Source organism: Acinetobacter endophylla, from assembly GCF_053543775.1.
In genome coordinates this window covers 1-51,997 of sequence record NZ_JBLVOM010000239.1, presented here as the reverse complement: position 1 = coordinate 51,997, position 51,997 = coordinate 1, and the positions used below count along the sequence as shown (strand labels likewise).

The 51,997-nt window shown below is 45.0% G+C and carries 51 protein-coding genes and 1 rRNA gene; 29 read left to right on the top strand and 23 right to left on the bottom strand.

Going from position 1 to position 51,997, the window contains the following annotated elements; all coding sequences use genetic code 11:
- On the top strand, positions 1-678 hold a 678-nt coding region (locus ACNPNW_RS09975), incomplete at its 5' end, for an IS30 family transposase (protein ID WP_411691960.1).
- A gap of 221 nt (positions 679-899) precedes the next feature.
- On the opposite strand, the gene asd is transcribed toward ACNPNW_RS09975, so the two are convergent.
- The 5 genes from asd to ACNPNW_RS09950 all read right to left on the bottom strand — a co-directional run bounded on the left by asd (position 900) and on the right by ACNPNW_RS09950 (position 6,336).
- Positions 900-1,751, bottom strand: coding sequence for an archaetidylserine decarboxylase (asd, locus tag ACNPNW_RS09970; protein ID WP_448766964.1), 852 nt, complete (start codon positions 1,749-1,751; stop codon positions 900-902).
- On the bottom strand, positions 1,748-2,596 hold the full coding sequence (locus tag ACNPNW_RS09965; protein WP_005094948.1) for a sulfurtransferase: 849 nt from the start codon (positions 2,594-2,596) through the stop codon (positions 1,748-1,750). The genes asd and ACNPNW_RS09965 overlap by 4 nt, the downstream gene beginning before the upstream one ends.
- Positions 2,597-2,780: 184 nt before the next feature.
- Positions 2,781-3,986 carry a nicotinate phosphoribosyltransferase gene (gene pncB, locus ACNPNW_RS09960; RefSeq protein WP_004281262.1) on the bottom strand — a complete coding sequence of 402 codons (1,206 nt, stop codon included), beginning with the start codon at positions 3,984-3,986 and terminating at the stop codon, positions 2,781-2,783.
- A 119-nt stretch (positions 3,987-4,105) separates the two neighbouring features.
- Complete coding sequence (locus tag ACNPNW_RS09955; RefSeq protein ID WP_448766963.1) at positions 4,106-4,636, bottom strand: ankyrin repeat domain-containing protein; 531 nt, start codon at positions 4,634-4,636, stop codon at positions 4,106-4,108.
- 185 nt (positions 4,637-4,821) lie between these two features.
- On the bottom strand, positions 4,822-6,336 hold the full coding sequence (locus tag ACNPNW_RS09950) for a catalase (RefSeq protein WP_005094943.1): 1,515 nt from the start codon (positions 6,334-6,336) through the stop codon (positions 4,822-4,824).
- 227 nt (positions 6,337-6,563) lie between these two features.
- On the opposite strand from ACNPNW_RS09950, the gene dtd reads away from it, so the two are divergent.
- The gene (gene dtd, locus ACNPNW_RS09945) at positions 6,564-7,004 is read left to right on the top strand and encodes a D-aminoacyl-tRNA deacylase (protein ID WP_005245638.1); all 441 of its coding nucleotides are present in this window, start codon (positions 6,564-6,566) and stop codon (positions 7,002-7,004) included.
- Positions 7,005-7,122: 118 nt separating this feature from the next.
- Here dtd and ACNPNW_RS09940 read toward each other — a convergent pair whose 3' ends face one another.
- The 3 genes from ACNPNW_RS09940 to serB all read right to left on the bottom strand — a co-directional run bounded on the left by ACNPNW_RS09940 (position 7,123) and on the right by serB (position 9,714).
- A complete protein-coding gene (locus ACNPNW_RS09940; RefSeq protein WP_004647189.1) occupies positions 7,123-7,602 on the bottom strand; it encodes an SCP2 sterol-binding domain-containing protein in 480 nt (159 codons plus the stop codon).
- A gap of 141 nt (positions 7,603-7,743) precedes the next feature.
- Positions 7,744-8,079 carry a ciprofloxacin tolerance protein AciT gene (aciT, locus tag ACNPNW_RS09935; RefSeq protein WP_004647188.1) on the bottom strand — a complete coding sequence of 112 codons (336 nt, stop codon included), beginning with the start codon at positions 8,077-8,079 and terminating at the stop codon, positions 7,744-7,746.
- Positions 8,080-8,493: 414 nt separating this feature from the next.
- Positions 8,494-9,714, bottom strand: a complete 1,221-nt coding sequence (gene serB, locus ACNPNW_RS09930) for a phosphoserine phosphatase SerB (RefSeq protein WP_313564014.1) — start codon at positions 9,712-9,714, stop codon at positions 8,494-8,496.
- 77 nt (positions 9,715-9,791) lie between these two features.
- On the opposite strand from serB, the gene ACNPNW_RS09925 reads away from it, so the two are divergent.
- A complete protein-coding gene (locus ACNPNW_RS09925) occupies positions 9,792-11,045 on the top strand; it encodes a hypothetical protein (RefSeq protein WP_312328558.1) in 1,254 nt (417 codons plus the stop codon).
- A 94-nt stretch (positions 11,046-11,139) separates the two neighbouring features.
- On the opposite strand, the gene ppk1 is transcribed toward ACNPNW_RS09925, so the two are convergent.
- The 4 genes from ppk1 to mhpT all read right to left on the bottom strand — a co-directional run bounded on the left by ppk1 (position 11,140) and on the right by mhpT (position 16,585).
- Positions 11,140-13,203 carry a polyphosphate kinase 1 gene (gene ppk1, locus ACNPNW_RS09920; RefSeq protein ID WP_448766962.1) on the bottom strand — a complete coding sequence of 688 codons (2,064 nt, stop codon included), beginning with the start codon at positions 13,201-13,203 and terminating at the stop codon, positions 11,140-11,142.
- Between the two features lie 178 nt (positions 13,204-13,381).
- The gene (locus tag ACNPNW_RS09915) at positions 13,382-14,329 is read right to left on the bottom strand and encodes a bile acid:sodium symporter family protein (RefSeq protein ID WP_448766961.1); all 948 of its coding nucleotides are present in this window, start codon (positions 14,327-14,329) and stop codon (positions 13,382-13,384) included.
- Between the two features lie 126 nt (positions 14,330-14,455).
- Positions 14,456-15,085 (bottom strand): bifunctional nicotinamidase/pyrazinamidase, encoded by a 630-nt coding sequence (gene pncA / locus ACNPNW_RS09910; protein ID WP_448766960.1) that lies wholly within the window; start codon positions 15,083-15,085, stop codon positions 14,456-14,458.
- Between the two features lie 294 nt (positions 15,086-15,379).
- Positions 15,380-16,585 carry a 3-(3-hydroxy-phenyl)propionate transporter MhpT gene (mhpT, locus tag ACNPNW_RS09905; protein ID WP_448766959.1) on the bottom strand — a complete coding sequence of 402 codons (1,206 nt, stop codon included), beginning with the start codon at positions 16,583-16,585 and terminating at the stop codon, positions 15,380-15,382.
- Between the two features lie 724 nt (positions 16,586-17,309).
- Between mhpT and dapA the strand changes: the two genes are divergently transcribed.
- Genes dapA through purC form a run of 3 tightly spaced genes read left to right on the top strand, consistent with a single transcriptional unit; the run spans position 17,310 to position 19,585 of the window.
- Complete coding sequence (gene dapA / locus ACNPNW_RS09900) at positions 17,310-18,209, top strand: 4-hydroxy-tetrahydrodipicolinate synthase (protein WP_004281249.1); 900 nt, start codon at positions 17,310-17,312, stop codon at positions 18,207-18,209.
- A gap of 14 nt (positions 18,210-18,223) precedes the next feature.
- Positions 18,224-18,829: a hypothetical protein gene (locus ACNPNW_RS09895; RefSeq protein WP_005250200.1), complete on the top strand. Its 606-nt coding sequence runs from the start codon at positions 18,224-18,226 to the stop codon at positions 18,827-18,829.
- A 36-nt stretch (positions 18,830-18,865) separates the two neighbouring features.
- Positions 18,866-19,585 carry a phosphoribosylaminoimidazolesuccinocarboxamide synthase gene (gene purC / locus ACNPNW_RS09890; RefSeq protein ID WP_004281247.1) on the top strand — a complete coding sequence of 240 codons (720 nt, stop codon included), beginning with the start codon at positions 18,866-18,868 and terminating at the stop codon, positions 19,583-19,585.
- A gap of 309 nt (positions 19,586-19,894) precedes the next feature.
- Here purC and ACNPNW_RS09885 read toward each other — a convergent pair whose 3' ends face one another.
- Positions 19,895-21,163, bottom strand: coding sequence for a replication-associated recombination protein A (locus ACNPNW_RS09885; protein ID WP_448766958.1), 1,269 nt, complete (start codon positions 21,161-21,163; stop codon positions 19,895-19,897).
- Positions 21,164-21,426: 263 nt separating this feature from the next.
- Here ACNPNW_RS09885 and ACNPNW_RS09880 point away from each other — a divergent pair, with 263 nt between their 5' ends.
- Positions 21,427-23,562: a putative bifunctional diguanylate cyclase/phosphodiesterase gene (locus ACNPNW_RS09880; protein ID WP_448766957.1), complete on the top strand. Its 2,136-nt coding sequence runs from the start codon at positions 21,427-21,429 to the stop codon at positions 23,560-23,562.
- Between the two features lie 19 nt (positions 23,563-23,581).
- Here the strand turns inward: ACNPNW_RS09880 and ACNPNW_RS09875 are convergent, their stop codons facing one another.
- The gene (locus ACNPNW_RS09875) at positions 23,582-24,034 is read right to left on the bottom strand and encodes a YcgN family cysteine cluster protein (protein WP_100357009.1); all 453 of its coding nucleotides are present in this window, start codon (positions 24,032-24,034) and stop codon (positions 23,582-23,584) included.
- Between the two features lie 192 nt (positions 24,035-24,226).
- Here ACNPNW_RS09875 and ACNPNW_RS09870 point away from each other — a divergent pair, with 192 nt between their 5' ends.
- Complete coding sequence (locus tag ACNPNW_RS09870; protein ID WP_004647174.1) at positions 24,227-24,385, top strand: DUF1328 domain-containing protein; 159 nt, start codon at positions 24,227-24,229, stop codon at positions 24,383-24,385.
- A 123-nt stretch (positions 24,386-24,508) separates the two neighbouring features.
- On the opposite strand, the gene murJ is transcribed toward ACNPNW_RS09870, so the two are convergent.
- Together murJ and ampD are read right to left on the bottom strand one after the other, a co-directional pair.
- Positions 24,509-26,059 (bottom strand): murein biosynthesis integral membrane protein MurJ, encoded by a 1,551-nt coding sequence (murJ, locus tag ACNPNW_RS09865; RefSeq protein ID WP_171248494.1) that lies wholly within the window; start codon positions 26,057-26,059, stop codon positions 24,509-24,511.
- 60 nt (positions 26,060-26,119) lie between these two features.
- A complete protein-coding gene (gene ampD / locus ACNPNW_RS09860; RefSeq protein ID WP_180180779.1) occupies positions 26,120-26,710 on the bottom strand; it encodes a 1,6-anhydro-N-acetylmuramyl-L-alanine amidase AmpD in 591 nt (196 codons plus the stop codon).
- A 181-nt stretch (positions 26,711-26,891) separates the two neighbouring features.
- On the opposite strand from ampD, the gene nadC reads away from it, so the two are divergent.
- Positions 26,892-27,737, top strand: a complete 846-nt coding sequence (gene nadC / locus ACNPNW_RS09855; RefSeq protein WP_005261505.1) for a carboxylating nicotinate-nucleotide diphosphorylase — start codon at positions 26,892-26,894, stop codon at positions 27,735-27,737.
- A gap of 100 nt (positions 27,738-27,837) precedes the next feature.
- On the opposite strand, the gene ACNPNW_RS09850 is transcribed toward nadC, so the two are convergent.
- Together ACNPNW_RS09850 and rph are read right to left on the bottom strand one after the other, a co-directional pair.
- The gene (locus ACNPNW_RS09850) at positions 27,838-28,035 is read right to left on the bottom strand and encodes a hypothetical protein (protein WP_005261504.1); all 198 of its coding nucleotides are present in this window, start codon (positions 28,033-28,035) and stop codon (positions 27,838-27,840) included.
- A gap of 182 nt (positions 28,036-28,217) precedes the next feature.
- The gene (gene rph, locus ACNPNW_RS09845) at positions 28,218-28,934 is read right to left on the bottom strand and encodes a ribonuclease PH (RefSeq protein WP_004281238.1); all 717 of its coding nucleotides are present in this window, start codon (positions 28,932-28,934) and stop codon (positions 28,218-28,220) included.
- A gap of 210 nt (positions 28,935-29,144) precedes the next feature.
- On the opposite strand from rph, the gene ACNPNW_RS09840 reads away from it, so the two are divergent.
- Complete coding sequence (locus ACNPNW_RS09840) at positions 29,145-29,846, top strand: TetR/AcrR family transcriptional regulator (RefSeq protein WP_044108781.1); 702 nt, start codon at positions 29,145-29,147, stop codon at positions 29,844-29,846.
- Positions 29,847-29,901: 55 nt separating this feature from the next.
- Here the strand turns inward: ACNPNW_RS09840 and ACNPNW_RS09835 are convergent, their stop codons facing one another.
- A complete protein-coding gene (locus ACNPNW_RS09835; RefSeq protein WP_121979808.1) occupies positions 29,902-30,516 on the bottom strand; it encodes a thiol:disulfide interchange protein DsbA/DsbL in 615 nt (204 codons plus the stop codon).
- A gap of 227 nt (positions 30,517-30,743) precedes the next feature.
- On the opposite strand from ACNPNW_RS09835, the gene ubiG reads away from it, so the two are divergent.
- The 14 genes from ubiG (at position 30,744) to ACNPNW_RS09765 (ending at position 42,775) form a co-directional block, all read left to right on the top strand.
- On the top strand, positions 30,744-31,472 hold the full coding sequence (gene ubiG, locus ACNPNW_RS09830; protein WP_448766956.1) for a bifunctional 2-polyprenyl-6-hydroxyphenol methylase/3-demethylubiquinol 3-O-methyltransferase UbiG: 729 nt from the start codon (positions 30,744-30,746) through the stop codon (positions 31,470-31,472).
- Complete coding sequence (locus ACNPNW_RS09825; protein ID WP_448766955.1) at positions 31,469-32,158, top strand: HAD family hydrolase; 690 nt, start codon at positions 31,469-31,471, stop codon at positions 32,156-32,158. The genes ubiG and ACNPNW_RS09825 overlap by 4 nt, the downstream gene beginning before the upstream one ends.
- 39 nt (positions 32,159-32,197) lie before the next feature.
- Positions 32,198-32,944 carry a YciK family oxidoreductase gene (locus tag ACNPNW_RS09820; RefSeq protein WP_005094903.1) on the top strand — a complete coding sequence of 249 codons (747 nt, stop codon included), beginning with the start codon at positions 32,198-32,200 and terminating at the stop codon, positions 32,942-32,944.
- A gap of 156 nt (positions 32,945-33,100) precedes the next feature.
- On the top strand, positions 33,101-33,520 hold the full coding sequence (locus tag ACNPNW_RS09815) for a hypothetical protein (RefSeq protein WP_448766954.1): 420 nt from the start codon (positions 33,101-33,103) through the stop codon (positions 33,518-33,520).
- Between the two features lie 183 nt (positions 33,521-33,703).
- A complete protein-coding gene (locus ACNPNW_RS09810; RefSeq protein ID WP_180180774.1) occupies positions 33,704-33,859 on the top strand; it encodes a hypothetical protein in 156 nt (51 codons plus the stop codon).
- 315 nt (positions 33,860-34,174) lie between these two features.
- Entirely contained in the window at positions 34,175-34,561 is a 387-nt protein-coding gene (locus ACNPNW_RS09805; protein WP_005105288.1) for an RcnB family protein, read from the top strand.
- 243 nt (positions 34,562-34,804) lie between these two features.
- Positions 34,805-35,191 carry an RcnB family protein gene (locus ACNPNW_RS09800; RefSeq protein WP_005261495.1) on the top strand — a complete coding sequence of 129 codons (387 nt, stop codon included), beginning with the start codon at positions 34,805-34,807 and terminating at the stop codon, positions 35,189-35,191.
- A gap of 132 nt (positions 35,192-35,323) precedes the next feature.
- Complete coding sequence (argA, locus tag ACNPNW_RS09795; protein WP_004729045.1) at positions 35,324-36,667, top strand: amino-acid N-acetyltransferase; 1,344 nt, start codon at positions 35,324-35,326, stop codon at positions 36,665-36,667.
- A gap of 333 nt (positions 36,668-37,000) precedes the next feature.
- Positions 37,001-37,957 (top strand): sulfonate ABC transporter substrate-binding protein, encoded by a 957-nt coding sequence (locus ACNPNW_RS09790; RefSeq protein ID WP_219307928.1) that lies wholly within the window; start codon positions 37,001-37,003, stop codon positions 37,955-37,957.
- Between the two features lie 24 nt (positions 37,958-37,981).
- On the top strand, positions 37,982-38,977 hold the full coding sequence (locus tag ACNPNW_RS09785; RefSeq protein ID WP_448766953.1) for an aliphatic sulfonate ABC transporter substrate-binding protein: 996 nt from the start codon (positions 37,982-37,984) through the stop codon (positions 38,975-38,977).
- A gap of 36 nt (positions 38,978-39,013) precedes the next feature.
- Complete coding sequence (ssuD, locus tag ACNPNW_RS09780) at positions 39,014-40,189, top strand: FMNH2-dependent alkanesulfonate monooxygenase (protein WP_448766952.1); 1,176 nt, start codon at positions 39,014-39,016, stop codon at positions 40,187-40,189.
- Positions 40,189-41,004: an aliphatic sulfonate ABC transporter permease SsuC gene (gene ssuC, locus ACNPNW_RS09775; RefSeq protein ID WP_431437440.1), complete on the top strand. Its 816-nt coding sequence runs from the start codon at positions 40,189-40,191 to the stop codon at positions 41,002-41,004. The genes ssuD and ssuC overlap by 1 nt, the downstream gene beginning before the upstream one ends.
- Positions 41,005-41,025: 21 nt before the next feature.
- Positions 41,026-41,832: an ABC transporter ATP-binding protein gene (locus tag ACNPNW_RS09770; protein ID WP_431437441.1), complete on the top strand. Its 807-nt coding sequence runs from the start codon at positions 41,026-41,028 to the stop codon at positions 41,830-41,832.
- 322 nt (positions 41,833-42,154) lie between these two features.
- Entirely contained in the window at positions 42,155-42,775 is a 621-nt protein-coding gene (locus ACNPNW_RS09765; RefSeq protein ID WP_004281222.1) for a TetR family transcriptional regulator C-terminal domain-containing protein, read from the top strand.
- 66 nt (positions 42,776-42,841) lie between these two features.
- Here ACNPNW_RS09765 and ACNPNW_RS09760 read toward each other — a convergent pair whose 3' ends face one another.
- Positions 42,842-43,405 carry a 5'-methylthioadenosine/S-adenosylhomocysteine nucleosidase family protein gene (locus ACNPNW_RS09760; protein WP_448766951.1) on the bottom strand — a complete coding sequence of 188 codons (564 nt, stop codon included), beginning with the start codon at positions 43,403-43,405 and terminating at the stop codon, positions 42,842-42,844.
- A gap of 231 nt (positions 43,406-43,636) precedes the next feature.
- Here ACNPNW_RS09760 and ribF point away from each other — a divergent pair, with 231 nt between their 5' ends.
- The 5 genes from ribF to ACNPNW_RS09735 all read left to right on the top strand — a co-directional run bounded on the left by ribF (position 43,637) and on the right by ACNPNW_RS09735 (position 49,235).
- Positions 43,637-44,638, top strand: a complete 1,002-nt coding sequence (gene ribF / locus ACNPNW_RS09755; protein ID WP_448766950.1) for a bifunctional riboflavin kinase/FAD synthetase — start codon at positions 43,637-43,639, stop codon at positions 44,636-44,638.
- A 64-nt stretch (positions 44,639-44,702) separates the two neighbouring features.
- Positions 44,703-47,549, top strand: coding sequence for an isoleucine--tRNA ligase (gene ileS, locus ACNPNW_RS09750; protein WP_420937481.1), 2,847 nt, complete (start codon positions 44,703-44,705; stop codon positions 47,547-47,549).
- Positions 47,542-48,081, top strand: a complete 540-nt coding sequence (lspA, locus tag ACNPNW_RS09745) for a signal peptidase II (RefSeq protein WP_005261481.1) — start codon at positions 47,542-47,544, stop codon at positions 48,079-48,081. The genes ileS and lspA overlap by 8 nt, the downstream gene beginning before the upstream one ends.
- Complete coding sequence (locus ACNPNW_RS09740) at positions 48,074-48,556, top strand: FKBP-type peptidyl-prolyl cis-trans isomerase (RefSeq protein WP_164542857.1); 483 nt, start codon at positions 48,074-48,076, stop codon at positions 48,554-48,556. Before lspA ends, ACNPNW_RS09740 begins: the two co-directional genes overlap by 8 nt.
- 136 nt (positions 48,557-48,692) lie before the next feature.
- On the top strand, positions 48,693-49,235 hold the full coding sequence (locus ACNPNW_RS09735; RefSeq protein WP_004281216.1) for an NADPH-dependent FMN reductase: 543 nt from the start codon (positions 48,693-48,695) through the stop codon (positions 49,233-49,235).
- Between the two features lie 268 nt (positions 49,236-49,503).
- Here ACNPNW_RS09735 and ACNPNW_RS09730 read toward each other — a convergent pair whose 3' ends face one another.
- The 3 genes from ACNPNW_RS09730 to rrf all read right to left on the bottom strand — a co-directional run bounded on the left by ACNPNW_RS09730 (position 49,504) and on the right by rrf (position 51,870).
- Positions 49,504-49,899 carry a tautomerase family protein gene (locus ACNPNW_RS09730; protein ID WP_039902475.1) on the bottom strand — a complete coding sequence of 132 codons (396 nt, stop codon included), beginning with the start codon at positions 49,897-49,899 and terminating at the stop codon, positions 49,504-49,506.
- A gap of 477 nt (positions 49,900-50,376) precedes the next feature.
- Complete coding sequence (locus tag ACNPNW_RS09725) at positions 50,377-51,549, bottom strand: PQQ-dependent sugar dehydrogenase (RefSeq protein WP_448766949.1); 1,173 nt, start codon at positions 51,547-51,549, stop codon at positions 50,377-50,379.
- A 206-nt stretch (positions 51,550-51,755) separates the two neighbouring features.
- Positions 51,756-51,870: ribosomal RNA gene (rrf, locus tag ACNPNW_RS09720) — 5S ribosomal RNA — on the bottom strand.
- Positions 51,871-51,997 lie beyond the last annotated feature (127 nt).

The following is a 51,997-nucleotide window of genomic DNA, read 5'->3' as shown; positions in this document are numbered from 1 at the left end:
GCTTTAACACAACGCGGTTGGCTGGATGTACCTTCACATGAGTGGATTTACCAGTACATTTATGAAGATAAATCAAAAGGCGGTAAACTCCACCTACATTTAAGGCATCAGAAGAAATATCGAAAACGAGGTTACAAAAACACGGATCGTAGGGGGCAAATCATTGATAAAACAAGTATTCATTGCCGAGACCAGGTCATTGATCAACGACAACGTTTAGGAGATTTCGAAGGTGACACTGTAATTGGTAAACATCATAAAGGTGCTTTATTAACTCTCGTTGATCGAAAGAGCCTGTACGTACATATTGTTCATTTAGGGCCAACGAGAGCATCCTCTCAAACGATTACTTGTGCATTAGATCGTTTACGGATGAGCCATGCTTATAGTGTTACTTTTGATAATGGTAAGGAATTTGCCGAACACAAAAGAATCACTGATGCCGGCATAGATACGTATTTTGCTGATCCTTACAAGTCTATTCAACGAGCAAGGAATGAAAATACGAATGGTTTAATCCGGCAATATCTGCCAAAATCATCATCGTTTGATGACGTGTCAAACGAACAAATAGAGCAGATAGAATTTGCACTCAACCATCGTCCTAGAAAAACACTAGGTTGGTATACGCCTAGTGAAGTTATGGCTGGTTTTTATACTGTTGCACTTGCCGCTTGAATCCGCCAAATAAAAAAAGCGCCTGATGGCGCTTTTTTATTTCTTTTTAGCTCCTCCCTTTTAAAAGGGAGGCTGGGAGGGATTAGCTAAAAATTAAATCCATCTTTAGAAAGGGGGAAGTTCCCTCTCCTTCTAGGAGGTGAGAAGCACTGCTTCGCAAGGAAGAGGTTATTTTAAAAGCCCCTCCACCTAGCCTCCTCCCAAAGGGAGGAGGAATAGTATTACAGCGTATGCCCCAGCGCTTCACCCATATTCACCAAAGAATTGGCCTTGAATGCGGCATCCCACTGCATTTTATTTTCTTCGAATAAAATCACTGCTGTTGAACCGAGGTAGAAACGACCCAGTTCTGCCCCTTTTTCCAGGAATAGGTCATGCTGATTAAGTTCGATCCGGCCTGAAGGCTTCACTTTGCCGGTTGCCACGGTTTCAATACCCGCCACAATCATCGCACCGACCAATACCACCGCCATACGGCCGATTTCAGTATCAAACAGACAGACCATACGTTCATTGCGTGCAAACAGGCCCGGAATGTTTTCTGCGGTCACCTGGTTTACCGAGAACAGCTCGCCTGGAACATATAGCGTTTCAGTTAATGTTCCGGCAAATGGCATATGCACCCGATGATAATCACGTGGCGACAAATACACGGTCGCGAATTCACCATTTTTGAATGGCTCGGCCAGTTGCGGATCAGCAATCAGGGCTTCAACGGTAAATTTCTGGCCTTTAGCCTGGAACACATCGCCATTTTCAATTTTACCCAGCTGGGAAATCGCACCATCTGCAGGCGAAACAATGCTGCTGGCATCTGGATCAATCGCACGGATACCTTCTTTTAGGGCGCGGGTAAAAAATTCATTAAATGACTTGAATTTAAGGGCATTGGCCTGTTCAGCAATCGACATATCAATACCATACTGCGCCTTAAAGGCAGTAATTGCAGCAGTTTTGATAATCGGGTTTTCGCTGGCGGCAATTTTACCCACCACCCGAGACAAGCGATGTTGCGGTACTAACCGTTGAGCTTTAATAAAAAACTGTTGTTTTAAACGTGACGTGATGCTCAAGATGGCAGCTCCCCTGTAGCGATTGGACTATCGAGGCGGTTGCCCCATTCACTCCACGCACCATCATAGGCTCGAATTTTCCAACCCAGTAAACGACCCAGAATATAGGCCAAACCTGAGCGGTGATGGGACTGGCAGTACACCACAACGGGTTGATTCAAATCAAAGCCCAGTTGTTCCAGACGCTGCTGAGTACGTGGTAAAGGCTGTAATTTTAAATGATTTTCACGATTAAGGGCAGTACTCCATTCAAAATGACGTGCTCCCGGAATGTGACCGCCGCGTCGAGCCGCTAAACGTAGGCCAGTATATTCATCTTGCGTGCGGCAATCCCAAATTTGAACCTGTTGATTTTCAACCTGTTGGCGCAGTTCATCATAGCCAATCTGAAAATTCGCCTGATGCTCGAGATTAACCTGCAATACGTTCTTCACTGGTGCAAACTGCTCCTGACTGGAAGAAGTCGGCAAACCAGCACCGAGCCAGGCATGAATCCCGCCATTCAACAGACTGGTATTTTCAAAACCCAGACAATGTAGGTTCCAGAGCAAACGCCCTGCCCATGCCCCGCCCTCATCATCATAAGCCACCACATGATGCTCAGGAGAAATATTCAGATAATCAATGAGAGCCTGCAAGCCTTCGGTATCCGGTAACAGTCCCATCGCCGTTTCTTCCTGACGCACCAGAAGTTTAGGCTTTAAATGCAAGGCATGCGGAATATGCAGCTGCTCATACACAGAGGCACGGCTCAGGTCGACAATACGAAGTTTTTCATGGCCCAAATAGGGAACTAAATCTTCTGCCTCAATCAGCAGGCCAAAATTAAAAGCTGCAGCGGTCATCGTTATCATGGCTATTATTGGTCAAATCCTGTTGATCTTAGCACAGCTGGTTTTTACACTGATGTGCTTTCTTTGCAGATGATTAGCAAGATTTTAGCTAAACCCTGGTGTTAAATAAGCTTGCATAAAAAAACCGCCTCTATATAGAAACGGTTCTTAAAAATTATGAATTTTTCAAACTGACTTAAGCAGGTTCATTGATCTCAAAAACCTGACGCAAATAGGCCAAGAACGTATCATTATCGGTCATGGTTTTGCCCGGACTATCCGAGATTTTGGCTACTGACTGACGGTTACATTCCACCAGTTTCAGCACAATATTGAGTGGGGTTTGCCCCATATCATTGGTCAGGTTGGTTCCGATACCAAAACTGACCTGAAAACGGTCTTTAAAGTACTGATGCAGTTTCCAGGCTTTTTCCAGATTCAAGCCATCACTAAAAGTCAGCATCTTGGTTTTGCTGTCAATTTTCAGCTTTTTATAATGTGCATAGGCCTTGTCACCCCATTCATAAGGGTCGCCACTGTCATGACGCAAGCCATCAAACAGTTTGGCGAAGTACAGGTCAAAGTCACGCAGGAATGCATCCATCCCCACTACATCGGTCAGGGCAATGCCCAAGTCACCACGATATTCCTGCACCCAGCTTTCCAGTGCAGATTTCTGGAAATTACGCAGACGTACGTCCAGCGCCTGAAAAGCTTGCAGGAATTCATGCGCCATGGTGCCAATCGGGGTAATGCCCAGCTCTTTGGCTAACAGTACATTACTGGTACCACGGAATACATGCGGTGCGGCTTTGTGAAATTCTTCGACCACATGCTTTTGCCAATCGAAACTGTAACGGCGACGTGTACCAAAATCTGACACCAAAAATGGTGGATCATTGGGGTTTTGCGCAGCATCATACTGTTTTAATAGCTCGATTTTGGCTTTTAAACGGCGCTCGCCTTCAGCCAACACTTCAGGCGTGCGAATGCGGCTGAAATACAGTTCATTGACAATCGCCAGTACGAAGATCTCGAACATCATCGCCTGAACCATCGGGCCTTCCACCACAATATCCAGACGGCCTTGACTGTCGATACTGGCCTTGATGAAACGGCGCTTGAGCTGGAACAGTTCCAGATAATCCACAAAATCGCTTTTGATAAAACGTAAGCTTCTTAAATATTGCAGTTCATCTTCTTTGAATTTTAGCTGACACAGCAGGTCCAGTTGATGATTCAGGTCATCCAGAATATCCGTCAGTGGATAGACTGTATCTTCCAGATTACGACAACGGAAATGGTAGACACTATGCGTTTGCGGAAACTTGTGTAAGACCACTTGTAACATAGTGAATTTGTACAAGTCAGTATCTAACAGAGAATGGATAATTGGGGCCATAACTAAGGGAATATCGCTGTGCTTATCTCTGCATTAAAGCATAAAAAGTCATGCAATAATGCAGGATTTACGTACAGCTGGCTGTATTTGCGACAAAAGTATCAGAAGCATAACCCGGTTTATTTCTGGGTGTTGGTCTGAGCTTTTTCCTGTTCCTGAATCAGTTTCTGTAGCTGTTTTTCCTGGCCAATGACCTTGGCAAATTCGGCTGTGGTCTTTTGTCCGGTTTTTTGCGCCTGGACATCACAGTCCACCTGACGCAACTGCTTGGCAATCGCAAATTCCATCTTGAATAAAGCCCCCATCAAGGCCGTATTGCCTCGATTGTCTCGAGCACAGCGGTCGGCACCATGTTTAAGCAAACTGCTGACTATCGCTTGATGGCCATAATACGTTGCCATAATCAGTGGCGTATAACCGTCTTTATTGCGTACATCGACCGGAAAGCCATGTTTTAAAAATTCGTTGATAACTTCGCTATTGCCAATTTTGGCGGCAGCAAAGAACAGGTCGACCAGTTCCTGTTGTGAGTTCATCTGAATATTGTCCACGCTTTTAGCGGGGGAGATCTCCTTCGCGACAGTCACGTTTGCGAATGCGGAACCTATCGTGAGAATACTGGCTAAAAACATAGATGACATAACTTTCATGATGAACTCCAGCAGAAATCGAAGGGGAATTTAAGTCTTGAAAGACTGAATTATCCTGAGATGAGATAAAAAACGGAGTGCCTGTAAAACTCCCCCTAGGGTGCAGGAAAGGTTTGGAGTATTACAGGACTTTTTGGAGGTGATGCGCTATGCCCTAGTCACCAGTTCCTCAAGACCAATCGGGATTAGTCTTTTAATTTTGCAGCTTTGGCTTTAACAGTCGCCAGGTTACCGTTTACCGCCTTGGTCATACGTGTACCGTAGTCCGCATCTGCCTTATAGAAGTAAGACAACATGATGTGCTTGGTTTCTGAATCTTTCACTGCGCCTAAATCAGCAGCAAGGTTCATGATCAGGTCATCTTTTTCTTTAGCCGAGTATGAACGGTACAGCTCACCTGCCTGCTTGAAGTTCTGCTCTTTCACGCCAATTTGCTGTACATGACCAGATAATGGTGTTTGTACCGCACGTGCTTTTTCAGTGGCAGCTTTTGGCTCTTTACGGCTTGGCTCATAGTTCACATCCGAGTCACGCTCAGAGATATTCATGTAGCCATCCTGATTATTGTTGTTCACATTTACCACTGGACGGTTCACCGGAATTTGCTGGTGATTCGCGCCTAAACGGTACATTTGGGTATCTGAGTAAGAGAAGATACGGCCTTGTAGCAGACGGTCTTCTGATGGCTCGATGCCCGGAACCAGGTTACCTGGCGCAAATGCAGACTGTTCAGTCTCATTGAAGAAGTTCTTCGGCATACGGTTCAGGGTCAAAGTACCGACTTTGGTTTCTGGTACCAGCTCAGTTGGCCAGATTTTGGTTGGATCTAACGGATCAAAATCAAAGCTGTTTAGATCTTTAGGATCAATCACCTGAATATATAGATCCCATTTCGGGAAATTACCCGCATAGATGTTGTTATATAGATCATTGGTCAAGTGGTTGAAATCTTTACCCTGCTGTTCAGCCGCTTCTTTCACGTTCAGGCCTTTCACGCCCTGTTTAGAGCGGAAGTTGAATTTCACGTACTTGTATTCGCCTTTGTCGTTATACAGTTTGTAAGCGTGAACACCAAAACCGTCCTGTTCACGATAGCTAGTTGGAACACCTTGCTTGCCATACACATAAGTCAGCATGTTGGTTGCCCATGGCTGGCTCGACAGGAAGTCAAACACACGGTTAGCATCTTGGACATTCGTTACTGGGCTTGGCTTCATGGCATGAATGAAGTCCGGGAACTTGATTGCATCACGGATAAAGAATACCGGTGTCTGGTTACCGACCAAGTCCCAGTTACCTTCTTGAGTGTAGAATTTCAATGCAAAACCGTGTGGGTCACGTAGAGTTTCTGGTGAACCCTTACCGTGAATTACGGTAGAAAAACGCAGGAAAACTGGAGTTTTAGTCCCCGCTTTGAACAATGAAGCGAGGGTAAGATCAGATAGATCTTTGGTCGCAACGAATTCACCATATGCCCCTGTACCACGCGCATGTACGACACGCTCAGGAATACGCTCACGACCAAAACGTTGTAATTTTTGTACCAGTTGAACATCCTGAAGGAGTACTGAACCATTTGGACCCGCAGTGATCGAGTTCTGGTTATCACCGACTGGCGCGCCATTGTCTTTAGTTAAAGGAGCAGCTTGTGCAGCTGTGACAGTTGCAATCATTGCAACCAGTAATGAACGCTTAAACATTTCTAAATCTCTCAATTTATTACCTTTCCTGCATGGGCTAAGATACGCCAACACAATAAATAGATAAAACAGATTATTTTTATTAATTCAATCGCTTTAATGGATTTAAAAAAATTAATCAATTGATTTTCATATATTTAAAGCTCATAAAAACGGCATCTAATACTGCTCCAGATTTTATTCTTGCTACAATCACCTCCATCTATCGTTATCAGTCCATATGTAAAATGCGTGCCTTATTACAAAGAGTTTTAGAAGCTAAAGTTGTGGTCGAGGGTGAAACCACCGGGGAAATTGAAAAAGGAATTCTGGTTTTTCTAGGTTTAGGTAAAGATGACAATCTGGAAAAAGGCAAAAAGCTGATTGATAAGATATTGAAATACCGCTTCTTTGATGATGAACAGGGTAAAATGGGCTGGAACGTTGCCCAGGCCGACGGTGGTTTATTGCTGGTTTCACAATTTACCTTGATGGCACAGACCCACAAGGGTTTACGTCCAGACTTTGGCCCCGCTATGCCGCCTGCCGAGGCTAAAGCACTTTATGAGCAGCTGGTAGAATATGCCCAAAGCCAGTTTGAACATGTGCAAACCGGTATTTTTGCCGCCGACATGAAAGTGCATCTGGTCAATGATGGGCCGGTGACGTTTAATCTGGAAGTTGAATGATTCAGTAAAAAAGCCCTCGAATTGAGGACTTTTTCTTTTAAAAAATCTTTCATCCTTTCACCCCTCTTTGTGTTTCTCCCAAAGGGAGAAAGAAAAGGTTGGATGAAAGATTTTTAACTTATTTACCAGTTTTTTCTTTAATAAACTGACGTACCATTTTCACTTTTTCTTTGACTGGCTTTGGCAGTTTTGGTGGAATCATTTTTGCCACCTGGTTAAACCAAACCAGCAGGCCAAAGTCGCCTTCCATTTTAATGGTGCCACTTTGCATGCCGGTCATAAATGCCGTCGGGTCACCTTTGACCAAGGTCTTCACACCCTGCTCACTGTCAGCAAACTGCAAAACAAAATCTGCTTTTTCAGCATCACCAGAAACGGTATCGATATGACCGTTATCCACAATAATCTGACGTGCCATACCTTCATCCGTACCAATCTGGATACGGAATTGACGCCCATGTACCAGTTCAATGAATTTTGGGCTGGTACGTGCCAACTGCTTCATACGTAAAGCTAAACCTGCGACCAGTAAGTCCAGCGGATCTGTACTCATATCAATAAGAGGAAGTTTTAACACAGGAATGGACGACAGTTTCATGGAGGATGCCTATTCTAATTGTACGAAAATTGACAAATATCCTAGCATAGTTCTGGGCTAGGTGGATTATGCAGTTTGTATCATATTTCCAAACTGAAAAATGCACCCGTGGGTGCATTTTTTTCATTGCAACTTGTAGAATTAACGGCTTGAAAGCTGCTGCTGGTCGTCTTCATACACTGGCGTATGTTCGATGCAACGGCGTTTTGCCAAAGCACGCTCAGCACGACGATCTTCACGCAACAACAGGCCAGTCACGACCATCATGACCGCAGTTAACGCGCTCAGGTAACTATACGTCATTGGTAGCTCAAACCAGGTTTGAGTTCCTACACGAATCACCTCGATCAGGCCCCATACCAGCATCCCGGCCGCCATAAAGCTTAACCAGCGACGATAAGGCGAGAAGAACACAGCAAGCACAGCTACAGCGACTAAACTGAAGCCCACAATCGTTGCTAAATTCGCTGTTACCATATAACCCCCTCCATCCAGATAGATAGTTCCCGCTTGATATTGCAACGCTTCTATCTATTGAATTTCGTTAAATCAATAAAATGAAATCTGTTGATTTGTATCTCTATGCCTGCATTATGCTGAGTTTTTTGCATAAAAAAAGTCCTGTCATCCAGCCTAACGACATACTTTGTCGCGATATTATATTGTCATTACATTTTTTGCTTTTCACATTTTTGTGGATCAATGACTGCGCCAATGTTGGCGTGTCATTACAAAATTATCAGTAGTTTTTTTAAGTGAAAAAATTATTTTTCCGTTTAAGATGATCGATGTTTTTGTAGCCACATTTCAGCTATTCCTTATATCACTCAGATCATAAGCAATAAAAACCGCGACCCGGAGGTCGCGTTTAAAATCAATCAAAGCCTGTATTTATGCACGGTTCAGGTCTTTATCATGTACACCGAGCAGATAAAGCACACCGTCCAGACCGACGCTAGAAATCGCCTGATTGGCATTTTGGCGTACTAGCGGCTTGGCACGGAAAGCCACACCGAGTCCTGCAATCGAGAGCATTGGTAAGTCATTGGCGCCATCACCGACTGCAATGGTTTGTTCCAGGGAAATTCCCATCTCCTGGGCGATTTCACCGAGCAAGAGTGCTTTGCGTGCGCCATCGACAATATGGCCTTTGACTTCACCGGTAACCACACCATCCTGCACATCAAGCGCATTGGCATGTACTTCATCAATATCCAGTTTAGTTTGCAGATATTCCGCAAAATACTGAAAACCTCCAGAAAGAATTGCAGTACGGTAACCCAATGCTTTCAAAGTCGAAATCAGGCGTTCAGCCCCTTCAGTAATGGTCAGGCGCTCGGCAATTTTCGGCAGTACCGATGCGTCCATACCTTTTAACAAGGCAACACGGGCACGGAAGCTTTGCTGGAAGTCTAGCTCGCCTTGCATGGCACGTTCGGTAATTTCTGCAACCTGCTCACCAACACCGGCTTCAATTGCCAATTCGTCAATCACTTCCTGCTCGATCAGGGTCGAGTCCATATCAAAGCAGACCAGACGGCGGTTACGGCGATAGGCATTGTCTTCCTGAACCGCGACATCGACATTCAGTTCATTCGACAGGCTGAGACAGGCCGCACGCATGGCAGCTGCATCCAGCATTTGTCCACTGAGGCCAAACTGGACACAGGCACGTTTTGGACCGGCACTCTGACCATCTAAAACGGGGCGACCAGACAGACGGGTCACGGTTTCAATATTAAAACCCTGGCCCGAGACAATCTGGGTCACGGCTTGCAGATGAGAGGCATTTAATTCAGGGGCCAATGCCGTTACGATATAACGTGTGCGTCCACCCTCTTTGACCCACTGATCATATTCAGTCGCAGAGATCGGTTTAAAGCGCACAGTTAACCCGATATCATGTGCTAGAATCAGGATCTCCTTCATGGCTAATGCTGTCGCTGTCTGGTCTTCAGAGGCTACAACAATACCTAAGGTTAACTGATTATGAATAACCGCTTGCCCTACATCTAGAATCTGTAGGGAATGGGCGGACAAAACCTGCATTAATCGTGTAAATTGATTAGGCTGGTCAGGTCCTAAAAATGATATAAGAATGATTTCTCGCATGAATTGACTCGGGTCTGAGCTACAACTATTGTTAGAATCATAATCGAAATTGAACAGAATTGCCTTGGAAGTTTACGTTGAATGCGCCTAGACAAGGGCTATTTGCTAGCCTATTGATTGTAAGTTTTGCTCTGCATACCTTTTTACTGGTATTGGCAACCACTCACCAACTGAATGAAAATCGTGCCAATCAGGGACAGCTGATCACCAGTCAACTGGTGACAGACAGCCTGTCTGAGCTTGAACCGCCCAACCGCGTTTCTCTGGCTTTGCTGGCAAATCGTTATGCCACCAATCCAAGTGTAGCTTCGATCCGGATTCTGGATGCGAAAGCTCAGGTTTTAGCCACTGGCGGACTGACCAAAACTCGCGAGGGTGAAGTTTTTGTCCGTGATGCGCTGCAAAACGAGAAAAAAGTCGGTGTGATTGAAATCACCTTGATTGAGCCAAGTATTGGTGAAATTTTGCGGACACAATGGCTGGCGATTCTGTTCTCGTTCATCATTCATGCTCTGCTCTGGGTCGCTTATCGTGCCGTGGCACGTCCAAGCCGCACCGAATATCTGGCGCGCATCAATAATGAATCACGGTTGAAATTCGAGATTCAGACCCTGACCCAGGCATTGGAACAAGAAAAGCATAATGCAGCACTGGCGATTGCCCAAGCCCAACAGGCAGTGAAAAACAAAGCCAAAGAAAAAGAACATAAACCGGCAGTACTGGAGAGCGATAGCCTGAGCTTAAACATCCAGTTCTATGATCCAAAACAATTACTGGATAGCGTGAATAAAACCGTTTCGGTGCCTTATTTCAATCTCTGTCAGATTTTCCTGAATAAAGCCACTGAACTCTGTGTGCAACGCTATAAGTTGAACAGTTCTGATATTTGTACCGTACATAAATTTGATGAAAAAGGTGCCACCATCAGTATCGCGGCAGACAAACCGAATGCCTTGGCTTGCCTGACTATGATCAATGCCGTGTTCCAGCTGCTTTCGGAAGTGCTGTATAAACGCTATCGTGAAGAAAAACGTTTTGTGCTACAAACCCGCAGCGCGATTGCCTCTAAAGTCGAGGAGATGCAGCTTAGCTCGGTACAGGCCGCTGAGCGTCTGACTCAACATCTGGTCGCGAAAGAAAGTGCCTTACATGTACCGAACACCTTGCTGAAAGATGTGAGTGATCACTTCCAGTTGGTGAGCATGCCGAATCCAACCAATGTCCTGACCCGTCATGCTTTTGTGGTGAATGGAATGGATGCTGAAAGCGCCGAGCTGGCACAGACTTTTAGAACCGAAATTCTAAAATCTAAACAGTCCAAAGCCTCATAAATATCCCTGAATGTTTCAATTAAAAAAGCCGGATCTAACATCCGGCTTTTTTATGGATATAAAACAAATACGCCAGCGTATCTTGGACTACCCTTTAAATTTTTAACTGTTTTTGTTCCAGCAGATATTGCTGGGCATTATAAGGCTGGGCCGGATCCTGACAGGGGACTTTATGCCACTGACCATCGGCATCTAACTCCCATGCATTTTGACAATCTTTTAAATAGCTGATCAGGCCATCTTTATAAATCCGTTTTTTCAGCGCTGGATCCAGCACCGGGAAACAGGTTTCGACCCTGGAAAACAGGTTGCGCCCCATCCAGTCAGCACTGGCACAATACAGTTTCTTGGCACCGCCATGCTCAAAATAATAGACCCGGGTATGTTCCAGGAAACGTCCTACGATTGAACGTACCCGAATGTTTTCCGACATACCGGTGACTTGTGGAATCAGGCAGCAGATTGAACGTACAATGAGGTCAATTTTCACCCCGGCCTGCGAAGCCTGATATAAGGCAGCAATTAATTGCGGTTCGGTAAGTGCATTCACTTTGATGATGATATGGGCGGCTTTGCCGGCCAAGGCAAATGCCTTTTCCTGGTCAATCAGTTTTAGCAGTTCGCTATGCAGGGTAAACGGCGCATGCAGCAAGGCTTTCAGTTTGGCCATTTTCCCCATACCGGTCAGTTCCTGGAACATGCGGTGCACATCTTCACAGATATCCGGCTGTGTGGTCATCAGGCCATAATCGGTGTACATGCCGGCATTACCGGCATGATAGTTTCCGGTACCCAGATGCGCATAACGCAGTAATTCCTGATTTTCACGCCGGACGATCAGAATCATTTTGGCATGGGTTTTATACCCCACGATGCCATAGACCACGACCGCGCCGGCTTCTTGCAGGATATTGGCCACCATAATATTAGATTCTTCATCGAAACGCGCCCGCAGTTCAATTACGGCCGTGACTTCCTTGCCATTCCGTGCGGCTTCTGCCAGCACCTGAACAATTTCCGAGTCCGGACCACTACGGTACAGCGTCTGCTTGATCGCCAGCACCGCCGGATCCTTAGCCGCTTCGCGCAGTAAAGTAATCACAGGCTGAAATGAATCAAAAGGATGATGCAGCAGTACATCCTGCGCCTTCAAAATTTCAAAAATACTTTTCTGTTTACGGAAAATTTTGGGAATGACTGGACTAAAATACGGATACTTTAATTCCGGACGCTCAAAGCTGGTACTCAGGCGGGACAAATTGATCGGTCCATCAATCCGGTACAGTTCCTGTTCCGTCAGATCAAATTCATCCAGCAAATAATCGATGATGTTCTGTGGAGAGTCATTTTCAATTTCCAGACGTACTGCACGACCAAAGCGGCGCGAACACAGTTCGTCTTTTAAAGCCACCGCCAGATCATCGACATCTTCCGACAGTACCAGATCGGCATTGCGGGTGACCCGAAAGGCATAACATCCGGTCGCTTTCATGCCCGGGAACAAATCACTGATATGCTGCTGGATGATCGCAGTTAGAAAAATCTGGGTGGTATTGTTTCCGGTGACATCTTCCGGAATTTTAATCAGGCACGGTAAGGAACGTGGTGCTGGCACAATCGCCATCTCGATTTCACGGCCAAAGGCATCTTTACCTTCCAAGCTGATAATAAAGTTCAGACTTTTATTCACCAAACGTGGAAAAGGATGTGAAGGATCCAGACTGATCGGGGTCAATACCGGTTGCACTTCTTTGGCAAAAAAGGCTGCAATCCATGCCTTGTGTTTTTCCAGAAGATCCTGGTATTGAAGAAACTGAATCCCTTGCGCCTGAAGTTCAGGCAAAATCGCATGATTCAGCACCTCATACTGTTTGTTCACTGTGGCATGAATGGACTGGGACAGTTCTTGTAGAATCAGCTCGGTGGGTACAGCATCAGGCGTCCGGGTAGTCGCATTCAGGTCTTGCTGTTTCATCAGCCCGGCAATCCTGATTTCAAAGAACTCATCCAGGTTACGGGAAAAAATAATCAGGAAGTTTAAGCGCTCTAAAATCGGTAAATTCGGATCGAGTGCTTGTGCCAAGACACGACGCTGAAATTCAAATAAGGAAAGTTCCCGATTAAAATAGGTCGCTGACGAATGCTGAAATTGTTCCATGCCCTCTCAATGCTGCTGATTACAGTCTGTTGTTTCACATCATTGAGGGGCGATCTTAGGCAGACTTCATGACACTTATGTTACAAAGCCCGATAAATCTATATAAATTAATATTCTAACTTTTTCACATTACAAAAAATCTGGTTCCCAGCTTTTTTGTGCCATCATCAAACTGCAATTAGGTGTCCGTTTTTTCAGTTTGTCTGGCAGCCCAATAAGTGGCTAAAGCTGGCCCTGAAATATTATGCCACAGACTGAAAATGGCGCTTGGCAAAGCCGTCATTGGAGATGCTGCAAAATGGGTCGCCGCCAAGGCCACACCCAGACCAGAATTCTGCATCCCGACTTCAATAGATACTGCACGACAGTCTATTTCTGCCAAGTGAAATATGCGACTGGCCCAATAACCCAGTAAATAGCCCATACCATTGTGTAAGGCCACGATCCCTAAAATCATTAAACCGGACTCCAGAATCTGGGCTTTGCTGCCGGCAATAATCGCCGCGACAATTGCCACAATTGCAATCACAGAAATCAAGGGCATTACCTGAATATAGGCCGTGACTTTTTGCTTGAGTAGCGCCCGTACGATTAAGCCCAGAATAATCGGGAATAATACCACCTGTAAGATCGACACCAGCATCGACCAAGCATTGATCTCAATCCACTGACTGGCCAATACATAGAAAATGGCCGGAGTTAAAATGGGCGCCAGTAAAGTCGAAACTGAAGTACAAGCAACAGACAAGGCGGTATTGCCCTTGGCCATATAGGTAATCACATTGGATGCAGTTCCGCCCGGACAGCAACCTACCAATATCACCCCGATCGCAATCTCTGGCGGTAGTTGAAACAATTTGCACAGCAGATAAGCCAAGCCAGGCATCACCATAAACTGGGCCACCACGCCAATCGCTACCGCTTTCGGACTTTGCAGGACACTTTTAAAATCTCCGACAGTCATGGTCATGCCCATGCCGAACATAATGATGCCCAACATCCACGGAATATAGGCCCGTAACCATACAAAAACTTCAGGGATCATCAAGGCAATGCCGGAAAAAAGTACGACCCATAAAGCAAAGGTTTTTTGGACAAATTGGCTAAACTGGAGCAAGGCTGACATGGGTTTCATCCAGGTGATATCAAGGGAGAATAAGTAAGATAAAACAGGCACCCATTGATGCCTGAATTTTTATATTCAAATATAAATAAGATCAAAGGAATATTTAAATTCTACCCCTATCCAGCTTTAAGCAGCTTGAACAATATCTTTGACATAGATACGTTTTACGCCATGCGACAGCATATCCTGCCAGGCATGTTGCAAGGAACCATTCAGGTCAATGCCCTTGGTGGCATCGGCAATCACATAGGTTTTAAAGCCCAATTTGCAGGCATCGATTGCAGTCCAGGCCACACAAAAGTCCGTAGCAATCCCAACTACAAATACGGTATCAATCCCGCGTTCACGCAGATAGCCAGCAAGACCCGTCGTGGTTTTGTGGTCAGCTTCCATAAAGGCCGAATAACTGTCGATCTGAGGATGAAAACCCTTGCGAATGATGAGTTGTGCTTGCGGTAAATTTAAATCCGGATGCAGTTCGGCATCGCGTGTCCCTTGCACACAATGCTTTGGCCATAAGACCTGACTGCCATAATCTAGCTGAATGCTATCATAGGCTGCTTTGCCGGGATGGTTGTCTGCAAAAGAAATATGGTTGTCTGGATGCCAGTCCTGGGTCAGGATAATATGCTTGAAATGCTGTCCCAATAAATTGATATTTGGAATAATCTGGTCAGCATTGGCTACAGCCAGATTACCCCCCGGGGTAAATCCTCTTTGTACGTCTACGACCAGTAAAGCAACATTATTCTGCATCTGTTTTCATCCATTGAAATCTCGATTTATGCCCAAGCATAGCGCAAAATACCCCAGTATTTTTAGCTCTGCTGCTAAAAATGGCATGACTGTGCATTCTCAGCATGCGCATATGAGCAGATCAATAGATTCATTATTTTTGACAAATATGAGACAAGTTCCGTGCTAGATCACTGCAAAAAATAAGTTTTAAGATAAAGTGATGAACTTTCTAATAATAAAACAGTGTATTTAATTCTTAAATTCTGAAAATAAAAAAGCCTGCAAAAGCAGGCTTTTTTAAATCGTTCAACCTTACACTTTAGTACGATTCACCAGGAACAGCATACATAATGCAGAAATGATGATACATGGGATCGCGGCGCTAATAACCCCAGCAGCGCCAAAACCTGCCGTCAGTAACTGACCGGCAATGACTGGCCCCAGCATGGCACCGATACGGCCAACTGCAGACGCAACACCAACACCAGTACCACGCACTTCAGTCGGATACACGATACTGCCGAAGGCATATAGTACACCCTGACAGCCAATCACGAAGGCACCGGCCAATGCGGCGGCCATATACATCTGGTTCAGCGAGCTTGCACCATTCAGCGCCAACAGACCTGCCAGAATACCGCCGTACATCAACAGGATCACATAGGCTTTCTTCCAGCGGTCGGTCAGCATACCCAAAATAATCGTACCAATCGTCGCTGTCACCATGAAGTAGAACTGTGCGGTTGAACCATCCTTACGGGTAAAGCCAAGTTCCATAAACAATGATGGCAGCCAGCTCAACATGATGTAAACCACCATCAAGGTAAAGAAGTAGCTCACCCAGATACACAGCGTACGTAACAGGTTGTCCGAATTAAACAGGTCCTTGAATGAACCCTGCGGTGCAACAGCAAGTTCTGCAGCCGTGTTGTTCTGTGCTTTCAGGTATTCCTTCGATTCAGGCAAAAATAGCATCATCAGTGGAATGGCAAAAATCGGTAACAGGCCACCGAGATAGAAAACATTTTTCCAGTTGGCGCCAAATTCAGTCGCCGCAATCAAAGATAAAATTGCTGCACCGACTGGCATGCCGCAGTACATCAAGCCCACTGCACGGCCACGGTTTTGTGGAGAGACTGCTTCAGAAGCAAGTGTGATCAGAATTGGCATCGCGCCGCCCAGACCTGCTCCAGCTAGGAAACGCACTGCCAGCAAGCTGTTAAAGCTATTGACCCAGACGGTACATAAGGTAAATACAGCAAACACTGCTGTCGACCAGATCAAGACTTTCTTACGGCCAATGCGATCTGCAAATCGACCACCAACCAGTGCACCCGGTAATAAACCCAGAATCCCTGCACTAAAAAACACACCCAACTGGGAACTATCGAGACCAAAATGCTCACGAATACCTGCAGCAGCAATTCCGGCTGCCTGAATATCTAAGCCTTCAATCACCGCAATCAGAAAACAGATCGCGACCGTGACGATAGCATGCTTATTGTCTGATCTTTCCATTGGATTATCCTTGTTCAATCAGCGTTACAAAAGACAGCCATCATCTATGAGCCTGATTGCAAAAATAACTATCAATAAGTTGAACGTTTTGCTTGGATATTTCCAAAGGGGCTGAAGTAAATGAATTGAAGATGCTGACTGATAAAGTCGCAAAAACACTTAATCAGAATCCCCTAAAGTTCAAGACTTAGAGTTTAAGGCTTATACATCAAGTTAAAAAATTAACCGATAAGAAAAAAAAATCTCAATTTATTGATATTTAAAAAAGATTAGTCTTAGTCGTTTTTGGCTTTATTTGTTTTAGTATGAGAGTGCGATCAAGATGTACGATATCTCAATTTATCCAATATAACTATTAATCCAAAATCAAAAGGCATAAAAATGGCAGTTTTCAGCTGATCTTTTTGCACAAGCCTTATCATTACTAGGTTCATTTGGGGCAATCTCCTCCTTTGTCTAGACTGGAGACATAACTTTGGTCTCAGGATTTTGCTTTATAAATCATCTTATTTATTACTTGATTGTTTCCAGAAGGCTTTGTATAAAGAATTCAGTAGCTTTTACTAAAGCATATTGTTCTTATGCGTTTGATCAGTCATAATTTGCATAAGCAATATTCAATTCAATGCAAATCTATTGAATTTGCTATAAATCAAAATACAAATCCATCCCAATTTATGTTTTCTCATTCCTTTCGGATGGACAAATAGGATAGTTTTTTAAAATGACTCAGCAAGCACAGACCATTCAAGGTTCCATAGTCGCAATCGTCACCCCTATGTTTGAAGATGGCAGCGTAGATTGGAAGGGTCTCGAGAAGCTGGTTGAATGGCATATTGCAGAGGGCACCAACAGTATTGTTGCCGTTGGAACAACAGGCGAAGCCTCTACTCTCAGCATGAGTGAACACACCCAGGTGATCAAAGAAATCATTCGTGTGGCCAACAAACGTATTCCTATTATTGCTGGCACAGGTGCGAACTCGACCCGTGAAGCGATCGAACTGACCCGCGAAGCTAAAGAGCTGGGGGCAGATGCCGCTTTACTAGTAACGCCGTATTATAACAAACCGACTCAGGAAGGCTTGTATCAGCATTATAAAGCCATTGCTGAAGCCGTTGATCTGCCACAGATTCTTTATAATGTTCCGGGCCGTACCGGTGTGGATATGGCCAATGAAACCGTGATTCGCCTGGCAGATATTCCACAAATTATCGGTATTAAAGATGCGACTGGCGATGTACCGCGCGGTGCTGAACTGCTGCAAGGCCTTGTAGGCAAAGACATGACTGTTTATTCAGGTGATGATGCCACTGCATATCAACTGATCGGTCATGGCGCCAAAGGTAATATCTCGGTGACAGCGAACGTTGCTCCGAAAGCCATGAGCGAAGTGTGTGCTGCTGCCATTGCCGGTGATGCAGCTACAGCTGAACAGTTAAATGCTCAGGTTGCAAATTTACACAATATTTTATTTTGCGAATCGAACCCAATTCCTGTGAAATGGGCACTCCATGATATGGGCTTAATTGGTACAGGTATTCGCCTTCCATTAACACCACTTGCAGAACAATATCGCGCTCCGCTTCATGAAGCACTGGTCGAAGCGGGCGTTATTAAATAAAAGAGCACAAGATTATGCAATTACGTTTAGGACTTAGCCTTACACTTTCAGTATTCAGTTTGGCAGGTTGTAGTTCAATGGCCTTTAATAACGGCACTTTAGACTATAAAGAGACTACTACCCTGGAAGCTTTACAATATCCTGAAGGCGCCATGGTTCGTCCTGCAACGCCATTGTATCCTGCTCCAACAGTTGATCCGCTTGCAATTGAACATGCACCGAAGCTTGAAAACCAGCGTGGCAACCGTTTTGCCTTGCCACGCCCACAAGCGCAGACTGAAAACTCAAATACAGCTGATCTAACCGAAACCAATACGGTGGGTCGACCACAGTTGGTCACTGACGGAAATCTTAATCCGCTGCTTAAAATTGAGGGAAATTCTGCTACAATTTGGCAATATACACTTGCCACCCTCAGCAGTCTGAATCATAGCATCGTTGCGCAGAGCAAAAATCGTTATGAAGTCACGATTAAGGTCGATCAGCAGACCTATGTATTAAGATTATCTTCTGTCGGTTCGAGTAATAACCTCGCTGTGTTCAATGCCGATAACAGTTTTGCCGACCGTGAAAAAGCCGCAGAACTGCTTAACCAGATTTACCAAAATTGGCCAGCCTAGACATTTCTAGGCATTTTTTTTGTAAAAGGTTCCCTCATGTTAAAACAAACCTTGCTCTATACTGGTAAAGCGAAATCTGTCTACACCACAGACAGTTCAGACCATCTGATTTTAGTCTTTCGCGATGATGCCTCAGCATTCAATGGCGAAAAAATTGAGCAACTAGATCGTAAAGGCAAGGTGAACAACCGTTTTAACGCCTTCATCATGGAAAAACTGGCAGAAGCGGGAATTGAGACCCACTTTGAAAAGCTACTGACTCCAAATGAAGTGCTGGTGAAAAAACTGGATATGATCCCGGTTGAATGTGTGATCCGTAACTATGCAGCAGGTTCTTTATGCCGCCGCCTGGGTGTGGAAGAAGGCAAGGAACTGACTCCTCCAACATTTGAATTGTTCTTTAAAGATGATGCGCTTGGCGATCCAATGGTCAATGAATCACAAGCCATTGCTTTAGGTTGGGCAACTGCTGAACAATTGGCGAAAATGAAAGAATTGACTTACCAAGTGAACGACGTGCTTAAAGCATTGTTTGACGCAGGTAACATGATTCTGGTCGATTTCAAACTTGAATTTGGTGTGTTCCACGACCGTATCGTACTTGGTGATGAATTCTCTCCAGACGGTTGCCGTCTATGGGACAAAGACACCAAGAAAAAACTGGATAAAGACCGTTTCCGTCAAGGTTTAGGCGGCGTGGTTGAAGCCTATGAAGAAGTGGCTGGCCGTTTAGGTATCAACCTGGACAACATCTAATCTGGAAATGCGCAGATTCGAAAAAACCGAGCTTTTTAGCTCGGTTTTTTTATTTCCGGTTTTTAATCGGAAAAATAAATTTTTATTATTAAAATGATCGTTTTTACATCAAAAACTATCTGCATTAATATTATCTCATACCAGGCAAATCAGTGAATTGATGCACTTAGCTCCATATTTGCCGACCAGATTTTTCCTCTACCCTCTAGGATGTTATCTCCCTCAAAAAACATCCTACTTTCAGCCCAATTCACCTTGAATTGGGCTTTTTTTACTCTGTTCAATTAGTTGAGATACCCAGCTTTATTGCTACTGTTGTTGCTGTTGCCAACGGCGTTGCTGTAAACGCTCCCCTTCAACTTCACGTTTATTACGTGCTGATTCATACAGTTTGGTATTTTTCAATTCTGGCGGCATATATTCTTGCAGCACAAAATGCTCAGGATAATTATGCGGATACAGATAATCCACGCCATAGCCCTGTTCTTTCATCAGTTTGGTCGGTGCATTCCTTAAGTGCAAAGGCACTGGCAGATTTGAGGTTTTATCTGCGAGTTCCATCGCCTTGTTAATCGCCAGATAGGTACTATTACTTTTGGCACTGGTCGCTAGATAAACCGCACATTGTCCCAAAATAATCCTGCATTCCGGCATGCCTACGGCTTGCACAGAACGGAAACATTCACCAGCCAATAGCAAAGCATTTGGATTGGAGTTGCCGATATCTTCGGATGCGGCAATCAACATGCGCCGTGCAATGAATACCGGATCTTCACCGCCTTTGAGCATGCGTGCCATCCAGTACAGGGCCGCATCTGGGTCACTGCCGCGAATTGATTTAATAAAGGCCGAAACTAAATCATAGTGCTGCTCACCAGACTTGTCATAGCGGGCAATATTTTGCTGTGCCACTTTCACCACCACCGCATTGGTAATGATATTTTCCATATCCGCTTCAAAGGTACTGGCAATCAGATCCAGTAAATTCAGCGCCTTGCGGGCATCTCCTGCCGCGAACTGGATCAGGGCATCAAATTCTTCAATCAGGATATGTCTTTCCTGTAAGAAAGAGTCATTTTGCAAGGCTTGCGTCAACAAAGTCTGAATCGATTCAGCACTCAACGCATTCAGGCTATACACCTGACAACGTGATAACAAAGCACTATTCACTTCGAAAGACGGGTTTTCGGTGGTGGCGCCAATCAGGGTAATTTTGCCTTTCTCGACCGCATTTAATAATGCATCCTGCTGGGATTTATTAAAACGGTGAATTTCGTCAATAAACACCACTGGCGTCAGCAAATCGCCACCTTCGGCAATGATTTCACGTAGCTCTTTCACGCCGGTATTCAGGGCAGACAGACTGATAAAAGGCCGGTCTACCGCTTGAGCCAATAATAAGGCAATGGTAGTTTTGCCGACCCCGGGAGGTCCCCAAAAAATGATCGAAGGCAGATGCCCCTGATCAATCATCTGGCGTAAGGGCGCCTGCTCACCCAGCAAATGTTCCTGCCCGATAATCTGTGTAAGGTCGCGTGGCCGTAAGCGTTCTGGAAGCGGGATATGACTATCTGACATGTTATTATTGGCTCAAACTAAATTCTGATCTCATTCTAACATCAGCAGTTTTGATTCCAAGAATGCAAACATCAAGCATAAAAAATTAATTTATGTAGATATCCTCTATTTTTTTAATTCTGAATGAATTAATCTCTATAAAAGCGAATAATTTGAACATGATTAATTGTGAATTAATTACAGTGTAATTTTCATATTGTTTATTCTAATTAAAAGAAACTTATCTCGCCCCTTGGGCACTTTTGGGTTGTAGTGGTGAATGCATGAAGCATGATAAATTTGAACAGGGAGCTGTGAGTCGGTCTAAGCCACTGACGTCATCATCACTGATTGCACCCCACGTTCACTTGTCTGAATCGGTTTTGTTAAAAAATCTGATCGATGCCTTACCGCAACCCTTGTGGGTCAGCAACAAAAAACATCTGCAATATTTTAACGATGCCTTGACTGATTATCTTGGCGTGAACCTGAATGAACAGGGTCATCCGCAATGGCAGAGCTTTATTCATGCAGAAGACTTGCAGCTGTTTTTAGCGCAGTGGCATGCTGCGCTGGATCAGCATCAGAACTTTGAAACCCAGTGCCGGATTAAACGCAGTGATACCCATTATCGCATGTGTACCCTGGCGGTAAAATTTCATCATGAAGTTGACCATTTGCTGCAATGGGCAGTTTCCCTGACCGATGTGCATGATTATTTTGAGATCCAGCAGCAACTTTCTCAAATTGTTTCAACCCAAGAAAACATGCTGGATGCCAGTGCAGACTGCATTAACATCATCAGCCCTGAAGGCGAGATTCGGAATAGTAACTCTGGCTGTCTGGCACAAGCCAATCAGACCGCAGAACAAGATCAGGATCATTCATTGTGCTGGCTAAATCGTTTAAGCCCTGAAGCCCGAAAATCCGGGCAGCGTGCTTTAAAACAGGCGGCCCAAGGCTTAAACAGCCGTTTTTCCAGCAAAGTCCAGATCGAAGATCAACCGATCCAATATTGGGATCATCTGCTGACGCCAATTCTGGATCAGCAGAATATTACCCAAAATATCCTCTGTGTATCACGCAATATCAGTCAGCAAAAAATTGCAGAAACCCGTTTAAAAGAAGTGATTAAACGGGATGAACTGACTGGCCTGTATAATCGTAGTACTTTCTATAAAACCTTTAAGCAGGTACTGTTAAAGACCAAACAACAGCAGACCATGGCAGGTTTATTGCTGATTGATCTGGACTATTTCCGGCATATTAATGACACCTTGGGCCATATTGCCGGCGATCATCTGTTACATGTCTTAGGCAAACGCTTCCAGACTTGTTTCGGTCCGAATACCATCATCGCCCGTTTGGGTGGTGATGAATTTGCTGTGCTGGTCAAAAATTTGGAAAGTGAAGAGCAACTGCTGACAACGGCGCAAATGGCCTATGCCCAGCTAGATCAGCCTATTAATTATGTCGGCAATAGCATCAGCAGTGCCATGAGTATAGGCTGTGCCATCTATCCACGTGATGCCTTAAATACCTCGAATCTGCTGAAATGTGCCGATATCGCCTTAAATGACCTGAAAAATAGTGGTCGTGGTGGCATCCGCATGTTTAATCAGGAAATGTGTGGATCACTGGAAAATATGACCAAGCAGCTGACTCTGGCACGCAAGATTATTCTCGCCGATCAGATCATTCCCTATTACCAGCCCAAGGTCCGTCTTTCTGATGGTGCAGTGATCGGTTTTGAAGCGCTATTACGCTGGCAAGATCAGAATCAGAACATTCAGTTACCTTCCGAAATTTTTGGTGCCTTTCAAGACTATGAGCTCGCCTCACGCATCAGTGAGACCATGCAGCTGAAAGTTTTCGCCGACATGAGCCGCTGGCAGGCCCAAGGTCTGGATCTGTTGCCGATTTCAATCAATGCTGCACCAGTTGAATTCCTGCGCGATGACTATGCCGAAAAACTGTTGGCACGCCTGTCCAATTTTGATGTTCCTGCACATAAAGTTGAACTGGAAATTACCGAACAAAGCCTGTCCGAACATGGCGCCAATTATGTGGTCCGTGCCCTCAACCTGCTGAAACAGGCCGGAATCCAGATCTCACTGGATGATTTTGGCACCGGACATTCTTCGCTGACCCGCTTGCAGGACTATCCGGTCGATTGCATCAAGATTGACCGAAACTTTGTAGAGCGCATGAACAGTGACCCATCTGCCCTGGCTATTGTCAAAGCCATTACTCAGATTGGCTCCAGTATTGCACTAGATGTTCTGGTGGAAGGGATCGAAAATACAGAACAGCTGGATACCCTGATTCATTGTGACTGTCAGATTGGACAGGGATTCTATTTCTATCGTCCGATGGCCGGTGCTTCGGCCCAAGCCCTACTCCATCCAGCAGATCAATAAACGAATCACGCAGGCCGATTTAACGCACCCAACGTACGATATAGTCTTCGATGTCATCTTCATGAATGTCGCTTTCACTCAGGCAGCGCCCTGCTGCCGACTTGCGTGCCTGAATCACACTTTGCCGTGAACCGCTAATCAGATAATGCCAGGATGGCAGGCTTTTGCCCTGCTCTACCCGGCGATAGGCACAACTCGAAGGCAACCAGTGAATCGTTTCCAGCTTCTCTGGCGTGAGCTGAATACAGTCCGGCACATATTGCAAACGATCTGGATAATTGGAACAACGCGCAGTGCTACAATCCAGTAATTTGCAGGCCACTTTGGTATATGCGACTTCCTGAGTATCTTCATCTTCCAGTTTAATCAGACAACATAATCCGCAACCATCACACAAGGCCTCCCACTCGACTTGCGTCAGTTCAGCAAGTGAATAGTTTTTCCAGAATTCGGGACGTAAAGTATCGCTCATGATCAGGTCGGCATATTCAAAAATCAGCTTATTATAGCAGCCTGAACCCTGCAGACCTACCGCCTCAAATTCTTATTACTATCACGTAAACTATTGTTAAATCATAGACAGTTCATCAACAAAACACTAACAGTCGCTGGAATCGTTTATTTCTATACTAAATTTGAAAATAAAAACACATGGAGAATATATATGTTTCGCTGGGCTATTATTTTTGCTGTTATTGCATTAATTGCGAGTCTACTTGGTTTCGGTGGCGTCGCAGGCTTGTCTAAGGATTTTGCAATTATCTTGTTGGTAATTGCGGTGATTCTTGCGATCGTTGGTTTTCTTTCGCGCGGCAAGGTCTAGATTTACGCTAGACCTGTTCAAAGCAAGTGTTAGCTTTCAAAAAACAAGAGCCTTCTGGCTCTTGTTTTTTTATGGGTATTTTAATGATCTATTTTGATCAACAATTTTTCTTTCAATATGAACTTAAGGTTTTAAATGACGTGGTCTAAAACCCGCTACCAGCAAGGCTGCAACGTACGCCACCACACCCACAACACATAAGATCAATACTTCTAAAACACGCATCCATTGTGATACATCTGCGTTATACCAGCTTAGGGCATAGGCCAGAGCCGCAATCATCACCACATTGGCAAACATGAATTGCAGGAAGATTTTTTTCCAGTGCGAACCAAAACGGAAAATATCACGCTTATGCAGATAATAATAAAGCAAACCGGCATTGACCATGGCTGAACCCGTCGATGCCAACGCAAGGGCCATATGCTCTGCTTCCCAGTCAATCAGCTTGAAGAAACCGATAAAGATCACGTTCAGAATCGCATTGGCCGCCACAGCCATCAGACCGACCCGCACCGGGGTTCTGGTATCCTGCTTTGCATAAAAACCGGGTGCAAAGACTTTAATCAACATAAAGGCAATCACACCACCGCTCATACATTGCAGTGCCAATGCCGTCATCTGGGTATCTTCAAAGGTGAACTGACCACGTTCAAACAGGGCCTGAATAATCGGAGTCGACAGCATAAACAGCGCAATACTGGCGGGTAGACCAGCCATCACAATGACTTTGGCTGCCCAGTCCATCATGCCACGGAATTTTTCCGGATTCTGTTCAGTATGTCGTGCTGATAAGGACGGCAGAATCACAGTACCAATTGCAACACCAATGAGTCCTAGTGGCAATTCAGTCATACGCTCGGCACTATACAACCAAGACACCGAACCATCCTGCATGAATGAGGCCCAAATGGTATTTAATAGCAGGTTAATTTGCGTGACAGATACACCAAATAATGCCGGCAGCATCAACTTCATGATGCGATCTACGCCTTCATGCTTGAAGTCAATTTTCGGTGGAATCAGCAAGTTTTTACGCCACAATTCCGGAATCTGGATGGCCAGCTGTAAAATACCAGCAATGATCACAGCCCAGCCCAGCGCCATAATCGGCTCGGCCATATAAGGCGTAAGCCAGAGCGCTCCGGCAATCATCGCCACATTCAGCAAGACCGGTGCAAATGCTGGCGTGCTAAAAGAGCCATAACTGTTCAGAATACTGCTGGCAAAAGCCGTCAGTGACATGAACAGCAAATAAGGAATGGTCAGGCGGAACATGTTGGTCGCCAGAGCGAACTTTTCAGGATCGCTATGGAAACCGGGCGCATAGATATACATGATCAATGGCGCAGCAATGATCGCGACCATGGTCAACGTCGTCATGACCGTCGCCAGACAGCCAAACACCCGGCTAATCAAGATCTGGACTTCGGTATGCGTGCGACTGGTTTTATATTCGGTCAGTACCGGAATAAACGCCTGTGAAAATGCGCCTTCGGCAAATAAACGCCTGAAAAAGTTTGGAATACGAAATGCGACTACGAAGGTATCGAAGTCTTTACCAGCACCAAAGACATTCAGTAAAACAATATCTCGAACCAATCCCAGTACGCGTGACAACATGGTCATCGCACTTACAATGACGGTCGAACGCCAAAGCGCCATCCTATTCACCTAATGTATAAATTTGTGGCTATTGTAATGAAACTTTTGTCAGAAGTTCATTGCTTAATTTCATCGCTCAAGCGAGCTTGAGGTGTTTTTATAATGCTGTAACTGTGTACGAAAATCAGCCCAGTTAAAATACGGTCCCGGATCGGTCTTACGGCCCGGTGCAATATCCGAATGCCCGGCAATATGCTGCTGAATCTTAGAATAATGCTGTTGCAGACAGGCCGTGACTTTCACCAAGGCCTGATATTGTTCAGTTTCAAAAGGCAAGTCATCACTGCCTTCCAGCTCAATCCCGATCGAATAATCATTACATTCTTTTTTGCCCAAATAGGTCGAGCGGCCGGCATGCCAGGCACGGTCATTAAAATTGACAAATTGCAGTACTTCGCCAGATCGTAAAATCAGCAAATGGGTCGACACCTGCATTCCTTCAATGGTTTGAAAATAGGGATGTACCGACCAGTCCAGCTGATTCTGAAAAAACTGCTCAATATAACCGCCGCCAAACTGTGAAGGTGGCAGGCTGATATTGTGAATCACCAGCAATTGAATCTCGGTCTGTTCTGGCCGCTGATTAAAATTGGGAGACGGGATTTGACGTGCACCGATTAGTTGCCCGTCCGTGACCTGAAACTCAGCTGCCTGTTGCATAAAACCGTTCTCCCCAAAATAAAATCTGCAAGATCAGCATTGCAGCCGACTTCATGCTAAAACTTTCAAGGAGAAATCTCAATTCATCCCGGCAAACTGGATGAAAAATCGCTCATCTTTTATGTAACGGTGCTAAGATAAGGCGCAATTTTCACGGCTTAAAAAAGATACGGAAATACTCATGCGCATATCTCAAGCTTTGCTCGACCAGTCGATTCAGATCAATATTCAACAAGCACTTTCAGAAGATATCGGTGACGGTGATATTACTGCTCTGCTAACTCCTGAAGATGAACAGGCCACTGCCACCATCATTAGCCGTGAAGACATGGTTTTGGCCGGTCAGCCTTGGGTAAATGCCTTGATTCAGGCCTATGATCCGAGCGTTGAAGTGATCTGGCTGAAAAATGATGGCGATCATGTTCAAGCCAATCAAGCATTTTTAAAACTGGCCGGATCTGCACGTAGCCTACTCACCGTGGAGCGCCCTGCGCTAAACTTTGTCCAAACGCTGTCTGCGGTTGCGACTAAAACCGCCCACTATGTCAAAGAGCTACAAGGCTTAAATACCAAACTGCTCGATACCCGCAAAACACTTCCGGGTCTGCGTATTGCACAAAAATATGCCGTGGCCATTGGCGGTGGTCAGAACCATCGTTTGGGCCTGTTCGATGCCTTTTTGATTAAAGAAAATCATATTATGGCAGCGGGTGGCATTACCCAGGCGATTGCCAAGGCCCATCAGATTGCGCCGGGCAAACCAGTTGAAGTCGAAGTGGAAACTTGGGATGAGCTGAATCAGGCACTCGAAGCCCATGCCGATATCGTGATGCTAGACAATTTCACTCAGCAGCAGATGATCGACGCGGTGCAACATGTGGCCGGTCGCTGCAAACTGGAAGCCTCAGGCAACATCACGATTGATAATTTACGTGAAGTCGCGAGTACCGGCGTAGATTATATTTCTATGGGTGTATTGACCAAAGATGTCAAAGCCATTGATCTGTCGATGCGTTTCAATGCTTAAGCCTAAATGGGATAGATGACCGTAGAGGGTGCGAAGCACCCTTTTTTTATTTTTAGAAAAATTTTTTGCGTATATTTTGCTCAATTTTCTATCTTAGACCTTAATCATCATCGTCGTCCCGATTACCTCGGCGATCGCGGTCATCATCGTCACCATCACGGTCGTTATATCTTCCGCTATCCTCATCACGATCCTGATTTAATACTGAACGCTCGTCATCTTCACGATTATTGCCCCAGTCACAGGCAGTTAATCCAAACACGCCCAGCAATGAAATTGCACAAAGCCACTGTTTCATGTCGCATTCCTCATTGTGATCTCGCCTGATCCAATATCGGTTTAAAACCGGTTCAGATATAGCCGATTCATGTCGGATTTTTGTCAGGAAGTTTTGTAATGCATTTTTTGGATACAGTTGCAGAGTGAAATTTCAGGCATAAAAAAACGCATCCGGAGATGCGTTTCTCAGCATGGGATGGATTACCAGCCTAAAGCTTCTTGCTGTTTTTTCACCAGTTCCTGGATGCCTTTCTCGGCCATTTCCAGCATGGCATTCGATTGTGCGCGGGTAAATGGTTTGTCTTCTGCAGTACCTTGAATTTCAATAAATTCACCAGCCTGAGTCATCACCACATTCAAATCGGTTTGACAGTTTGAATCTTCTTCATAGCAAAGATCCAGTAAAACTTCATCTTTGAAAATACCAACAGAAACCGCAGCCACCAAACCTTTTAATGGATCATGTTTGATTTTTTTTCTTTCCAGCAAGACGTTCATGGCATCGACCAAGGCCACCGCAGCACCGGTAATCGCTGCAGTACGGGTACCGCCATCGGCCTGAATTACATCACAGTCGATGGTAATGGTATTTTCACCCAGCTTTTTCAGATCGACCATTGAGCGCAAGCTACGACCAATCAGACGCTGAATCTCCTGGGTACGGCCACTCTGTTTGCCACGTGCCGCTTCACGGTCACTACGGGTATGAGTTGAACGTGGCAACATGCCATATTCAGCAGTCACCCAGCCTTGGCCCTGACCTTTGAGGAAACGCGGTACAGAACTATCCACACTGGCAGTACAGAGTACTTTGGTATGACCAAATTCAACCAATACAGAGCCTTCCGCATAACGTGTATAGTTACGGGTAATTTTCACTTCACGTAATTGATCTAATGCTCGCTGGTCGATACGCATAATAAGTCCTGTATGGGTTCAAAATAATTGCGGCTCAGTATAGCAGAAGCCTTTGCCAAGATTAGGCAGCCTGGTGATTCATTTACAAAATCAATGCATCAGCTCGCTACGAGATGTCAAAATTCTGCCGATCTGTGGCAATACGATTTGATTTAATTTTTGCTAGACTAAAACTCCCTATGAGGGAAGCCAGTGACAGGAAACCCATTTATGTCCTTACGTGAAGATCGCAAGCAGCAAAGTCATCAGGCACTACTCGATGCGACACTAGCATTCAGCAGTCAGGGTCGTGCTTTCAGCACGATCAGTCTGCGTGAAGTTGCGAATGCGGTCGAACTGGTACCGACGGCGTTCTATCGGCACTTTCAGGATATGAACCAGCTGGGCCTGGAATTGCTGGATCAGGTTGCGATTCATATCAAGGGTGTCCTCAATCAGCTGGGACAGGCTTATCTGTATCAGCCGAATACCCGAACTCACACGGGACTTGAACTCTTTTTTCAGGCGGTCGAATACCATCCTGAACCCTGGATTTTTTTTGTGGCAGAACGTTGGGGCGGTTCGGACGTATTACGTGCCGGAATTGAACGGGAAATTCATTTTCTGGCTGAAGATGTCATGCATGAACTGGCCAAGATGCAATCTACCCGACATATTCAGGCACCACAGGACTTGCAGGCTCTGGCACAGATGCTGATTGAGCTGTTTCTGAACTGGGCCATGGGCTGGATTCATCTGCAGCATCAGGCTGATCCAGATCTGCGCCGCGCCCAATCCAATGCCTTTAAAACCCAAAGTGTGCTACAGATGCAACTCTTGCTGCGTGGCATTTTGCACTGGTACCGGCGACCTGCCGAAACAGTTGAAACCGCAAGCCCTGTGCTCAATGAAGCGGTCATTCCTCCAGTCTAAATAAAAAAAACCTGCATCATGATGCAGGTTTTTTTTACTGATCGTCAGTTCAGACTTATTTGGCTTTACGCTCTTTCTCGATCAGGTAATTCACCACCTGAATGACTTTGGCATCATTACCCTGCACAATATATTTACCATTCACGGTCACTGCCGGAACACCACTTAACTGATACTGAGCAGCCAGATTTTTGGCTTGGGCAATTTTCGAAGTGATCGGGAAAGATTTATAGGTGCTGTTAAATTTTGCTTCAGAAATACCATAGCGGGTATAGAACTTAGCCAGTTGTGCCTGTTCTAAAATTGGACGTTGCTTGTCATGAATATCATGGAATAATTGTAAATGTGCTTTTTGACGCACACCCAATGCTTCAGACACATAATAAGCACGTGCTGCCTGTTCCCAGAGTGGATTCATTGCAGCCGGCGTACGTACAAAACGTACATCTTTTGGTAATTTTTTCAACCAGCCCTGCATATGTGGTTCAAGCGCGAAACAGTGACCACAGCCGTACCAGAAGAATTCACGTACCTCAATTCTGCCCGGTTTTTCGACTTTGACTGGTTTTGCAACCACCTGATAGTCCTGACCTGCCACAAAATTGGCCATAGCATTGCCTGAAAAGGCCAAAACAGATGCGGCAACAGTGCCTAAAAGGAATTTTTTCATTCGGATTATCGTCCTCTAAATCATTATGCTTAGTTTATGTGTTCACTATAAATCAATTATGCCGGTTTCGTTTTCATTCTGTGAACTTTTTTGCTGCTTTTATCGCTTTTTCTGCCAGAATCGCTACACTAAACCATCGAACTGATTTTCAAGGTTTTAAATCAGTTTCTCTGGCCATTCGGCACATATATATTTTTAGCTAATCATGACTGATTGAGGTGACACCGATGTCGCAATTGAATGTTGATCCACAAGAAATTGCCAAGTTTGAAGCATTTGCAGCTATATGGTGGGATCAGCATTCCGAGTTCCGCCCCTTGCACATGATTAATCCACTGCGTTTAAACTGGATTGATGAACATGCCGGAGGCCTGAGCGGCAAAAAAGTGCTGGATGTCGGCTGTGGTGGCGGTATTCTGGCCGAAAGCATGGCGCGACGCGGTGCCGATGTACTCGGGATTGATATGGGCGCAGCCCCTTTAAATGTGGCACGCATCCATGCCGAACAGGAAGGTGTGAACAATATTGAATATCGTCAGGTGCCGGTTGAGCAACTGGCAGAGGAACAGGCTGGCCAATATGACATCGTGACCTGCATGGAAATGCTAGAGCATGTGCCAGATCCGGCATCGATTATTCAGGCCTGTCACAAGCTGGTCAAGCCAGGTGGTCATGTATTCTTCTCGACCATTAACCGTAATCCAAAGTCCTATTTATTTGCGATTATCGGGGCAGAATATGTCTTGCGCATGCTGGCCAAAGGCACCCATGATTACAGCAAATTTATCAAGCCGTCTGAACTGGCACATGACATTCGCAACTCAGGTTTAAAGCTTAAAGACATGACTGGTCTGCACTATAATCCGCTGACCAAGCGTTATTGGCTGGCACCGAATGTTGATGTGAACTATATGGTCTATACCGTGAAAGATAGCGCAGCAGAGACCATAGCATGAAAGCCGTTTTATTTGACCTCGATGGTACCCTAATTGATACCGCTGCCGATTTTATCCGGATTATCCAGCAGATGTGCCGTGAAGAAGGCCGCGCACTGGTTGAACCCGAGCTGATTCGCACCCAGGTCTCCGAAGGTGCTCGTGCTATGGTGAAACTGGTTTATCCGGAACTGCAACTGGAAGATCCGATATTTCTAGCCCATCGTCAGCGTTTTCTGGATATGTATGGCGCAGATATTGCGGTCGATACCGATCTGTTTGATGGGATGTATCCATTACTTGAACAGCTAGAGGAAAATGACATTCCTTGGGGGATTGTGACCAATAAACCGCGCTGGCTCAGCGAGGCTTTACTGCAAGCGCTGAACCTGAGTGAACGCTGCGCAGTGCTGGTATGTCCGGAAGATGTCACTCGGACCAAACCCGATCCTGAACCGATGTATCTGGCAGCCAAGCAACTGAATCTTGCCGCGGAAGACTGTATCTATGTCGGAGATCATCCCCGAGATATTGATGCCGGCCGTCATGCCCAGATGCTGACCATTCTGGCTGCTTATGGTTATTTGCCGTTGCAATACAAAGACGATTTAAACGCCTGGCAGGCCGACCATATCGTGCATACTGTGACAGAATTACATCAATTGATTCAGACACTAGTACTGAAGCAGCATACTGCGGTATCTTGAACGCTTAACACTAAATAATAAGAAGTGAGGAGGTAGATAATGAAATATTCAGCATATCAACCTCGCCCCGATCTGCTCAAGGATCGTATCATCCTAATCACAGGTGCGGGCGATGGCATTGGACGTGCAGCAGCAATCAGTTATGCCTTGCATGGCGCAACTGTGGTGCTGCATGGGCGTACCTTAAACAAACTCGAAGTCATTTATGATGAAATTGAAAGTTTGGGTGCGCCGCAACCTGCCATCTTGCCGCTACAACTATCGAGTGCGTCAGAACGTGATTATGAGCTTTTGCTCGATACGCTAGACCGTCAGTTTGGTCGTTTGGACGGCATTCTGCACAATGCCGGCATTTTAGGCGAACGGGTTCCCTTGGCGGATTATCCGGTCAATGTCTGGGATGATGTGATGGCGGTCAATCTGCGTGCACCCTTTGTCATGACCCAAGCGCTGTTACCGTTATTATCCAAATCCGAACATGCTTCTGTGGTTTTTGCCAGCTCAGGTGTAGGCCGCGAAGCCCGCGAACGCTGGGGTGCGTATTCGGTTTCTAAAATTGCTATTGAAGCGGTAAGCCAGTTATTTGCCAAAGAGCAGGTACATCCGAATATCCGTTATAACTGCATCAATCCCGGGGCAACGCGGACTGCCATGCGCGCCAAGGCCTATCCGAATGAAGATCCGAAAACCCTGCCTACCCCCGATTCAATCATGCCGGCTTATCTATATTTGATGGGTAATGACAGCCTGCATATGAATGGCCAGAGTATTGATGCACAGGATTAAATTATTCTGTCTGTCATTCAGGGAGCAATCGCTCCCTTTTTATTTCATTTTTAGTCATATTCAGCGCATAAATCTTAAGTAAGTTCACCCCGCTCGCATTGAGTTTCATTAAAATAACAGCATACTAAGCCCCACTATATTTCACTCGAGTGCATCATGACTGAATTAAACAATATTACGGTGACCCATTTAGACGATGGCATGGTGTCGCTGCTGATTGATCAACAGCCTATTTCAGAGAAATACGGCACCAAGTTTGAAGCCAGTATCGTGGATGACATCAAAGCACTCGAAAATGCTCAGAAACTCAAATTGTTCGAGCAATTTGTATTTTCACATCAGGATCTGAATTTTGAACATGCCTATTATTATGTGACTGGCATTGAAAAATTAGACGACAGTTATCGTCTGGCCAAGCACTTTGTTTATCGCATTCAAATTGAAGGACAACCTGAAATCGAGCATGTCATCAGCAATCAGGGTAAAGCCATGACGGCCGAAGATGTACGTGCCTTTATTCAGGCGCATGTGCAAAAATCACTCAACGATTATACTGACCTGAACTACGCTTATTAAAAGTCGGGTCATTGAATAATCTTGGCACTTTTCGATAAAGTGCCCTTTTTTTCTTAAAATCCTGCAAAAAATAACAATAAATCGGATTTACATATTAAATATATAAAATTATACGGTTTTCCAAATCAAACTCATTGAACTATGCTTTCTTGAACCACAGATAGATCAAATCAGGAGCGCAGCATGGCTGACCAAAAACGTAAAATTGAAACGATTCACCGGATTGAACAGTTGCAGTTATCTGAAGCATTGATTGTGGCACTTGATGATGCTCTTCAAGCTGAATCGGTGGCTGAAGCAATCCAGTCCTTGCAGAGTTTGGCAGAACAATGGAATTAATCTCAAACTAAACTGGCAAAATTCTTTGCCGTTTCATTAAATCATGAACTTTTTTCTCGCTGACTCAATGCTGTTTTTTTGAGCTAAATCATCGATTTTCGCTTGCATGTTGGCCCTTGCTTTGATGAGATAAGGACATGGCTCGGTAGGCTACTTTATAGAAGTGATGCCGTCGCATATAGTCATGTAAAAACATGACATCATCATAATATCTCTGCATTTGTTATAAAAATTGTGCCTGTTCTTCACAGTTTCTCTGCAATTTTTCCGTACATTAGGCGCTGTAGAAGATGAACAATTTAATGAGGGTTCAACATGAAAAAGGTTTTGGTGGCACTGGCAATTTCTTGCAGTACATTCATGCTGAGCAATGTCGTCATCGCTGCCCCTCATTTCAATGATGAATCCCGTATGGATTCACGTCATGGTCATGACAAGAAGAAAGCCCGTGAGTTCCGAGAGGAAGAGCAGCAGGATAACCGCCGTATGCGTGAAGAACGCGGGGTGAAACGCTTGCAACAGTTACGCTGGCAGCCAGGTTATGTAATGCCGCAGCATTATCGTGGCAATGGCTATAAAGTTGAATACAAAGACCATCGCCTGCCTCGACCTGACCGCAAGCAGCAATGGTACAAAGTCAATAATGACTACATTCTGGTGGATTCTGAAAACAACAGCATTATCCGGATTGTGGGTGACTAGTTCATAAGAGCATTCAAATTTAATCTTCTTTCAGGCCCAACGATGTTTGGGCTTTTTTATTTCACTGGCTGAAAATTGTTTATCCGCAAATCTTGCTGCTTTTCCAGTTTTCAGACTGCGTGATTCATCTACTAAATTTCTTCATGAATTTAACAATTTAACTAAATAGCCCTCACGCTTTCTATGTACTTGTTCGCTAATTTAGTCTCATCGAAATTAGATATACATCTTAAGGTGAGAGCCATGAAAAAAGTCTTAACTACAATCGCGTTATCTCTAAGTGCTTTGTTAGCTACTTCTGCAATGGCAGCACCACAGCATGACTCGCGTTATGACCATAATCCGCATAAACCGGCGCCACACTGGAATGCCAAAGACAGCAAGAAATGGAATGACGACCGTCGCTGGAATGATGACCGCCGTCATAACAACCGTATGGTCAATCCAAGCCGTGACTGGCGCGTAGGACAAACTTTACCTCGCCAATATGACAACAACCGTTTTGAAGTAAGTGATCGCGAAGCACGCCGTTTGCCAAATACCGGTCGTTTCCAGCAATGGTACAAGGTCAACAATGACTACGTTCTGGTCAATGAGCGTACCAACAAAATTGTACGAATCATTAACTAAGCTTTCTCCATTACTGCTCGTCTTGCAGACACCTGAAGTCCCCTTCAGGTGTTTTTTTATATCTGCACTTCCACTTGCATTTTTTTTCATTAGAATCAAAGCTGGATCTTCAATCATTGAAATGGGCACAGCATGACTTCAGCAGAAACGTCACAAAGCACAACTTTGCAATATGTGCACTGGTTTCGCCATTCTGCGCCTTATATCAATGCGCACCGCAATAAAACCTTTGTAATCATGTTTGATGGCGAAGCCGTCTTAAATGATAACTTTCAGCATATTATTCACGATATTGCTTTATTACATTCTTTAGGCATTCGGCTGATTCTGGTACATGGTGCACGTCCGCAAATTAACCAGAATCTGGCTCAAAGCCAGATTACGACGCCTTTTTACCAGCAGCGTCGGGTCACCACACGTGAATCTTTAAGCTGCGTGATGAATGCCGTCGGTTCGATCCGCCTACAAATTGAAGCACTGCTGTCTATGGGACTGGCCAATTCGCCGATGTATGGCGCCCGGATTGATACCGTTTCAGGGAATTTTGTCACCGCCAAGCCGTATGGCATCCGCGATGGTATCGATTTTCAGTTGACCGGTGAAGTGCGCGCGGTTGATACCGATGCGATTCAGCGCCATCTGGACAGTCATAATATTGTGGTGCTTGGCCCGACCGGTTATTCCACTACCGGAGAAGTTTTTAATCTGCTGGCTGAAGAAGTCGCTACCAAAACTGCGATTCGCCTCAAGGCAGATAAACTGATTTTTCTCGGTAAGCAGCATGGTCTGATGGACAGTAACGGCCAACTCAAACGCGAAGTGACACCGCAACAACTGGATGATTTTATTCCGGTCGAGCAAGATGCATTGGAAAGAGGATTACAGTTAAAAGCCGCACAGGAAGCCTCCATGAACGGCGTACATCGGGTGCATCTGATTTCTTATGCCTATGATGGTGCCCTGCTGGAAGAACTGTTTACCCGTGATGGTTCCGGCACTCTGGTCACCGATGCACATTATGAAGAAGTGCGGATGGCAGATATTCAGGATGTCGGTGGCCTGATCGGTTTGCTGCGTCCATTGGAAGAAGAAGGTATTCTAGTTTATCGCTCCCGTGAACGTCTGGAAAATGAAATCAACCAGTTTGCCGTAATCGAACGGGACGGCATGATTCTGGCCTGTGCCGCCCTCTACCCGATTCCGACCACGGGTGATGAATTGCGTTCTGCAGAAATCGCCTGCGTTGCAGTACATCCAAGTTATCGCAAGTCTAACCGGGGTAGCCAGATCCTGCATTATCTTGAAGAAAAAGCCAAAAGCATGCAGATTCAGCAGCTGTTTATTCTAACCACCCGCACCGCGCACTGGTTTCTGGAACAGGGCTTTGAACCGGCTTCAGTCGATGATCTGCCGGATGCCCGTCAGGCTTTTTATAATTATCAACGCAATTCCATTGTTTGCAAAAAGTCACTTTAAAGTGACTTTTTCTTTTGGTGCCTTAGCTTAATTTTAGATAAAGATATCTGGCAATCTCGATTTAAATTTTAAAATTGCAATGCTGCTTTTCAGCTAAACATATCAGCAGATTAGATTTAAAGAAATAATTATAAATTTCATAAGTTTGATTAACTTAAATAGTAAATATTCATTTTTATATAAATCACTTTTTCGCATAAGTTTTGCGCTTTTTTATTTACCTTTTTTCTTCATTAGAAATTCCTGAATAGTTATTTTTTTGAAAAAACAAAAACGATTAGCGTGTGTCTAAGTTTTCATTCACTAGTTTGTCATTTTCGGGAGTTTTGATTCATGCGCCAATCTCATGTTCAGTTTTTAGCAAAGACTGTGGTACTTGGTACTGCGATGGTGGGTGTCATGATGCTTTCAGGCTGCTCGAAAAAAGAAGAGACCATTACCCTGAATATCGGTTTCCAAAAATACGGCGTATTACCTATTTTAAAAGAACGCGGTACGCTGGAAACCAGCTTAAAACAGCAAGGGGTCAATGTGAAATGGGTAGAATTTCCGGCTGGCCCGCAATTGCTTGAAGGCCTGAATGTCGGCAGCATCTCTTTTGGTGAAGCCGGTGAAGCACCACCGATTTTTGCCCAGGCGGCCAACTCAAATCTGGTCTATGTGGCCAATCAGCCGCAAGCACCTAAGGCCGAAGCCTTGATTGTACCGAAAGATTCACCAATCCAGTCTATTCAGGATCTGAAAGGCAAACGGGTAGCCCTGAACAAAGGTTCAAATGTGCATTACCTGCTGTTAAAAGTTCTGGAAGCCAACAAGCTGACACTCGGTGATATTGAAGTGATTTATCTACCACCTTCCGATGCACGTGCTGCATTTGAACGTGGTGCAGTTGATGCCTGGGTCATCTGGGATCCGTTCTTTGCAGCTGCTGAACATCAGATTGGTGCGCGTGTCATTGCCAGCGGTGAAAATGTGGTGAGCAACCACCAATTCTATCTGGCAGATCGCAAGTTCGCAGAAAGCCATCCTCAGGTGGTACAGGCGGTTGTCAATGAACTAAACCTGACCACGGACTGGGTCGCAAAAAATCAGGACGCTGCCGCTCAGCTCCTGCAAAAACCGACAGGTCTAGCCGTCGATGTCTTAAAAACCTCTATTTCACGCATGGGCTTCGGTGTTAAACCCCTCACGACTGACGTGATTCAAAAACAGCAACAGGTCGCCGATGCGTTTTATGCGCAGCAGCTGATTCCACAAAAGCTGAATATTGATGCAGCAATTATTAAATAACAGCAGAATAATTCGAGAATAAAGATGAGTCATTTAAAAACAGTTTCTTATATCAGTTTAGCGTTATTGAGCTTTAGTCTGACTGGCTGTCAGAAACAGGAAGCACAGCAAAAGACTGCTGCAGACACCAAAGCAACACAACCGGTAAAAACCATTGCGATTGGCTTTCAGAAATCAGCCTTGAATCTGCTGGTGGCACGCGATGAAAAGCTATTAGAACAACAATTCCCGAGTGCCAAAATTGAATGGAAAGAGTTTCCGGCAGGTCCACAAATGCTGGAAGCCTTAGCGGTCGGTGCAGTGGATTATGGCTATGTGGGAAATACTCCGCCTATTTTTGCACAGGCGGCAGACAAAGCCCTGAGCTACGTGGCCTTTGAAAAAGTGGCGGGAAATTCTTTGGCCGTGGTCGTGCCGAAAGACAGTGCGATTCAAAACATTCAACAGTTGAAAGGAAAACGGATCGCGGTTCAAAAAGGTTCAAGTGCCCATGAACTTCTGGCCAAAACCCTGGAAAAAGCAGGATTGGAGTGGTCAGAGATTCAAGCCATTTGGCTTCCCCCTGCGGATGCACGTGCTGCTTTTGACAAAAAAGCCATTGATGCCTGGGCAATCTGGGATCCCTTTCTGGGTGCAGCCGAGTTCGACAGCAAGGTTAAGGTGCTGATTGAATCCAGTGACTTTCCACAAACCTACTCCTTTTATATCGGCAATCCCGAATTTATTCAGAAGCATCCGGATAGTCCCGGGAAGTTTATTCAGGCTTTAAATGCCTCTGACCAGTGGATTCTTAAAAACCAGGCTGTAGCTCTAGATATCTATCAGAAAAGTACCGGTCTGAAACCGGATGTAGCGAAGATTGCATTTGAGCGTCGTCTTAAACCTTCGCCGGTACAACCATTAACGACGGAAGTGATCAAAGCTCAACAGAATATTGCCGATCTCTTCCAGCAGGTTCAACTGATTCCCAAAACCATCAGCGTCCAGCAACAGATCTGGTCGCCAGCGGCCACACATTGATGAGCAAACAAGATCATTCAATTTAAGGAATATTACATGAAAATTTTCTGGTTTATCCCCACTCATGGCGACAGTCGTTACTTAGGCACCAGCAAGGGCGCACGTGTTGTAGATCATGCCTACATGAAGCAGATTGCCGTTGCGGTAGATAACTTAGGTTATGAAGGTGTCCTGATTCCGACTGGCCGTTCTTGTGAAGATCCATGGTTAACTGCAGCCAGCCTGATTGATGCGACCAAAAAATTAAAATTCCTGGTGGCATTGCGTCCAGGCGTGACCACGCCGGCACTGGCTGCACGTATGGCCGCGACCTTTGACCGCTTGTCTAATGGCCGAGTACTGCTGAATCTGGTGACTGGCGGTGACGAGCAGGAGCTAAAAGGTGATGGCGTCTATGAAGATCACACAACCCGTTATAAAACGGCGACCGAATACACCACCATCTGGCGTGAAATTTTAAAACGCTCACATACCGGTGAAAGCTTTAGCTTCCATGGCGAACGCTTAAGTGTCGACGAGGCAAAATTGCTGTATCCACCAATCCAGCAGCCACATCCGCCTTTATGGTTTGGCGGTTCATCAGATGATGCCATTGAACTGGCTACGGATCAGGTCGACACTTACCTGACCTGGGGCGAGCCACCGGCCGCAGTCAAAGAAAAAATTGCAGTGGTAAAAGCCAAGGCCGCAGCTAAAGGTCGTGAACTGAATTACGGGATCCGTTTACACGTGATCGTACGCGAAACCAATGAGCAGGCCTGGGCGGCGGCTGAAGAACTGATTCAATATGTGGATGATGCCACTATCGCTGCAGCCCAAGCCAAGTTCAAATCCATGGACTCGGTCGGTCAGCGCCGTATGGCAGAACTGCACAATGGCGATCGCAGCAAACTCGAAGTTTCTCCAAACCTCTGGGCAGGTGTGGGTCTGGTTCGTGGTGGTGCAGGTACGGCACTGGTCGGCGATCCGGAAACTGTCGCTGCACGTATCCAGGAATATGCCGATCTGGGGATCAGCACCTTTCTTTTCTCAGGCTATCCACATCTGGAAGAATCCATCCGTTTTGCAGAACTGGTATTCCCTTTACTTCCACTGGAAACCCAGCAAAAACTCACTCAACCAAACTTGACCGGTCCATTTGGTGAAATCGTGGCGAACAACTACACACCGGACGAGAACAAGCAGGCTGAGAAAATTAAGGAGTCTGCTTAATGTCAAAAGTCGTTTCCGTTGAAACCCTGACCCCAAAGCAGGTTTCACGTGGAACAATTCTGGGGCAGCATCTGCTGCCCTGGCTGGTTCCAATTTTCTTGATTGCAGTTTGGCAAATTGCCTCTAGCACAGGCCTGCTGGAAAGCCGGATTCTGCCTGCACCGAGTGCCGTGGTTTTAGCCTTCTGGAATTTATTGCTCAGCGGTGAACTGTGGACGCATGTGCAAGTCAGTGCAGGACGTGCCATCAGCGGATTATTGGTAGGTGGTGGTTTGGGCCTATTGCTGGGTCTGTTAAATGGTTCATCCAAAACTGCCTCTACCCTGCTCGACACCACCTTGCAGATGATCCGCAATATTCCTGCACTGGCACTCATTCCCCTAGTCATCTTATGGTTCGGGATTGATGAATCTGCCAAATTGTTTTTGGTGGCGATTGGTGTATTTTTCCCAATTTATATCAATACCTATCATGGCATCCGCTCGGTCGATCCACAACTCATTGAGATGGGCAAAAGCTATGGCTTAACTCGCTGGCAACTGTATAAAGAAATTATTCTGCCGGGTGCGATGCCGTCAATTCTGGTCGGACTGCGTTTTTCTCTAGGTCTGGTCTGGGTACTGTTAATCGTTGCCGAAACTATTTCTGCTCAGTCTGGTATTGGTTATATGACCATGAATGCACGTGATTTTTTGCAAACCGATGTGGTTCTGGTAGGTATTTTACTGTATGCCCTGCTGGGTAAACTGGCCGATGTTCTGGCCGTGGCTTTAGAACGATTCCTGCTGCGCTGGCATGCCGGCTATCAAAAATAAAGAATAAATGAGGAGCATGTGATGACTGATCTTAGTTTAGGGCGTCATGCCAATGACCCGATTGTGCCACTGGAACAACCTACGGCAGATATTAATCCCGCTGCAGTGATCGGTGCCGAAATTATCATTGAACAGCTGCACAAGTTTTATGGTTCAGTCAAAGTCTTAGAAGATCTGGACCTGCATATACAACCGGGTGAATTTCTGGCGATTGTCGGTCGCAGCGGTTGTGGTAAAAGTACCTTATTGCGCTTGATTGCCGACCTGGAACAGCAAAGCTACGGTGAAATCAAGTTTAAGTCCGCCCGGCATATTCGTGAAGGCATTACTGCAGATGATATCCGGGTGATGTTTCAGGATCCTCGCCTGCTGCCTTGGCGCAGCATCGAACAGAATGTTCAACTCGGTTTACCGAAGGAGCAGCATGCCAAAGCTTCGCAAATGCTGGAAAAGGTCGGACTCAAAGAAAAAGCTGGACTGTGGCCTTCACAGCTTTCTGGAGGACAACGGCAACGTACCGCCTTGGCGAGGGCATTATCGCATCAGCCGCGTATTCTACTGCTGGATGAACCGCTCGGCGCCCTGGATGCCCTGACACGTCTGGAAATGCAGAACCTGATTGAACGTCTCTGGACCGAGCAAGGCTTTACCGCCATTCTGGTCACGCATGATGTCAGTGAAGCCGTGCAACTGGCAGACCGGATTATCTTACTGGACAAAGGCCATATTGCCAAAGAGTTTAGGGTCAATTTGCCACGTCCCCGGCAAAAAACTGTGACATTTGCAGAACTGGAACAGCAGGTCTTGCAGGCAGTTTTAGCGACCTAAATACTTAATCCCACCCAAAATCGCGCATGGTTTTGGGTCTTATTCTTACAAAAATGCGTTTATCTCAATAAGAAGATATTTTTATCAGATTCATTTCAGTATTATTCCTCTCTCCAATTAATGAAGAAAAAAGATGAATAAATGAAGTATTTTCAGAAACTTGAATTTTTCTTCTGGTGTAGATGCATTTAGCCTATTTTAAATATTGATCTAGAGAATAAATCATCATTATTCAAAAAATTAGCCTGTGACTGTGTGCACAAATCTGATGATTTGCCGTACAATTGAGGATTCCCTTTTTCATTGTTTTTTATATTTGCTAATGGAACAAAAAAAGAGTACTCAAAAACGCAATCAGCTGCTAAATGCTGCACTAGACGTATTTTCCCTATATGGTTTTAATGGGGCAAGTCTGGATGAAATCGCACAAATTGCAGAAATGCATAAGTCGAATATTTTCTATTATTATGAAAATAAAGAAGCCCTGTATGTCGAGGTATTAACCACCGTTCTACAAAAATGGCTGGCGCCTTTACAAACCCTTGAAGCTGAACTTGAACCTGAAGAAGCGATCACCAATTATTTGATGCAAAAAATTGAAGTGTCGCGTACCCAGCCTAAAGCATCCCGTTTATTTGCTTTGGAGGTGATTCAAGGTGCACCGCATATTCTGGAAATTTTAAAAGGTCCGCTGAAAAAACTGGTTAAGCGTAAAGCCAAAGTGATTTCCAACTGGCAGGAGCAAGGCAAGATTTCTGCAGATATTGATCCTGAGTTACTGATTCTGAATATTTGGGCGATTACCCAGAACTATGCAGACTTTGCCACTCAAATGGAAATGGTCACGGGTAAAACTTTGCGTAACCGCAGCATGCAGCAACGCATTATCCAGCATACGGTACACATGATGTTATACGGCGTGATTCCACGTACGGATAAATAAGCAAGCGCTTCTGATTGGCACACGACCATAGCTGCTATGGTCGCCGAGCAAACTTAACTTTCCTATTTATTTTACCATTTGATATAAATCTAATAATTTTTTCGCACCCAATAACAGATTTTCTTCCCAATCCAGATGCGCAGTCTCATTGGCTCCATCACTAATGTATTTCACTGAAATCAGCCGAACGCCCAGCTTTTTACAGACTTTGGACAAGGCATAGCCTTCCATATCGACCAAATTACACGCCACTTTTGAAATACCGGTTTCAAAGCTGTCGCCTGTCCCACAAATCCCTTTCGGCAAATGGTCAAAGAAAGAATCCAGCTCAATGGCACCCGGGAAATGCTGATCCATCGGGGTCATGCCGACCTCAAAGCCGAGGGGTGAAACGTCCATATCACGCTGTACAAATTGCGTGACTTCGACCAGTTCATGCGCATTGAAATGTGAACTCCCCGCGCTTCCCAAATTCAGCAAGGTACTGCAACCGGTGTTCTGAATCACCTCAAAAGCTTTAAAAGCCGCATTGACTTTACCAATCCCGCTGTAATGCACCCGAATGCCTTCTGCTTCAAACAAGCCTTTGGATTCATTGGGTAGAGCCATGATGAGCGCCAGATCGGACATTCGAAACACCTGATATCAAGAAAAACCCTGACATTAGAAAACAAAAATGTCTGAATGAAAAGCACCAGTACCCTGATCAGACATACTTAGCGCGTAGAAAAACCAGCCGGCTTAATTCCAAGGAAGATGAATTTTCAAGAAAAATATTGCATAAAAACACAACAGCAAGACGAAAGCGCGAGATTATGGCAATATATAGCCTCTCGATATTTCTAAGCACTTGATTTGCCCATGCAGCTGCTCCGTCTAAATGCTTTAGCCTCTCATTCTGAATTACCCAAAACTGCCGTGACCATCGGTAATTTTGACGGCGTGCATTTAGGCCATCAGGCGATGATCCGTCAGCTGCAACAGGTGGCTGAAGCACAGGGTTTAAAATCTGTAGTGATGATTTTCGAGCCGCAACCGCTTGAATACTTTCAGGGTTATGAGGCCCCACCGCGTATTTCATCGTTGCGTGAAAAAGTTGAATACCTGACTGAGCTGGGTGTGGACTATATCGCTGTGGCGAAATTTGACCATACTTTTCGCAGTCTGACTGCAGAAGCCTTTGCCGACATTTTAAAAGAAAAACTGAATGCCCGGCATCTGGTCTTAGGCGATGATTTTCACTTTGGTAAAAACCGCCAAGGCAACAGTGAATTCCTGCGCAATTACGGCTTTAAAGTGACCAATTTAAATACCATTGCTCTGGATGGTGAACGCGTCAGTTCCACCCGGATTCGCCAGACCTTGCAAGCCGGTGATTTAGCCTTGGCCGCACAATTGCTGGGGCGTCCTTATAGCATTACCGGGCGGGTGCAATACGGTGATCAGATTGGTCGAACCATTGATTTTCCTACTATTAATGTACGGCTCAACCGTCATAAGCCCTGCCTCAAAGGAATTTATGGGGTTGAAGTCATTTGCGAAACCCAATCCTTAAAAGACAAAGTAAAATCCGACTCTGCAACGCAAACCGGTATTGCGGGTTATGACCCGACTGCCCTGTTTGGGGCAGGTCATGTCGGCACACGTCCTGCCATTAAACAAGCACATCCAGAGTGGCGATTAGAAGTACATTTTCCAGATGTTTCTGCTAATCTGTATGGCCTGTTGATGCGGGTGACGTTCTTAAACTACTTACATGGCGAAAAGGACTATCCTTCGCTTGAAGCGCTAAAAGCCGGAATTGATGATGATGTCGAGAAACTGCTTGAGTTTCGTCGAAATCACCCCACATTTCCCTTTTAATATCCCATATTTTTATTGTAAAACGTGTCAGTGACATAACTGATTAGATTGGAAGACGACTTGCATGAGCGATAAGCAAACTCCTGAAAATGCAGTGGACTATAAAGCCACGCTAAACCTCCCAGGTACTGACTTTGCAATGAAAGCAAATTTGGCAGTACGTGAAGCGAAATGGTTAGAAGAGTGGTATGCCGACAACATTTATCAGCAGATTCGTGAATCGCGTATTGGCAAGAAAAAATACGTGCTTCATGACGGCCCTCCTTATGCCAATGGTCAAATCCATTTGGGTCATGCGGTCAACAAAGTACTCAAAGACATCATTATCAAAAGCCGTGTCATGGACGGGTTTGATGCGCCATATGTACCGGGTTGGGACTGTCACGGTTTGCCAATCGAACTGAAAGTCGAAGAAAAAGTCGGTAAAGTCGGCGTAAAAGTTGATGCTTCAACTTTCCGTAAAGCGTGTCGTGAATATGCCTACACCCAAGTTGAGCTTCAAAAGAAAGACTTCGTACGTATGGGTGTGTTCGGTGATTGGGACAATCCTTACCTAACGATGAACTTCAAACAAGAAGCCGACATCGTACGTTCACTGGGTGCAATCGCGAAAGCAGGTCATATCGAGCCAGGTCTTAAACCAGTCAACTGGTGTCTGGACTGTGGTTCATCATTGGCTGAAGCTGAAGTTGAATATGAAGATAAAAAATCGGATGCAATTGATGTCGGTTTCACTGTTGTTGATTTAGCTGATTTGTCTGCTCGTTTAGGCGTAGACGTTGCTGATCGTACCGATATCGTGATCTGGACCACAACACCTTGGACGATGCCTGCCAACCAAGCGGTTGCATTACATGCTGAGCTTGAATACCAACTGGTGAAAGCAACAGCCGAAGATAAAGCTGCACAAAACTTCATTTTGGCGAAATCATTGGTTGAGTCTGCGACTCAGCGTTATGGCTTTACTGCGTTTGAAGTGCTTGCTGAATTCACAGGTGCAAAACTTGAGAATTTAGTTCTTCGACATCCTTTAATTGCTGAACGCCAAGTGCCAGTGATTTTGGGTGAACATGTCACCGATGCGAGCGGTACAGGTGCTGTACATACTGCACCGGGTCACGGTGTGGACGACTATAAAGTTGGCTTACAGTACAACCTCAAAGTTGAAAACCCAGTCGGTGGTAATGGTGTGTATTTACCAACTTCGCCTATCTTCCCAGGCGAGCATATCTACAAAGCCAATCCAAAAATTATTGCAGCATTAACTGAAGCAACCAAGCTTTGGGCACATGTAGTGATCAAGCATAGCTACCCGCATTGCTGGCGCCATAAAACCCCGATTATCTTCCGTGCGACACCACAATGGTTTATCAGCATGGATGCTAAAGGTCTACGTCAAAATGCCTTGAATGCGATTGAAAACGAGATCAGCTTTGTACCGGACTGGGGTAAAAACCGTATCCAAGCGATGATTGAAGGTCGTCCGGATTGGTGTATCTCACGTCAACGTACTTGGGGCGTGCCAATTCCGTTCTTCGTACACAAAGACACCAATGAATTGCACCCACGTACGCCTGAACTGATCGAAGAAGTGGCTAAGCTGATCGAACAAGAAGGTATTGATGGTTGGTACAACCGTGATGCCCGTGAGTTCATTGGTGATGATGCTGAACAATACAATGCTGTGCGTGACACGCTAGACGTTTGGTTCGACTCAGGTACAACGCATTATGCAGTACTGCGTGAACGTGAAGAATTGACTGATCCTGCTGATTTGTACCTTGAAGGTTCAGACCAACACCGTGGTTGGTTCCAATCCTCATTGCTTACCTCGATTGCGATTAATAAACGTGCGCCATACAAAGGCTTGTTAACGCATGGTTTCGTAGTGGACGAGAAAGGTCGTAAGATGTCGAAGTCGATCGGTAACGTGATCACCCCACAAGACATCATTAAAGATATGGGTGCAGACGGCTTACGCTTCTGGATCGCATCTGCGGATTACCGTTATGAAATGACCGCAGGTAAAGAAATCTTTAGCCGTGCGTCTGACGGTTACCGTCGTATCCGTAACACGCTTCGTTTCTTACTTGCTAACCTCAATGGTTTCAAACCATCAACAGATGCGCTTCCTGTAGATCAATTAATCGCACTCGATCAATACATCCTGCAACGTGCTGCTGAAGTGCAAGAAACCATTAAAAAAGCATATGAAGATATGAACTTCCATATTGTCACCACTGCTTTAACGAATTTCTGTATCAATGACTTAGGTGGTTTTTACTTAGACATCATCAAAGACCGTCAATACACCACGAAAGCGGATTCGCAAGCACGTCATTCTGCACAAACTGCGTTGTATCACTTGGTACAAGCATTCGTGCGTTGGATGTCACCAATCCTGAGCTTTACTGCACAAGAAGCTTGGCCGTTAATTCCTGAGCAATCAGAGAAATACGTGTTCACGGCTGAATGGTATGACATTCCTGTGGCTTCAACTGCAAATGTAGTATCTGAAGCTGAATGGCAAACGCTCATTGCTGTGAAATCTGCAGTAAACAAATTCATTGAAACTGCACGTACAGCAAAAACTGTCGGTTCTAACTTGTCTGCCAAAGTTGAACTTTGGGCAAATGCTGAATTAAAAGCAGTGCTAGATAAGTTAAGTGATGAGCTTCGTTTCGTACTGATCACATCACAAGTGATCGTCAATGAGTTTGATGCAGCACAAGGTGAAGCATCTGATCTTGAAGGCTTGAATGTGAAAGTTTCAGCGGCTGATGGCGAAAAATGTGTACGTTGCTGGCATGTATTACCAGATGTAAATACACATTCTGCACATCCTGGCCTATGCGGTCGTTGTATCATCAACCTTCCTACAGGCCAAGGCGAAGAGAGAAAATATGCCTAATACCCACACGAAAAAGGGCTTATTCCAGTTCTATCCACATAATTTATGGTGGGTTGGACTGGCCATTCTGGCGATCCTTCTGGATCAATGGACCAAATGGATTGCAGTGACAAATCTGAATTATGCAGATCCTGTTCCTGTGCTGCCCTTTTTAAATTGGACACTGTTACATAACTATGGTGCTGCCTTTAGTTTTCTGTCCGATGCCGGTGGTTGGCAACGCTATTTCTTTACTTCACTGGCAGGTTTAGTGTCTGTAATCTTTGTGTTTTGGCTGATGCGTATGCCAAAAGACATGAAAATTTTACCATTGGCGATTGCCCTGATTCTGGGTGGTGCCATCGGTAATTTAATCGACCGGGTCAGCCTCGGCTATGTAGTCGATTTTATTCATGTGTATTACCAGAACAGCCACTTCCCTGCGTTCAATATCGCAGATAGTGCTATTACTGTAGGCACTATTCTGATGCTGATTGATACCTTTTTCTTAGAAAAACATCGAATTCAACGGGCGCAAGCACAACATGACTGATTTTATTCATCCTAACGAAGAAACCCGGGTTGCAGACGGTTCTAAAGTCGAGCTGCACTTTTCTGTCGCAATCGAAAATGGCGTGGAAATTGACAATACCCGTAGCCGTGAAGAACCGGTCAGCCTGGTGATTGGTGATGGCAATTTACTGCCTGGTTTTGAAAAAGCACTGATTGGCTTACGTGCCGGTGACCGTCGCACGGTCAGCCTGCCACCAGAAGATGCTTTTGGGCCATGGAATCCAGAAAACATTCAGAAATTTGACACGGTAAAATTTGGAGACCGTCCGATCGAAGGTCACATGATCGAGTTTGAAGACAAAGCCAAAGCGACCTTGTATGGCGTGGTGAGATCGGTGAATGATGACATCACTGAAGTGGACTTTAACCATCCATTGGCAGGCAAAAACATCACTTTTGAAGTGGAAATCTTTAAAGTGACACCTGCGGGTCAGCAAGGTATTAAACTGATGTAAAACATCAGCTAATTGACTGATTTTGAAAAAGCTCCTTCGGGAGCTTTTTTATTTTCCGGATACAAATCATCTCTAGTCACCTTTCTGAAATCTGATTAATTTAATTTGATGATCAGACCAGAAGAAAGGATGAAACATGAAAATTTATATTGTGGTTGGAAGTGTGCGTGAGGGACGTACCGCGATTAAAGTGGCACACTGGGTACTGCAGGAAATTAAAAGTTATGCCTTTAGCACTTTAGAAACTGAAATTGTCGATCTAAAAGAATGGGATCTTCCGCTATTTTCTGGGGCTCATCCGCCATTGACCGGGATTTATGATCAACCCAAACAGCAAGACTGGGCCGACAAGATTGCGCTTGGCGATGCCTTTATTTTTGTCACGCCTGAATACAATCATGGCTATAGCCCTGCCCTGAAAAATGCCTTGGATTATCTCGGCAAGGAATGGCAAGGCAAACCGGCAGCTTATATTGGTTATGGTGCGACCAACGGCTCACGTTCAATTGACCAGATTCGTCAAGTCGGCACTCAACTTGGACTGGTGGATACCAATGCCGTGATCGAAATCCGGGACATCTTTGCGCGCAACAAAGATTATTCCTTCCAAGGCAATGAATTTGATAATAAAAACTTAAAAGCTGTGGTAGATAGACTGATTCAATATGTCAGTGCTTAATGACTGGACGACAGCCCTGTACGTTTTAGCCTACATGCAGCGCAGAGTTTAGCCGCTATGCAGTCATTTTATGCGAGGCTATAGTGAGTACATAGACAGACAGGAAGTCTGCAAAGCGATACGACAACAATAAAAAGCGCCAATCAACAGGACGTTGACAGATTAGACAGGAGTCAGATCTGAGAAGCAAATCCAGAAAAGCCTCGACAGGGTGTTGAGGCTTTTCTGTTTAAACTTTAGGTTTAACTAGAGTAGTGATCGGAATGCATCAAACATCAACCTTAAAGCCGAGATCAACATCACAGGCGGCCTGCCCTCCCCGGATCTCCCAATTTTCTAGTGCACTTTCTCTCAGATGAATCAGAATATGATCTGCAGGAATGCCGATTTCTCCGAGACTTTTGACCATCTGCTGATACAAATTGCGCTTGGTCTCCAGACTGCGGCCAGCAAAACAGTCAATACTGATCAAGGTAAAATATTCAGGCTGAGCTAAATGGCTCATATAATGAAAACGATGCGCTTCATGCACGACCAGACGAATATTACGATCATATTCAGGCAGCTGAAAGGCAGTTTTCACACAATGAAATACGCTGTTAAGCAATTGTTCCTCAACTGCTTGAGGATATTGTTGCCGAACTTCAATTTGAATCGTAGGCATAGGAGTTTCCTTTTTATTATTTTATGGACGTTTTTATTTATATCAGTTGATGCATATCAAAAGAGTTTTCTCTCGCTAACATACAGCAAAATCATCACCGCAGTTTATGATTTGGTCAGATGATCATTTTGAAACAGTATTTTTAAAATTATCTTTTAAAATTTGGCTGTCGGCTTTGACCTACAATCTATGCAGCCAAACTGCCCTATTGCGCTGTATCGCTTCAGGCTATATTGAGATCATACCAAGACAGGAAGTCTTGTAAGAAAAATAAAAAATTCACGTAGCAGGATGCTGATCGGTATAACAGATATTATACCTTTAACAGAATATGAAAAGGCCTTCACAGGATGTAGAGGCCTTTTTCTTTCATGTCAGCATCAGCTTAAAAATCCTTTCATTCAGAGGGTCAGCTCATGCTGCGTTATTCCACCTTTCAATAACTCATTTTCAGATAAGCATCCTAAAAGCAGAGGATTAAGGTGCTGTCATTTTTAACAAACCGGCTTGCGAACCATCTTGAATCACCCACAGTGAACCATCCTGTGCCTGAGCAACCCCGCGAATCCGCTCCTTCATATCTAGACGCTGGACTTCTTTCACTGGAGTCTGGGTCGTATCCACAATCACAATCGCCTTGGAAGACAGACCGGTCGCAATCGCTTTATTTTTCCATTTCGGGAAGACATTAGCCGTATAAAACATTAAATCTGAAGGAGAAATTACCGGAGTCCAATCCAGTGCTGGGGCCTCAAATTCAGGTCGGGTACTGTGGTCAGGAATCGGCTTGCCATCATAATGATCGCCATTGGACACTAACGGATAACCATAATTTTTAGCTTTGACAATCTTGTTCAGTTCATCGCCGCCTTTTGGTCCCATTTCGATTACCCAAAGCTGCCCTTTCGGATCAAAAGCCATGCCTAGAGGATTACGATGTCCAAGACTCCAGACCTGCTGGGCAATTTTACCCTGATTCATAAACGGATTATCGGCAGGGATTGAGCCATCATCATTCAGGCGAATAATTTTACCGGCGTTGGATTGCATATCCTGTGCAGGGTTGAATTGCTGACGTTCTCCTGAACTGATCCATAACTTACCATCCGACCCGAATACAATCCGATGGGCATAATGTCCCTGGCCTGAAAATTTCGGCACTTGCGTCCAGATCCGTTCAATTTGTGTGAGTTGAGGAGTGGCTTGATTTAAGTTTAATTTACCCCGGATCACCACTGCACCATATCCGCCTTGGCCTTGTTCAGCATAGCTCAGATATACCCACTGATTCTTTGCAAAATCTGGATGTAAAGCAACTTCACCTAAGCCACCTTGGCCCCCATACGCAACCTGGGGTATACCTTTCACCTCGATTTTTTTCTTGGTTTTTGGATCAAAGAGCTGCAATTTTCCTTTGCGCTCAGTAATCAATAGTCGGCCATCATTTAAAGTAGTAATCGCCCACGGCTCATTAAATTGAGCCACCTGTTCAACCTTATATTTTTGCATGCTTAAAGAGACTGCATCCGATTTGGCAGCTGATGTAGATGCGTCTTGAATACTTCTAGAAGATGAATTCTCTGCATGACAGGCAGTAAATGCTAAAGCACAACAACTGAGTAGAATTTTTATTTTAAATTGCGACAACATCCTCTTCTCCATACTGATTTATTGTTCAAATTAACATCAAGATACAGAGTTTCTGGTCTAAATTCAGCATAGAAAAGTAAATAGATATATTTTAAAAATTATAAATAGAATTTCTCTTAATAAAGAATTAGTGTCTAAGCTTTTGATTAAAACCCGCGCATAAAAAAACACCCCCAACCGTTTGGTTGGGGGTGTTTTGAATAATGAGCTGGCGATGACTTACTCTCACATGGGTAACCCCACACTACCATCAGCGCTAAGAGGTTTCACTTCTGAGTTCGGGAAGGGATCAGGTGGTTCACTCTTGCTATGGTCGCCAGCACAACTGGTATGATTACTTACTGAGGTCTTATGGTTGCCTTAGCTTTCTTCAAATCTTGCACTCTGTTCAAAGCAGTGCTTTGAACATCGTTCATTAACAGATATATCTGAGTTGGGTATTTTGTTC

Coding starts and splice junctions, on each gene's coding strand:
- ssuD (WP_448766952.1), top strand. CDS start 39,014: ATGAAAATTTTCTGGTTTATCCCCACTCATGGCGACAGTCGTTACTTA.
- argA (WP_004729045.1), top strand. CDS start 35,324: ATGACTTCAGCAGAAACGTCACAAAGCACAACTTTGCAATATGTGCAC.
- ACNPNW_RS09955 (WP_448766963.1), bottom strand. CDS start 4,636: ATGAAAGTTATGTCATCTATGTTTTTAGCCAGTATTCTCACGATAGGT.
- ACNPNW_RS09820 (WP_005094903.1), top strand. CDS start 32,198: ATGAAATATTCAGCATATCAACCTCGCCCCGATCTGCTCAAGGATCGT.
- ppk1 (WP_448766962.1), bottom strand. CDS start 13,203: ATGGAACAATTTCAGCATTCGTCAGCGACCTATTTTAATCGGGAACTT.
- dapA (WP_004281249.1), top strand. CDS start 17,310: ATGACTCAGCAAGCACAGACCATTCAAGGTTCCATAGTCGCAATCGTC.
- ACNPNW_RS09730 (WP_039902475.1), bottom strand. CDS start 49,899: ATGCCTACGATTCAAATTGAAGTTCGGCAACAATATCCTCAAGCAGTT.
- ribF (WP_448766950.1), top strand. CDS start 43,637: ATGCAGCTGCTCCGTCTAAATGCTTTAGCCTCTCATTCTGAATTACCC.
- ACNPNW_RS09815 (WP_448766954.1), top strand. CDS start 33,101: ATGACTGAATTAAACAATATTACGGTGACCCATTTAGACGATGGCATG.
- ssuC (WP_431437440.1), top strand. CDS start 40,189: ATGTCAAAAGTCGTTTCCGTTGAAACCCTGACCCCAAAGCAGGTTTCA.
- pncB (WP_004281262.1), bottom strand. CDS start 3,986: ATGGCCCCAATTATCCATTCTCTGTTAGATACTGACTTGTACAAATTC.
- ACNPNW_RS09940 (WP_004647189.1), bottom strand. CDS start 7,602: ATGAAACTGTCGTCCATTCCTGTGTTAAAACTTCCTCTTATTGATATG.
- ampD (WP_180180779.1), bottom strand. CDS start 26,710: ATGCAACAGGCAGCTGAGTTTCAGGTCACGGACGGGCAACTAATCGGT.
- serB (WP_313564014.1), bottom strand. CDS start 9,714: ATGCGAGAAATCATTCTTATATCATTTTTAGGACCTGACCAGCCTAAT.
- ACNPNW_RS09895 (WP_005250200.1), top strand. CDS start 18,224: ATGCAATTACGTTTAGGACTTAGCCTTACACTTTCAGTATTCAGTTTG.
- ACNPNW_RS09790 (WP_219307928.1), top strand. CDS start 37,001: ATGCGCCAATCTCATGTTCAGTTTTTAGCAAAGACTGTGGTACTTGGT.
- ACNPNW_RS09950 (WP_005094943.1), bottom strand. CDS start 6,336: ATGTTTAAGCGTTCATTACTGGTTGCAATGATTGCAACTGTCACAGCT.
- purC (WP_004281247.1), top strand. CDS start 18,866: ATGTTAAAACAAACCTTGCTCTATACTGGTAAAGCGAAATCTGTCTAC.
- ACNPNW_RS09840 (WP_044108781.1), top strand. CDS start 29,145: ATGTCCTTACGTGAAGATCGCAAGCAGCAAAGTCATCAGGCACTACTC.
- ACNPNW_RS09965 (WP_005094948.1), bottom strand. CDS start 2,596: ATGACCGCTGCAGCTTTTAATTTTGGCCTGCTGATTGAGGCAGAAGAT.
- ACNPNW_RS09740 (WP_164542857.1), top strand. CDS start 48,074: ATGACTGATTTTATTCATCCTAACGAAGAAACCCGGGTTGCAGACGGT.
- ACNPNW_RS09800 (WP_005261495.1), top strand. CDS start 34,805: ATGAAAAAAGTCTTAACTACAATCGCGTTATCTCTAAGTGCTTTGTTA.
- ACNPNW_RS09785 (WP_448766953.1), top strand. CDS start 37,982: ATGAGTCATTTAAAAACAGTTTCTTATATCAGTTTAGCGTTATTGAGC.
- ACNPNW_RS09880 (WP_448766957.1), top strand. CDS start 21,427: ATGAAGCATGATAAATTTGAACAGGGAGCTGTGAGTCGGTCTAAGCCA.
- aciT (WP_004647188.1), bottom strand. CDS start 8,079: ATGGTAACAGCGAATTTAGCAACGATTGTGGGCTTCAGTTTAGTCGCT.
- ubiG (WP_448766956.1), top strand. CDS start 30,744: ATGTCGCAATTGAATGTTGATCCACAAGAAATTGCCAAGTTTGAAGCA.
- ACNPNW_RS09875 (WP_100357009.1), bottom strand. CDS start 24,034: ATGAGCGATACTTTACGTCCCGAATTCTGGAAAAACTATTCACTTGCT.
- ACNPNW_RS09870 (WP_004647174.1), top strand. CDS start 24,227: ATGTTTCGCTGGGCTATTATTTTTGCTGTTATTGCATTAATTGCGAGT.
- lspA (WP_005261481.1), top strand. CDS start 47,542: ATGCCTAATACCCACACGAAAAAGGGCTTATTCCAGTTCTATCCACAT.
- mhpT (WP_448766959.1), bottom strand. CDS start 16,585: ATGGAAAGATCAGACAATAAGCATGCTATCGTCACGGTCGCGATCTGT.
- rph (WP_004281238.1), bottom strand. CDS start 28,934: ATGCGTATCGACCAGCGAGCATTAGATCAATTACGTGAAGTGAAAATT.
- ACNPNW_RS09760 (WP_448766951.1), bottom strand. CDS start 43,405: ATGTCCGATCTGGCGCTCATCATGGCTCTACCCAATGAATCCAAAGGC.
- ACNPNW_RS09735 (WP_004281216.1), top strand. CDS start 48,693: ATGAAAATTTATATTGTGGTTGGAAGTGTGCGTGAGGGACGTACCGCG.
- ACNPNW_RS09885 (WP_448766958.1), bottom strand. CDS start 21,163: ATGTCAGATAGTCATATCCCGCTTCCAGAACGCTTACGGCCACGCGAC.
- ACNPNW_RS09805 (WP_005105288.1), top strand. CDS start 34,175: ATGAAAAAGGTTTTGGTGGCACTGGCAATTTCTTGCAGTACATTCATG.
- ACNPNW_RS09810 (WP_180180774.1), top strand. CDS start 33,704: ATGGCTGACCAAAAACGTAAAATTGAAACGATTCACCGGATTGAACAG.
- pncA (WP_448766960.1), bottom strand. CDS start 15,085: ATGCAGAATAATGTTGCTTTACTGGTCGTAGACGTACAAAGAGGATTT.
- ACNPNW_RS09915 (WP_448766961.1), bottom strand. CDS start 14,329: ATGTCAGCCTTGCTCCAGTTTAGCCAATTTGTCCAAAAAACCTTTGCT.
- ileS (WP_420937481.1), top strand. CDS start 44,703: ATGAGCGATAAGCAAACTCCTGAAAATGCAGTGGACTATAAAGCCACG.
- ACNPNW_RS09825 (WP_448766955.1), top strand. CDS start 31,469: ATGAAAGCCGTTTTATTTGACCTCGATGGTACCCTAATTGATACCGCT.
- dtd (WP_005245638.1), top strand. CDS start 6,564: ATGCGTGCCTTATTACAAAGAGTTTTAGAAGCTAAAGTTGTGGTCGAG.
- ACNPNW_RS09835 (WP_121979808.1), bottom strand. CDS start 30,516: ATGAAAAAATTCCTTTTAGGCACTGTTGCCGCATCTGTTTTGGCCTTT.
- nadC (WP_005261505.1), top strand. CDS start 26,892: ATGCGCATATCTCAAGCTTTGCTCGACCAGTCGATTCAGATCAATATT.
- ACNPNW_RS09765 (WP_004281222.1), top strand. CDS start 42,155: ATGGAACAAAAAAAGAGTACTCAAAAACGCAATCAGCTGCTAAATGCT.
- ACNPNW_RS09850 (WP_005261504.1), bottom strand. CDS start 28,035: ATGAAACAGTGGCTTTGTGCAATTTCATTGCTGGGCGTGTTTGGATTA.
- ACNPNW_RS09725 (WP_448766949.1), bottom strand. CDS start 51,549: ATGTTGTCGCAATTTAAAATAAAAATTCTACTCAGTTGTTGTGCTTTA.
- ACNPNW_RS09770 (WP_431437441.1), top strand. CDS start 41,026: ATGACTGATCTTAGTTTAGGGCGTCATGCCAATGACCCGATTGTGCCA.